This is a genomic window from Calditrichia bacterium (assembly GCA_020634975.1).
Taxonomy (GTDB): Bacteria; Calditrichota; Calditrichia; order RBG-13-44-9; family J075; genus JACKAQ01.
In genome coordinates, this window is the sequence record JACKAQ010000009.1 from 1 (window position 1) to 41878 (window position 41878).

The 41878-nt window shown below is 49.9% G+C and carries 24 protein-coding genes; 12 read left to right on the top strand and 12 right to left on the bottom strand.

Annotated elements, in window-relative coordinates; genetic code table 11:
• The 3 genes from H6629_23710 to H6629_23720 all read right to left on the bottom strand — a co-directional run.
• Window positions 1-371: hypothetical protein (locus H6629_23710; GenBank protein MCB9070793.1), on the bottom strand; the 371-nt coding region annotated here is incomplete at its 3' end.
• Between the two features lies 1 nt (window position 372).
• Complete coding sequence (locus H6629_23715; protein ID MCB9070794.1) at window positions 373-1419, bottom strand: hypothetical protein; 1047 nt, start codon at window positions 1417-1419, stop codon at window positions 373-375.
• Between the two features lie 36 nt (window positions 1420-1455).
• Window positions 1456-2187, bottom strand: coding sequence for a hypothetical protein (locus tag H6629_23720; GenBank protein ID MCB9070795.1), 732 nt, complete (start codon window positions 2185-2187; stop codon window positions 1456-1458).
• 713 nt (window positions 2188-2900) lie between these two features.
• On the opposite strand from H6629_23720, the gene H6629_23725 reads away from it, so the two are divergent.
• Window positions 2901-3251 (top strand): hypothetical protein, encoded by a 351-nt coding sequence (locus H6629_23725; GenBank protein MCB9070796.1) that lies wholly within the window; start codon window positions 2901-2903, stop codon window positions 3249-3251.
• Between the two features lie 51 nt (window positions 3252-3302).
• On the opposite strand, the gene H6629_23730 is transcribed toward H6629_23725, so the two are convergent.
• A complete protein-coding gene (locus H6629_23730; GenBank protein ID MCB9070797.1) occupies window positions 3303-3956 on the bottom strand; it encodes an HAD-IA family hydrolase in 654 nt (217 codons plus the stop codon).
• 299 nt (window positions 3957-4255) lie between these two features.
• Between H6629_23730 and H6629_23735 the strand changes: the two genes are divergently transcribed.
• Window positions 4256-5572, top strand: coding sequence for an NAD-dependent malic enzyme (locus H6629_23735; protein MCB9070798.1), 1317 nt, complete (start codon window positions 4256-4258; stop codon window positions 5570-5572).
• A 5-nt stretch (window positions 5573-5577) separates the two neighbouring features.
• Here H6629_23735 and H6629_23740 read toward each other — a convergent pair whose 3' ends face one another.
• Both H6629_23740 and H6629_23745 read right to left on the bottom strand, forming a co-directional pair.
• Window positions 5578-6261 carry an SOS response-associated peptidase gene (locus H6629_23740; protein ID MCB9070799.1) on the bottom strand — a complete coding sequence of 228 codons (684 nt, stop codon included), beginning with the start codon at window positions 6259-6261 and terminating at the stop codon, window positions 5578-5580.
• A 13-nt stretch (window positions 6262-6274) separates the two neighbouring features.
• Complete coding sequence (locus tag H6629_23745) at window positions 6275-7159, bottom strand: dihydrodipicolinate synthase family protein (GenBank protein ID MCB9070800.1); 885 nt, start codon at window positions 7157-7159, stop codon at window positions 6275-6277.
• Between the two features lie 111 nt (window positions 7160-7270).
• On the opposite strand from H6629_23745, the gene H6629_23750 reads away from it, so the two are divergent.
• Window positions 7271-8131: a phosphodiester glycosidase family protein gene (locus H6629_23750; protein ID MCB9070801.1), complete on the top strand. Its 861-nt coding sequence runs from the start codon at window positions 7271-7273 to the stop codon at window positions 8129-8131.
• Here the strand turns inward: H6629_23750 and queG are convergent, their stop codons facing one another.
• The 6 genes from queG to H6629_23780 form a co-directional block, all read right to left on the bottom strand.
• Complete coding sequence (gene queG, locus H6629_23755) at window positions 8132-9088, bottom strand: tRNA epoxyqueuosine(34) reductase QueG (GenBank protein ID MCB9070802.1); 957 nt, start codon at window positions 9086-9088, stop codon at window positions 8132-8134. It lies immediately after the preceding gene.
• A 68-nt stretch (window positions 9089-9156) separates the two neighbouring features.
• Window positions 9157-9930: an MBL fold metallo-hydrolase gene (locus H6629_23760; GenBank protein ID MCB9070803.1), complete on the bottom strand. Its 774-nt coding sequence runs from the start codon at window positions 9928-9930 to the stop codon at window positions 9157-9159.
• Between the two features lie 565 nt (window positions 9931-10495).
• A complete protein-coding gene (locus H6629_23765) occupies window positions 10496-15406 on the bottom strand; it encodes a choice-of-anchor D domain-containing protein (GenBank protein MCB9070804.1) in 4911 nt (1636 codons plus the stop codon).
• On the bottom strand, window positions 15318-17825 hold the full coding sequence (locus H6629_23770) for a hypothetical protein (GenBank protein MCB9070805.1): 2508 nt from the start codon (window positions 17823-17825) through the stop codon (window positions 15318-15320). Before H6629_23770 ends, H6629_23765 begins: the two co-directional genes overlap by 89 nt.
• A gap of 196 nt (window positions 17826-18021) precedes the next feature.
• Window positions 18022-21147, bottom strand: a complete 3126-nt coding sequence (locus H6629_23775; protein MCB9070806.1) for a S8 family serine peptidase — start codon at window positions 21145-21147, stop codon at window positions 18022-18024.
• Between the two features lie 95 nt (window positions 21148-21242).
• Window positions 21243-24095, bottom strand: a complete 2853-nt coding sequence (locus tag H6629_23780) for a S8 family serine peptidase (protein ID MCB9070807.1) — start codon at window positions 24093-24095, stop codon at window positions 21243-21245.
• Window positions 24096-24663: 568 nt separating this feature from the next.
• On the opposite strand from H6629_23780, the gene H6629_23785 reads away from it, so the two are divergent.
• The 9 genes from H6629_23785 to H6629_23825 form a co-directional block, all read left to right on the top strand.
• A complete protein-coding gene (locus H6629_23785) occupies window positions 24664-26031 on the top strand; it encodes a phosphomannomutase/phosphoglucomutase (protein MCB9070808.1) in 1368 nt (455 codons plus the stop codon).
• A 255-nt stretch (window positions 26032-26286) separates the two neighbouring features.
• On the top strand, window positions 26287-27096 hold the full coding sequence (locus H6629_23790) for an inositol monophosphatase (GenBank protein ID MCB9070809.1): 810 nt from the start codon (window positions 26287-26289) through the stop codon (window positions 27094-27096).
• A complete protein-coding gene (locus H6629_23795; GenBank protein ID MCB9070810.1) occupies window positions 27093-28139 on the top strand; it encodes a ribose-phosphate pyrophosphokinase in 1047 nt (348 codons plus the stop codon). Before H6629_23790 ends, H6629_23795 begins: the two co-directional genes overlap by 4 nt.
• A 592-nt stretch (window positions 28140-28731) precedes the next feature.
• Entirely contained in the window at window positions 28732-33318 is a 4587-nt protein-coding gene (locus tag H6629_23800; GenBank protein ID MCB9070811.1) for a T9SS type A sorting domain-containing protein, read from the top strand.
• Window positions 33319-33458: 140 nt separating this feature from the next.
• A complete protein-coding gene (locus H6629_23805) occupies window positions 33459-35270 on the top strand; it encodes a cadherin-like domain-containing protein (GenBank protein ID MCB9070812.1) in 1812 nt (603 codons plus the stop codon).
• 250 nt (window positions 35271-35520) lie between these two features.
• The gene (locus H6629_23810; protein ID MCB9070813.1) at window positions 35521-38160 is read left to right on the top strand and encodes a protein kinase; all 2640 of its coding nucleotides are present in this window, start codon (window positions 35521-35523) and stop codon (window positions 38158-38160) included.
• Window positions 38161-39246: 1086 nt separating this feature from the next.
• Window positions 39247-40338 (top strand): sugar transferase, encoded by a 1092-nt coding sequence (locus tag H6629_23815; protein MCB9070814.1) that lies wholly within the window; start codon window positions 39247-39249, stop codon window positions 40336-40338.
• Between the two features lie 13 nt (window positions 40339-40351).
• A complete protein-coding gene (locus tag H6629_23820; GenBank protein MCB9070815.1) occupies window positions 40352-41377 on the top strand; it encodes a Gfo/Idh/MocA family oxidoreductase in 1026 nt (341 codons plus the stop codon).
• Window positions 41378-41434: 57 nt separating this feature from the next.
• The coding region (locus H6629_23825; protein MCB9070816.1) for an N-acetyltransferase at window positions 41435-41878 on the top strand (444 nt) is incomplete at its 3' end.

The window sequence follows — 41878 nt, forward strand, 5'->3', positions numbered from 1 at the left end:
AACCCATCTCCTTCGAGGGTATAAAAATACTCACCACTCGGCAATTCTTTCCCATTCATATCCTTTGCATTAAACTGGATATAATAAACACCAGATTTTGTAAAATCATTGTCGAAAAGTGTTACAACTTCCTGCCAGTCATCGGAATACACCCGCATGACCAGGCGGATGGGTTGCGCTATCCAGATGCCTATACTGGTCGTCCCGTTAAACGGATTCGGATAGTTCTGGTCCATGCTAAATGACGATAGAATATCTTCCTCTACCTCCTGCCCTTTTTGAATGGCAGCCATAATTTTAACATCGTCGGAACACGATGACACAGAAAAGGCGAAAAGCAAAACGATTATGCGTATCAGATGAATGTTCATATTACATCTCCACAGATAGTGTTGCATCGAAATGCCAGGTGGATAATAACGAGCGATTGTATCGCGCAATATTAAACGTGAAATATTTACAACGGAATCCCCCGCCATAGGTGTAGTAGGAAGTTTTCGGCGCGGATGTATCGCCAAAATACCCCAAACGAATAGCCCAGAAGCGCAGCAGGCGGATTTCAGCGCCGAGATGGGCGTATTCGAGAAAAGCGGCATCATATAGTTGGTTAACCAGATCGGCCGCCAGCAATACTTCCAGATCATCCATCACCAATGGCAAATAAGATATGCCGAGTGCAAGGGTGGTTGGCAGTGGATCTTTTCGTTCAGCATCGAGTACGGTTACTTTGGGTCCGGCGTTCATCAACGCCAGCCCAAGGGATACACCGCGGCTATCGCGATCAATCGCGATCCTGTCGAAGAATGAATGTCGATCCTGTTCCACCACATGGTAATACGTCGCCTTTGAGAACAACCCTTTGCCAAACAAGCCAACCCCCGCGCTTAGCGAGACAGGCTTTCCTTTTCCTTCTTCAATGCTTACTTGCAGATTCATATAATTTTGTTTTAACAAACCCAGATTAACACCAGCCGAAAACAATCTGTTTAATTGAATCGCATACGTAAGTTGCACAACCCAATGCGTCGGGGTGAAAAACCCGGGTTTTTCGGCGTCCAGCGTGCCAATTGAGCTGCTAAACTGCGGTTCTCGCCAAATGCGATTGTATGCGATCCCGACAGTCCCGTAATCCTGCACCGGGAATGTTAAAGCGGCATAGGAATGATGGGTATTATCAAAAAACGGGAATGGTTTAACATAAGATACCACCACATTTTTCCCCGGTAAAAACGCAATATTGGCAGGGTTATAGTATGTTGCGGTAGCATCGTCACTCAAAGCCGTTCCGACACCACCCATCGCATACGACCGTGCAGATGGCTGCCACAGTAAACAGCGGGCGGTTGAGCTTTGTGAAAACGCACAGGTGACGAACACCAGTTTGATTAGCAAAACAGTCCTGAAAAGCTTGAGATTCATGACATATTTCCTGTACCATTAAACAGCGGGTTCGGGTTATTTTTTTTCATCCAGCGTCGTAACAATTTTGGCTCCGATCGCTGTACCTATATCTTTTACATCATCAGTTTTCTCGGGGAATGAATGTTGCGACCGGGTAAACCCCTGCTGAAACCAAATTTTCCGTTTTACATCATATATGATTTGCGGAATGATAACATTTATCGCCGGTAAGTCGAAGCTAATGAATTCTATTTGGCCATTTACAGGCTTTGCTACGTTAGCTGTTTTATGTTCAATACTTGTTGATTCTATTTTGATATCGCCAAAAAATATCGCGTAATCAAAATCGTTATATTCCTCAAAAAATGCATTTAAATCGCGGGGTTCACGTGTTATCAGGCGGGATAGCTGGCTATCAATAAAATGGTTTTCTTCGATGACCCGGTATTCTCTCGGGAAATCTCCTGTTGGCAATACGTCTATTTTATGCACGGAAACGGTCCAGGGCAGCGAGGTATATTTCTCTTTCAATCCTTCGCAGAAGTCGTTGTTAAACAGGTATTTAATGCTATCTTCATCCGTGGTTTTGTAACATTTGTTAAAGCTTTCCAACACCGCTTCATTAATTTCGACATAACCGGTAACCCCGTAAATAACCTTAATGAATTGTGTTTTTCTTTTCACATTTTCCGGGTAATCAGCATTTCTGTTCAGGGAGTTTTTGTGAGCGATTGGCGTGCAAGCAAGCAATAAAACCGGTAGAAATACCAGGAGGCATTTTTTCATTGTCATTTACCTTATATTAACATGATACCAATTGGACCTATTAACTGGCTGAGTAATTGTCTTTTATGAATGGAATGGTGATCAGGAGATTCCTGCTTTCGCGCCGAAGGCGCTCCTTCATTGCGCAGGGCAATGACAAAGACCCAATTTTTTGCTGTCATCCCTGCGAAGGCAGGGGGTCTCCAGAAGTCTATTTCTCTAAATACTGGCCTTCAACCCCTCATTCTGCAATACACAAAAGTAATGAGGTCTGTAAAAGACAGATAGCGGAAATAATCAATGACCCGCCAGAAATCAAACAACATTATCCAATAGCACCGGACACAGCAGTTATCCTGTTAAAATTCTTTTTATACTCGTTTTGGGGGCTAAAACAACAACGACTATGTGAAAGAATATTACAAAAAATTGTTTTGACAATAATCAAAAAAAATCATTGTGCAATTAGTGAAAAAGTAAAAATAGCTTGGAGTTAGCGTGGTCATTCCCGCAATTTTTAATGCGGGAATCCATTTATTTACATTACCCGTTTGATGCCCGGATTATCCCGATAAAATCGACGGGCATGACAACAGTATTCTACATTTCCAGAATTAATTTTGTTAACAAATTAATTTTCGAGTGTTACTAATAGCACTTCAATTACCGGTAATATTTCGCTATCAGAAATTATTATTGGCAAATTGGATGCGCATTATGACTTTCTTATTGAATTGCCCACCAACCAAAGCATCAAAAAAGAGCTTGCGCCGGCGCTGGGTAAACTCGATTCCCAACAAATTGCGGTCCTTTCCGAAGAGTTTACCACAAAAATATCCGAGATTTTTGCACAGCACAATAAACAATTTGACGGTAAATGGGATGAAATTTACAATGATCTGCATTTGGTAAAAAATACCGGTGTGAAATTAAAGCTCAGCGTGCCATTTATCAACATGCTGGGGATCGATTTGGGTATCGATTTCGATGTCAAAAATTGGGTAAAGCAAATGCTTGATAAATATGAAGATCAACGAATTGTCAAAATTTTTAAGCTGGCTCGCGGCAGGGATATCAGCAAATAACCTGGATGCCCGATGATCCCGATAAAATCGGGACGGGCATGACCCAATGAATTATTCGACGATCGCCAACAGTTCATCAAACCGGTCAATCACAACATCCGGGTCAAACTTGCGGAGTTGCTCAGCCTGCCGGAAGCCGAATGTGACCGCAACCGTTGCCGTTCCGGCGGATTTTCCCGCCAGAATATCGGTTGCGCTATCCCCTACCATCACCGTGCGATGCGGCGGCACACCCAGTTTTTGGCACAAATAAACAATCCCATCCGGTGCAGGTTTCAGCGGAATTTCCATCCCGCCGCCGATCACAGCATCAAAATATTGCCCGATACCTAACTGTTCCAGCAAGGGAAAAGCGTATTTTACAGGTTTATTGGTGAAAATCGCCTGTTTTTTGCCGGTGAGTTTGGGCAGCGTTTCCGCCACCGTTTCATACATTTGCGAATGGACGCAAACATTTGCCAGATAATGTTCGCCGAACATCACCAGCCCTTTTTCCACGATTTCCGGATCGTTCGTTTCCAGCGACCGTTCGAGCAATTTGCGGGCGCCATCGCCAACCAGTTCCCGAACGGTTGCGATGCTGAGCAACGGACGTTGATGACTCGCCAGCACGTGATTGACCGACGCCGTTAAATCGCCGAGCGTATCCACCAGCGTGCCGTCCAGATCGTAAATAATCAAATCATATTGGGGATGCTTTGCCACTGCTGTCCTCTTTTTTTGGGTCAATTTAACCGGAAATTCGCTAAAATGCGACTGTTTGCTGTAATTGGCGGGGTGTATGCGTTTCGACGCCGCTCACGTGTGGGAAATTGATGATTCCTGTGCAGCGTGCACGTTTCGGCTTCGCTCAACGTGCGGTATGATCCCTGAGCAGAGCCGAAGGGATCATATTGCATGTGAAAAATGGTATTTCTTTATTAAACCCATATTTTGTGTTAATATTTGAAGTTTGTTTCAGGAGGCGCGACACTTCCCATTGTTCAATACCAGAAAGGAAAGTAATGAACAGTTTACGACCACGATTTCCGGATAATGACATCAAGTTACGCATCAAAAGCCCCCACCGTCCGGGAAAATTAGGGCTACTGCTGACCGTTTTGGGAGAAGAAGGCGCGCTGGTTGGCGATATTGAAACGTTGTTCATCGGTAAAGATCACTCATTCCGCAACATTACCATTTCTATTTTTGATGAAGTGCATCTCGATGCGATCAAAACCGCCATCAAAAACCGGACTGAAGTTGAAATTCTCGAAATCGAAGATATTGTTTTTAAACGGCACGAAGGCGGGAAAATCCACAGCAAGCGCAAACAGGAACTGCGCCGGCTGGAAGATTTGCGCTATATTTATACGCCCGGCGTTGCCCGGGTTTGCCGCAGAATTATGAATCATCCGGAAAGTTACCGCAAATACACCAACATCGGCAACAGCGTGGGCATTTTTACCAACGGCACGCGGGTGTTGGGATTGGGCGAAATCGGCGTGCTGCCGTCCATGCCGGTAATGGAAGGCAAAGCGGTGATTTACGACCAGTTTGTGGGCATCAGCGCCACGCCCATTTTGGTGGACACCAAAGATCCGGACGAATTTATCGAAACGGTCGAGCGCATTGCGCCCACTTTTGGCGGGATTCATCTCGAAGATATCCGCATTCCCGATTGTTTTTACATCGAAACCGAGTTGATCAAACGGCTCAACAAACCGGTGATGCACGACGATCAGCACGGCACAGCAACGGTGCTGCTGGCGGCGGTGCTCAGCGCGTTGCGCCAGATCGGCAGAACGGATGACGACTCGCTGGTTTTTGCCCAATTGGGTTTGGGCGCGGCAGGATTTGGCATTGCCAAACTGATGATCGATTACGGGTTCAACGTGATCGGGGTTGATCCGATGCCGGAATCGCAAAAACGGTTGACCAATTACGGCGGGAAAATCGCATCGCTGGAAGAAGCAATGGACGTGGCGGATATCGTCATCGCCACCACCGGTGTCGTCGGGTTGATCGGTCCGGACATCGTTCGCAAAGGGCAGGTGATTTTGTCGCTGTCAAATCCGCAGCCGGAAATATTCCCGGAAGAAGCGTTGGCTGCCGGTGCCAGCTTTGCATCTGACGGAAAAAGCGTTAACAATGCGCTGGCATATCCGGGATTGTTCAAAGCTGCGCTGGAAGTGAATGCAACCGAGATCAACGCCAAAATGAAAATTGCCGCGGCAAAAGCCATCTCCGAAATGGCGGAAACAGGCGAACTGGTGCCGAGTATTTTTCATGAAAAGGTGCATCAACATGTGGTAAAAGCGGTGGTTGCGGCGTGTAAATAACCGTATCAGTTGATCGGATCGATCATTTCCGGGCTGTCATTTTTGATGTTGTTGACCGATTGGGAAACCGCCGCCGCAGTCATTCGGTCGCCCGGAAATGTGCGGATCGCGGCACGCAATTCCGCCGCGTCTGTCCGGTTGATGTCCAGCCAGCTTCGCACATCCTGCTCCGGCAAAATCAGCGGCATTCTGCCGTGCACCTCCCCCACCACCGGATTGGCGTCCACCGTAATCATCGATGCGCTGAAAATATCCCGCTGCTGTTCATCCCGCCAGATCGAAAATATGCCGCCGATGTTCAGCAATTTCCCGTCGCTTCGTTCAAATTTATAGGGCATTTTTTGCCCGCCAACCTTTGCCCATTCAAAAAAATTGTTCGCCGGAAAAATGCAGCGGGAATGCTGCAGCAATTTGCGCCAAAACGGTTTTTGGTCAAACGAATCGTCGCGGGTGTTAAACATGGCGTATTTCGATTTGAATTCCTTCGCAAATGAGGGCACCAGTTGCCAGTGCGCCAGCCGCATGTATGGTTGATTCTGGCGATCGCTGAGGATGATCGGCACATCGCGATAGGGTCCGATGTTATAAGTCGGCGGAAAATCGACCACCGCAGTCATCGGGAAACCGTAAATTTCCTCGAAATCTTCCGGCGTGGTTTTATAACTGTAAAGTGAATATCGTCCGCACATGCTGACACCTTTTTTATGAAATTAATCCGGCGGTTTGGAGAATTTGGCGCAATTGGGCTTTTTCCGTTTCGCCGATGGGCGACAGCGGCAGCCGGGGAACGCCGCCGTATAATCCAATCAATTCCTGAGCAACCTTTAATCCTGCGATGCCATAAGTTGCTGTTAACGCTTTATTTACCGGAATCAATTGCAGTTGCAAATCGCGGGCTTTTGCCCAATTGCCTTCGGCAACCCATTGCTGAAGCTGAACACATTGGGCGCCGGCAACATTCGCGATGGCCAGCACGCCGCCAATCGCACCGAGCGTCAGCGCCGGAAACAGCACCGAACCCGTGCCGATCAGCACGCTGAAATCCGCCGGCACGACCCGCAATATTTCGCCCAAATGCCCGATGTTTTCCGAACTGCTTTTGATGCCAATAATATTCGGGTGTTCCGCCAGCGCCGCCACGGTTTCCGCGGAAATGTTGTATCCGGTGTATTTGGGCACATTGTATAAAACGATGGGAATCCGGCTGTTATCCGCCAGTTTCCGGAAATATTGCACCAGCGATTGGTGGGTCATTTTATCGCGATAAAACACAGGATTGAACACCAACGCCGCATTTGCGCCACATTCGAATGCGCCGTTGGTCAGCTCGATGGTTTCCGGCAGGGAATCGCCGCCGGTTCCGGCCAGCAATGGTGCGTCGTCCGGCATGGCGTTGCGGGCGTGCTCCAACACTGCCAGTTTTTCCATTTTGGTCAGCGAAACGCTTTCGCCGTTGGAGCCGAGCGCCACAATGCCCCGGATGCCGGTTTTCATCAACTGGCGAACGTTTTCCGCCAGATGACTGGTGGCGACACGATCCATCACAAATGGTGTGGCAATCGGCGGGAAGATTCCGGACAGGTTCATCGACACTTTCTCCGTTTTGAAATTTGCTGATATTCAGAACTTTTGATCTTGCGAAGCGGCATACATACCATTATTTTGTGCCTTCGCATTACGGATATTAAACAATTAGCAATGAAAAATCAATCGAGGTTTCTGCTGTTGGGGCGACTCTTTTTAGGATTGTTTGGGTTAGTTTGGATGTTGGCCGGCGCTGCAAACACGACGATGTTTGCCCAAAACAGCCAATGGCGGGAACTGGCCGATGGGCTGCATCTCGCCGAATTCCAGTCGCCGGAACCCTCAGAAGTTGGCGACTCACGGATAACCGTTCTCAAAATTGATCCCCAATTTTTCGAATTCAAATTATTGAACGCTACCCAACACAACCGGCGGCTGCGCACGCTCGGCAACTGGGCAAAGGAATTCGGGTTGATTGCGACGATCAACGCCGGGATGTATCAAAAAGATTTGCTGACCAGCGTGGGCTACATGAAAAATTTTGATCACGTGAACAACGGGCATGTGAATCCCAATAACACCATTTTTGCATTCGCGCCAAACGATTCCACATTGCCGGACGCGCTAATTATCGATCGCACCTGCGAAAATTTCGATTCGTTGCGCAATTCCTATCAATGTATGCTGCAAAGTATCCGCATGATCAGCTGCACCCGCGAAAATGTCTGGTCGCGGCAGCCGAATCGCTGGAGCATTTCTGTGCTGGGAATGGATACGGCCGGGAATATTCTGTTTATTTTCAGCCAATCGCCGTTTACCGTGCACGATTTTAACAATCACCTGCTCAAATTGCCGATCGATATTTCGAAAGCGATGTATCTGGAAGGTGGTTCAAAAGCGGGATTTTATCTCTCGTTTAACGGCGTAACGATTGAAAAATACGGGATTTACGAAAACGTATTGCTCGGCGGCGACAACATGAACGCCACCTGGCCGATTCCCAACGCTTTGGGCATTGTGCCCAAAAATCGCTGATTATTGTTTTGACGATTTATTCTGACTGGCGATGTGCACGTTTCGCATAAAATTGGCGTAACCCGTTCGGCGAACCGGCGTTCCGGCAAACAATTCCTCAAATTTCGACTCACCCAATTGCTGCAAATTTTCCAGCGAAAACCATTCATCGGGCAGGCGATTGGCAAAATCGGGTTCACCCGTTTCCGTACTGAATCGGTTCCACGGGCAAACCGCCTGGCAAATGTCGCAGCCGAACACCCAGTTTTCCATTCCGGTTTGCAGATCACCCTCAATTTCGCCGTCATGTTCAATCGTCAGGTAGGAAATGCAGCGGCGGGCGTCCAGCACAAACGGTGTTTCCAGCGCGTCGGTCGGACAGGCGATTTGGCAACGGTTGCAGGTGCCGCAATGCTCCTCGATAAACGGCGGATCAGCCGGCAGTTTTTCGGAGAGCAAAATTTCCCCGAGAAAAAACCATGAGCCTTTTTGTTTGATGATCAAATTGGTGTGTTTACCAATCCACCCAACACCGGATTTTGCAGCCAATGCTTTTTCCATTATCGGGAAAGAATCCACACAAATGCGACCGTGGGCATCCGGCAGTAATTGCTGAATGTGGGTAAGAAATGATTTGAGTTTTTTGCGCAACACCTTATGATAATCGCGACCGCGAGCGTAAATGGAGATGGCTGCTTCCTGGCTATCGCGCAACGCCGTTTCATTTTCGCGATAATAATTCAACGCAACCACGATGATCGATTGCGCCTCCGGGAAATAGCTGCGGGGATTTGCCCGTTCGTGGCGGGTGCGAGCCATCCATTCCATTGTGCCGTGGAAACGATTTGCCAGCCATTTTTCCAGCAATTCGCCGGCACCTGTTAACGGCTCGGCATCGCAGATCGCTACTGCAGAAAAACCTTGCTGCAAACCTTCCTGTTTGATGCGATTCGCTATTTCCTGCCGGTCGGTTTTCATAAACCATCGTTTATTTATTTTAGAAAAGAGGCATAATCAACTTCAGCAGCTTGTTTTTGGAAAAAGGACTAATCCGTCAGGTTGATAATCATGCCGTCGCGGGCCATTTCCATTTCGCCTTCGTAATATTTTTTGGCGATGATTGTCGGATTTTCAACAAGCGCATCGGGATAAAAATGGGTGAGCATCAACCGCTTGGCTCTGGCTTTTTGGGCAATTTGGGCGGATAAACTGGGCGAAAGATGCCCTTTTACCGCGTGATCATCCGCATGTGAGCATTCCAGAACCGCCAGATCAACATCGGTGCATAGCTTAACCAGATCCTGACAGTAGCCACTGTCACCGGAAAACGCGATGGAGTAACCGTTGAAATCGAACCGGTAGCCAACGCTTTCCTGATTGTGCACCACTTTTCGCCAGGCGATACGAAAACCCGGGAATTCGAGGAAAGGTCGTTTCAATTCGTAAAAGCGGACTTCATCTGCGGCGTTTTGCATCCAACGACCATAGCTGCGCTGCATGCCCTGCACATATCGATAAATTCCCGACGGTCCCCAAACACGCAGCATTTTGCCGTCAATCGCCATTTCACGGGTGTTCCGCATCGAGAAAATAAACGGCACCAAATCGCCAATATGGTCAGGGTGAAAGTGTGTTAGGAAAATATAGTCGATTTCGTGAAGATTGACACCATCCACCGCCAGCCGGCGCAGCGATCCCGCGCCGATATCCACCAGAATTTTTAGCTGGGATGTTTCGATGAGCACGCAACTACAAGATCGATTAGGGTCCGGGGCAATCGTTCCGGTACCGATGAAGTGCAGCTTTAAATGATCACTCATGTAAGCTCCTTATCCTGTTTTCCGATTCTAATGCTGCAATTAGATAAACGTGTCCATCCCTCGATCCTAATTCAACGAAGCAGCATCTCAATTATAGCTAACAGCCGACCTTGTGCATCAAGTTTCAGAAGCGTAGGAATTACTTCATACCGATGTCGTTTGGGTCTTGAACCATCATTTCTTATTTCGTTGCCAATCACCCGTGCCCAATGGAATCCGATGAAGTTATATACCGGAAGATTAAGCCAGCAATTTAAGCAAAAGGAGTAAAGAATCAAAGTGATGTACTCATTTTAATTCGATTTTTTTTTATTTTACCGAAGAATTCCCATCGTCTTGTTGTTGCAATCGCCCCGTGCCGGATGAACGGATAAACAACCGTATTCTACCGGCTGAATCGAAAGTCGTATTTGTGACGGAGTGTTATTCTCAACTGGAATTGCAAAGGGGCAGAAATAAAATCCAACACTATTATTTGTGAACCTGTTACAAAATGATACTGAAAAAAAAGCGGCGGAGCAATTAAGCCCCGCCGCTTTGATGTGAAGTTTTTCAGCTCAGGAAATTATTTGAGCAGAATCATCTTCTGGATGCTGTTGAAATCACCAGCTTCGAAACGGTAGATGTAAATACCGCTTGCAACTGATGCACCCTTGTCATTCAATCCGTCCCAGTTGGCTTTGTATTTTCCGGGTTGCATGCGCTCGTTAACCAGCGTGCGCACTTGCTGACCCAATACGTTGTAAATAACCAACTTCACGTTGCTGACTTGCGGCAACTGGAAGTCGATACTGGTAGTCGGGTTGAAGGGGTTCGGGTAGTTACGGCTGACGGCAAATGTGGTCGGAATGGTTTCCAATTCTTCCACGCCAACACCACCGACAACTAATGTAACCGGAACGACAACCGCTGAGTTCAACGGATCGTTTGTGGTGATTTCCAGCGCTGCGGTATACATGGTATCCACATCTTCGCTGTAAAGACGAACAGTGAATCCACCCACATCACCCGGATTGATCACACCGGAGGTGAAATCCGTGATGCGCATAAACGAAGAACCGGAAGCGGCATCGCCGAGTTCGTAACCGAACAGCCCGTCCGGAACGCTTTGGCTTACGCCACCGATGGTTACTTTGCCCGGTACGATATCCGTCGAGATGAACAATCCACCTGCGAGCAGAATATCAACACCGTTACCCAGATCCGGTACTACGTCATATTCAACACCAGTTGCCACGCCGGAAGGCAGAGCAATTTGTTTGATCAAATTTGGCGTTTGCACCGGCGGTGTTGTAGAGGTTCCATTTTGATCAAAAATCCACAGATACGGTCCGCCATCACTGGTGTTATCGTATGCAGAACCATACAATCCGGTTCCGGTGTGCGAAGCGGCTGGCAATGTATTCAGAACAGCACCGGAGCGATCGACCAATACGATATCGGTTGACCAGTTTCCGACGTAGAATGCATCCAGATCGGAGTCATATGCAATGTGGCGAACCGGTTGGGGTGATGCAATCGTTCCAACCAGCGTTTTGCTGTCGAAATCCATTTGGAAAATGGTTCCGGCTGCAGCGCCACCATAGAAATACTGACCGTCATACGCCAAGTCACGAAGACCGGTTACACCGGTAATGGAGAATTCTTCAACCAATACCAGATTTCCGCCACCGTCCACTTCATATTTGTGGATAAGGTTGGTAGCCCAACGGGTGGTATAGTAATACTGACCGTCGAATTCGACTCCGGCATTTCCCGGTCCACCTGAAACGGCTTCGATGTCGTGAGAGAATTGCAGATCCCAAACATCGTCCATTACGCGTTGCGGCGTGTTCAGTTCAGCCAGACCGGGTGTTTGGCTGCTTGCAGCATCCACTTCGCCTGCGTTGGAGGCATTGCCACGCATTTCGGGGAATACTGTTTTGCTCTTGCCTAAAATAACCGATACAGCCCAGCTTAACGGCGAACCGCCAGTGTTTTCAATCAACATCGGTGCGTCGGTTGAATCACTGAAACCAAGATTGGCGCCGAGTGAATCCGGATCGATGCTGAACGAAGGCGCAATTACTGCGGTAGCGGATACGGCAACAGCCAGGGTCGGGTTTGCCGGATCGTTACTGGAGATGGTGAGCGTTCCGGTTGCGCCGCCTTCGGCAGTCGGCATGAAGTAAACCGTAACTTCTGCGCTATCGAAAGCTGCAACATCGAAAGCCGTTTGGGATACGCTGAATACGGCGTTATCCGATGCAACATCGGTAACATTCAGCACACCGTTGCCTTCGTTGCGGACAACCATTGTTGTTGAATCCATTCCACCGACAAATACCGGGTTTGCGAAAACAACCGGATCAGCGGAAACCAAAGCCTGGCCAACCACGAACATGTGTGCATAGGCACGCAATTCCGGATTTGCCGGGTCGTTGGATGTTACAACAACGTCTGCTTCGTAATCGCCACCAACCAATCCAGCCGGATCGAAGGTGAGCAATACTTCAACGCTGCTGTTTGCAGGCACTGTGCCGTCAGTGATGCTCGGGGTTAACCAAGAGCCACTGCCGGTAACCAGTGTTTGGTAATAAGCAACTGCGGCGCCAAATGCAGTGGCAGCAATCGGGTGTTCCGTTGCCGGCGGATCTGCATAGGTCGGCACTGATCCGGTAGACCAGCCTGCTGCTGCTGTCAGCTCACCAAAAGAAGCCTGGATCGGGTATGGAGCAATATTTTGTTCGTTATAATAGTTGGCGTTGCCTTCCCACTGTGCAAAAATCAGATAGAATTTGCCAGCTTGCAACGGAACGTTCACGGTGCCGGAGCTGTACCAGCCTTCGCCGGGACCAGCACTGGTCAGTTCTGCAACGCTGATGGTTGTGTAGGTGCCAACTTGTGCATCGCTTTCGGCTACCACAAAATGCATTTTGGTTGCAGCCGTCGGATTCAGATAGAGGCGATGCTCAGAAAGTGTGGTGCTGGAAGTTACGGTAAACAGGTTACCGCGACCACGCAGTCCAGACGGGCCGAATGAGCTCGCATTGCTACCAAACACTTCTTCGCCAGCGATAGACGGAGCCGGATCGTTTTCATTGCCAGCGCCTGCTGCAAAGGACGGCGCTTCAAAATCCGGTTCGCCGCTTGCGTTCATCGCTACGGCAAATTGGGTTTGGTTCAACGCAACCAACGGAAGCGGTTTACCAGAGGCAATGACCATTTGGTTGTCGTTTTTGGGTTGACCCAAAACTTCAACCTTCATATTTGCCGCTGATGCAAATTCCACGCTCACATTAAACTCAAGCGGTGTGGAACCATCGTTCGAAATTACCAATGTATCGGTAGCTGTGCTACCAATTGCCAGAGTAACATCGAATGAATCGGGAGAAATACTGGCGATTGGCGCATCAATTGCGGATCCACTTAATACGACAGTATCAACTGGCGTAGATGGATCGTCGCTAGTTAGTTCCAAATATCCGTCAAAGCTGCCCGCTGCTGTCGGCGCAAATACCACGTCAACCATTTCAGCAGAAAATGGTGCAATCACCAAACTTGTCGGTGTCGGTGAAAATGCAGCATTTGTGCTGGCAATGTTGCTAACCGTTAACGGTCCATTACCAATGTTGGCAACTTCAACTTGCAGTGTTTCGGTTTCACCTGCGAGCAACTCGCTGAATTGTAACGAATCAGGAGAGGTCGAGATAACGGCCAAGCCGTTAACCGTTAAGGTCACAGGCATTTTTACAGCCGGGCTAACCGGATCGTTACTGTTGATCTGGATGCTACCTTCATAAACACCACCCAACAGATTTTCGGAATTAACACGAACCATAGCCGAACTGCTATCACCAGATACAACTGTGCCTGCATCCGGAGCAACCGATAAAAATCCGGCGCCGGTGTTAATCGTACAATAGTAAGCAGAGAAACCACTCCAGGTGCTATTAATCGTTCCTGGATTCGGCGGGAAGCCAGCAGTTGTACCGGCAACGCCAGATTCCAATGTTCCGAAAGAAGCCGGAATGGGTCCGGCGGGACCACCACGGAAATAGCTTACCGAAGATGCACCCCAGGATGCACCGATGTAGTAGAATTTACCAGCCTGCAACAATACGTTGGTAGGACCGGAAGTATAAAATCCTTCACCGGTTCCAGAACTTGGGAAATATACCTGATTGATTAAGCTGAAATCGCCAGTTGCTGCGGCGCCTTCATAAACAAAGAAGTAGATTTCAGTATCTGTAGGTATATTCAAGTATTGTTTGTATTCCAACAATGTTGTGGTTGTTGTAATGCCAAAAACATTACCACGGTCACGGTTTGTGCCGCTGAAAGAACTCGAAGCATCACCAAATACTTCTTCACCACTGATAACTGCAGGAGGTACGCCAATACCGGAACTGGCATTTCGGCGAGACTCTTCTGTTGCATTCGCCACTCCGCGATTAGCAGTACGGCGTTTGATATCTGCACGCATTTCTTCTTTAACCATGCCATTCGGTAGTTTGGCATGTGCTGGTTTAAGAGAAGAACCACCAATTACCGCTTCCAAAGTATATTCCAGCGGACCGGCACCAGTGTTAAATATCCACATTTCAGCAGAATCTTGCACTGATGGATCCAGCGTGAAGGACATTGAATCCGGCGAGAAGCTTACAATAGGTGCATCGTTGACGACCAATGTAACTGTTACATCAACTTGTGGTGTAACCGGGTCGTCACTTGTTACTTCCAATACAGCGGTATAAGAACCGGTTGGGAGTCCTGCTGCATCAAGATCTACCACAATGGTTTCACTTTGATTTGCACCTAATACACCGCTGGTCGGAGAGAATGTAATCCATCCTGCGAATGTACCGAGGGTAATATTGTAAGTCAACGGACCGGCAAGCGATCCACCATCGTTGGCAACATCGAAACTCAACGAGTTTGTTCCGTTAACCAGAAGTGTGTCGGTTAATGATGTCGGTGATACGGCAATAACGGGCGGGCCGGCGGATGCGCGGAACATTCCCAGATAAGCAGCCATCAAGTCCGTTTTATTATTTGCCAGAATTTCGACACCACCATCGCCAAGCTTAAATGTTTCATTTTGGTTAGCGTTGACGTTTTTCTGCGCAGGATAATACTTCTTCACAAAATTTTCGTTGCGACGGCGTTCTACTTGTGGCTTAGAACCGCTTTCGCGAACAATCATATTTGCGCGTTTTTCTTCGAGCTTACGGAGAAGTTCCGCAGGGCTGAGGGAAGAATTATCCATTCCGCCAAATTCTGCAACTGCACCGATAGCACGTCCCAATCCATAGCTGGTATTAAACACACCATGGGTTGAGTCTGTTGCATCATTTTTCCAGATTGCATTAGAGTTGATTGGCTGAAGCTGATCCATAAAATTGTTTTCACCACTGTGCGGGAAAACAAATCCATTGAGATCGCCGGCACCGATCAATCCGGAGACATCTGAACCTCCATCCGTCTGCACCATCATTGAGATCGAACCATGGACGAATATTGAAACCACCTTGTTCAGGGTCGTAGTTAAAACAGTCGCCACCTTCGAGATATAAATAACCACCATTTTGCAGATAGTTTTCCAGTGCCGGGCCTTCCGGGGCTGTAGCATCTATAACGTGGTTATTGCTAAAAATACCAAGAACAACGAAAACACCTTCATAAACATCAAGGTTGCTTCCGAATTCGAACAAATCGTTTGTAAGAAATACACTTTCGCCATTTGCGGCAAGTGCAGCGGCAATGCTGTCACCGCTTGCGGCTGCTGATGAGCCTGCATCCGGACCAACCCAAACAAGGAAATCGGGAGTAGAGCCAACATAAATTTCCACAGCATTGCTGGCTGCGCTCTCGTTTGCAGGGGTTTCGTTATCCAATGCTTTTACGGTATATGTGTATGTAAATCCGGGCGGCGGTGTGTCTGTGTAAGTGCCTACACCGGGATCTACATTGGCGATCCATGTACCGTTACGATATACCCGGATCGAATCGAGATCGTCGAGCGGGGTGCCGTCGCTTTGGGTGGTGGGGTCATCCCAGGTCAGGTCAGCATCTGCCGTATCGGCGGTAACTGCCAGATTTTGCGGTGCTGAAGGCATGGGTGAACCACCAGCATACCAGGAAAGATTTACCGGTAAGCTAAGGCTATCGTTTAAAGTAAGTTTGGTAATCAATTCGTATTCATATAATTGACCATCGGTAAGTCCGTTATCTGTATAGGCTTCGGTGCCGCCGGCTACAGATGTCAACGGTGTGCCGTCTCGGGAGATTTCGATGGTGAAATCGCCACTGGAAATCGGGGTGCCGTCAACCAAAGTTGTCGGGTCTGTCCAGGTCAATTCAATGTTATTCGGAGTTGTGAAATCACTATATGCTGCACCGGCGGATACGCCGTTCGGATCTGTCGGATCAGCCAAAACATAAGCTGAAACGTATGCACGTGCAATACCATCACGGTTGTCTGTCCATACCGGGTAAACTTTGGCAGCATGAGCAGAAATGCCCAGATAGTCGCCAAAGTAACCGCCGGCCAAACCGGGAATCGGTGCGGGCGTAAAGCTCACATCGCTGATTTTGAAATCTTCCCAGGTTGCGCCGCCGTCCAATGAGTTGGCTGCGAACACTTCAACATCAGTTGCAGCAACGTTGCGGTCATCATAAAACACCATACTCAGGTTACCCGTTACCGGGTCGCAGGTGATCCAGGGCAGGAAATGTTTTTTGCCCTGTCCGCTGGCATCCTGGTTAACGCGAACCGGGGTGTTCCAGGTTGCGCCGCCATCGCTGGAGCTAATGACGTAAACATCCATATCCGTACCGGTATTTACGCCCGGAACGCCGATGTTCGGCCATGCAACATACAGGTTACCGTTGCGTGCGCCACCGGAGATATCCACCGCTGCGGAGGGGAATGCAGCAGAGCGGATGCCGCTTTTATCGACGCCGGTAGCACGAACACCGCGGATGTTGTCGATAATGAGAACGCCGCTGGTCCAGGTTACGCCGCCGTCTGTTGAAACAGACATACCGATTGCCGGTTCGTCCGTTACACCACCGGAAGTGTAAACAGTGTAAAATGCATAAACGGTACCATCGGGGCCCGTTTTGATATTCACGCCTTGTTTGAATCCGGGCAAAGCGGAGGTTACGCCAACAGGTGCACTCCAGGTACGGCCGCCGTCGGTTGAGGTAACCACTTCAACTTGCTCGTTATTCGCGCTGCCAGATTCAAAGCGGGTCCATGCGGCATACAGATTGCCTTCATGCGGGCTCGTTGGGCTGTTGTCAATCCACAGATGGTTTTTGTCCAACAGATCAAAAAAACCTGCGGGAGCAGCGCCGCACTGAACGTGTGTCCAGGTTGCGCCTTCATCTGTTGAGTAGGCAACACCTTGTCCACCATCAGCGGCAATGTAACCCACATAATATTCGCCGTTCAAACCGATGACGGCTGCAGGGTCACCACTGTTACCGCCGCCGGTTCCCTGAATAGAGCCATTCCATGTCAGACCGTTATCATCGGACATAAAACCGCTGGAACCGAACACACCACTCACCGGCCAATCCGTTGAGTTGTTCGAGTTTAACACTTTTGAGGGGTCATTCGGGTTAGCGAAAATCGAGTTTTCGCTTTGGGTTGTGTTCCCGCCAATAACCAAAACGTCCGGCGAGTCATCCACGAGGGATGATAATGCCTTAATTTGGCTACCCGTAAACTGACCGGGCTTGACAGTAACCTGCGGGTTCACCGGAACCAGGCCTTTTTCTGCCATTTTCTGCCAATAGACTTTGCTCCAGGCACGGGGGTTCACTTGTGATTTTTCCTGTCCGAAAACAGAAACACCACAGATGATAAGTGCCAGAAGTGTCAGCCTCCATACATTAGCTGATTTCATACGTGTTCCTTTTGTTTAATGAAACGAATTATCGTTTGGTTGAAACCTGAACATACATAATGATTGTCACTGATTTTTCCAGAAATACACTCCGAATTTTAGTGGTGGGGCATGGGGCAAATTATATACTTCGCGAAACTTAACCATAAATCCATCTCCTTGATAATTTTAGGTTTAGGGGTTTTTATTAATCAAACTATTTCATTAACATCATTTTTTGAACCCGGGAAAATGGGGTTGCAGAGGCGCTGCTCCGGGCTGTCAACCGGTAAAAATAAATGCCGCTGGAAACCGGCAATCCGTCGGCATCCAACCCGTCCCAAACGCTGCTGTGGCGTCCGACAGGCTGAGATTGTTGCACCAGCACACGCACTTGCTGACCGAGCATATTGTAAATAGTCAGGGTAATTTCGCTGGCTTGGGGCAAATCGTATTGAATCGTTGTGCTCGGATTGAACGGATTGGGATAATTGGGCAGCAACGCATATTCGGCCGGCAGAACAGCTTGCTCATCCGATATACTGTTGATCAGGTTTGCGCCAATCGCAACATCGTCGATAAACCAGTCATCGTTCGGGAACGGTCCGGCGCCACCGGTTGAGCGGAAGCGCAGCTGGAACTGGCTGTGATAAAACGTCCCGGCGCCTGCATCAACACTATCCAGATTCACCCATTCTTCCTGAAACGGCTGAACGCCGCTGCCGGGATATGCGCGAACCAAAATCCACTCACCTAGATTGTTTTTGAAATATACCTGCAGACTATCGCCCGTTTCGGGTGCATTGCCGGAGCCTTGCGGCTGGTAACTGTAGCTGACCACAAAAGCACTCGACGGATTGAAAACGGATAAATCGACCGGTTTCAGATCGAGAATATCTTCACCGTTTGGCGTGCCGTTCAGGTTAAGTGCCAAATTGCCGGATGGCGGGTCGATCGCCCGGCTGTTCACCTCGGCAAAACTGTTCAGCCACACACCCGGATTCGGATTTCCGGCAGTAAAAAATTCATCAAAAATTGGTGCGCTCAGCGGTGTGCCGATTGCGTTGGTCAGCTCGCTTTCATTTTGCGATAATTCATTATCGATCACGCTGATCTGCCAATCGTAAAATCCCGACGATGCGGGGTTGAACACCAACGTATCCGCTTTGGCGGTATCAGCGGATGTCCGCAGAAAGTCGCCAACCGTTTCGCCATTCTGATACAAACGGACACCGGCAAAATCGTCCATCGGTGTGCCATCCACATTCCGGGACGGGCTGCGCCAGGTGACGGTTACTTCGCCCGCGGTTCCGGCTACGGTAAAATGGGTTGCGGGTTGCGGCAGCGGCGAGCCACCGGCAATCCATTCGGCTTCCGAATAATTGCTGATGCTGCCGGTATCGTGGGTTTTGGCAAAAATCTGGTAAAAATATGGTTGTCCGTCGCTCAAATCACTGTCCGTAAACGTGCTATTTTCGCCGGAAATGGAGTCAACCATTTCGCCGTCGCGCAGAATTAATATCGAAAATTGATCGCCCGTTAACGTGTCGCCGTTCAACAAATGAGTGGGATTAACCCATGACAAATACATTTCATCCGGTGTTTGGTAATCGCTGTACGCCACCAACCCGGTGATATCAGAAGGTGCACCGCGTTCGGATTTAGCCTGCAAAAACGCCGCGTAAGCGTCCACCCGACCGGCGCCGTAACGCGGGTCTTTCCCCGGTGCGCCTTTTTCAATGGCGGTGGTTTGCAAAATCCGACTGACATCTTCCGGCGTTAAATCCGGATTGGCAGAAAGCACCAGCGCCACCAATCCAGCGACGTGCGGCGTGGCTGCAGAGGTGCCGCCAAATGTGGCATAACCGCCCGTCCGGGTGGTCGAAACTGTGCTGGCACCCGGCGAAGATACATCGGGTTTCAACAATCCGATCGAATCCGCTTCGACGGGACCTTGTAAATTATAGGGATAATCCTGATAACTCAGCGGATTGCTGTTCGGGAAGGTCGGGCAGCGGCTCTGGATGTTTTCCCATGCAGCGGGACCAAAACCGGAGCTGCTTTCGATCACATCCGAAAACGCGCTCACGTTTCCGCAACCGATCACCGAACTGACGCCGCCAACCAGCGTTTGCTGATCGGGATGAATCCACGGCGACGGCGAGTTGCCCGGAGCGGATATATTATAAGGTATCGGATAGCTATTGTTGCAACCGGGTGTGCTCTGTGCACCCTGATTTCCGGTTGAATTGGTGTGCACAACGCCGGCAGCCAATTCCATATCGTTCATTGCCCGGTACGATGCGTAATCCGGTTGCGAAGCCCATTTTTGGCTGAACGAACTGGTGGTAACGCCCGCGCCCATTTCAAATGCGTATTGATAAGCCGCCCACCATGCAGAAGCCGGTGCGCCGTCGATGCGTAAAATGATCACTTTGGCGCGCGGTGCAACACCGGTTTCGGTGCCGTTGGTGCCATCGCCGACAATCAGACCGCAAGCCTGGGTGCCGTGACCGTCCGTATCATCGGGATCGTTATCGTTTCCGCCAAAATCCCAGCCGATAAAATCATCCGTGCGACCGTTGCCGTCATCATCGATGCCGTTGATATCACCCGGATCGAACACCCAGGATGAACCGTTAAACTCCAGCGTGTGACCGTCACCGTCGGCATCTTCGCCCAAATTATTCCAGATATTATTGATCAAATCGGGATGTCGCCAATACGTTCCGCTATCCACATTTCCGACGATCACACCTTGCCCACTGTCACCTTCCGCCCAAACCAGCGGCGCGTTGATGAGCGTTAAACCGGGTTGCGGCGAATTCATCGGAGCAAGGTTGGCACCGGTTTCCCGGTTGAAATTAGCGATGCCGCCGTCATCTTTCGCTTCGTCGATATCGATCACCGGATCGTACCAAATTTCCCCGATTTCCGGAAATTGCTGCGCCAGCGAATACACCACCGCCGGCTTTGCTTTCATTGCGATCACGTTGATCGCCCAAATATTTTCGATATGGGAAATTTCGTCGCGGGAACGGGCATCTGCCAAAAACGCCATCACATTGGACTGTGTGGCAGCGGCATGCGATTTCAGGCGTGTCACAACCAGATTGCGTCGGTCGTTTCGGGATAAACCTGCTGTTTCGCGCTGCAATTCCTGCAGCGTAATCCGATCAGCTAATTTTATGTAAATATTAACTTTATCATCTTTCGCCCGTGTATCCAGCTCCGCCTGCAAACGCGGATGAATTTTTGCCAACGGGTTAGCAAACAACACAGTGCCAAAAAGGACGGAAAACAATAGCAAAAAGGCAACAAATCGAGGGTAGCGCATCTCCATACATATCCCGGTATTGATGAATGTTTGCCTGAAATTACAGACCGATTTTTTCGATAAATTAACTCCGTTTAAAATACAGCAATGCGCGAACGCACTTATTTCAATAAAATCATTTTGTGGGTTGACCGAAAACCCGATTCACTGCCGTTTACCGGATTTGCCGTAAACAGATAAAAATAAATACCGCTGGCAACCGGTTTTCCGGAATTATCGCGTCCGTCCCAAAGCGTGGTGTAGCGTCCGGCTTCGCGGGTATCTGCTGCCAGATTGCGAATTTCCTGACCGATCGCATTGTAGATTACCAGCGAAATCTGGCTGCGCTGCGGCAACTGATAAGCGATGGTTGTGGACGGATTAAACGGATTCGGGTAGTTAGATTCAATCGCATAGGTTGTTGGAAATATTGGGTTTTCATCATTAATTGCTAAAATTATCGGAACACCTAAATATACATCGTCAATAAACCAGTCATCATTAGGAAAAGGTCCAGCGCCGCCGATACTGCGGAAACGCGCCTGAAACTGGCTGTGGAAAAACACGCCGCTGCCGGATGGTTCATCGGCAATCCGGATTTCTTCAGAGGCAAACGGTTGCATCGCAGAACCGGGATAGGAGCGCACCAACACCCACTCATTCAGGTTATTTTTGAAATAGACAAAAAGGCTATCGCCCTCCTCCGGCGCATTGCCGGAGCCTTGCGGTTGATACTGGTAACTGAACAGCGTGTTGGGGTCCGCATTGGATAAATCAACCGGGTTGAGTTCCAGAATATCTTCGCCATTTGGCGTGCCGTTGAGGTTCAGCGCCAAAGCGCCGCTCGGCGGGTTGACGGCGCGATTGTTCACTTCCGCAAAAGAATTCAGCCACATTCCCGGTGCAGGCGCACCCGCAACCGCAAAATCATCGTTGAGCGGCAAATTCAGCGGCGTGCCAACAGCGTTGGTTGGTGTGCTTTCGTTGGGAACCGACTCGTTATCGATTGCAGTTACAAACCATTGGTAAATGCCTGCTGGATCGGGCGAATAGCTTACCGTATCCGTTTGTCCGGTATCGGCAGTGGCACGGGCGAACGTTTCCACCAAAATGCTGTCGCGATACAGGTTGATGCCTGCAAAATCGTCCATCGGCGTGCCGTCGATATTTTGCAACGGATTCAGCCAGCTGAGCTGGGCCAGCGTATCGCTGCCGCCAACTGAAAATTCGGTGGGAACCTGCGGCATCGGCGAACCGCCGGCAATCCATGCGGAAAATACTTCGCTGCTGGCGATATCGATGGTATCGAGCTTGGCAAAAGTGGTGTAAGTGTAGCTTTGGCCATCGGTTAAGCCGGTGTCCCAATACTCCTGAACATCGCCGGCAACCGAATCAATCAACTCGCCATCGCGATAAATATGGATAAAAAAGTCATCCGCCATCAGCGTATCGCCATTGGTGAAAACGGTCGGATTTTCCCAGGTCAGATGCATCGCATCCGGTGTCTGATAATCGCTGTATGCCCGGAAATTCGCAGGTGTTTCCGGTGCGCCGAGGCTCATAAACGCCGCGTAAACATCAATTACGCCCATGCCGTAAAGGTTATCCTCACCCGGTGTTACGTCCGCCGCTGATTCTTTTGCGGTCAGGTACAACGCCATTTTTAATTCGTAACCGGTTTTGTTCGGGAAAGCTTGTTTCAACAGGGCAATTGCACCGACCACGTGCGGACAGGCCATCGAAGTGCCGCTTTTGGTGCCGTATTGCCCGCTGAGCACTGCGGAACGAACGCTCACGCCCGGCGCGGATGCTTCCGGTTTGATTTCCAGCGAACCGGTGCCGCCGCATTGACTGGGTCCACGGCTGCTGAAAGAGGCGATCGGCATACTTGCAGAGTTGCCATCCACTGCGCCGGTGGCAAAGGTATTCACCAATCCGGTGTTGATATTTTTGGGTGTGGTGATGCTTTGGGCACCGGGACCACTGTTTCCGGCAGAAAACACGACCGCAATTCCTGCGGCTTCAACCGCGTCAAATGTGCTGGCGTAAACCGGGCTGCAAACGCTCACCGCCGGATCATACCAGGAATTGCCGATAGCATCGGGCATATCGGAAATTGTCGTTGAATCACCGTCCGGGTCCATCGCCCATTGCAAAGCGGAAATGGAACGGGAGGTGTGGTTTCCGGAACAAATTGATTTCGCGGCGATCCACTCCGCGCCGGGCGCAACACCGATGGTATCGCTGGTTACCGGATCAATGCCGCACATGATGCCAACTGTATGCGAGCCGTGGCTGTCGCAATCATTCGGAAAAGATGAGCCACTTTCCGTATCGAACCACGCCTGACTGGCCGGAACCGAATTTCCGCGCCATTTGTGATTCAGTGCCGGATGATTGCCGTCCACGCCGGTGTCGATTCCCATAACCAATCGGCCGGCGCCGGTGTATCCCATCGCCCACATTTTGCCGGCGTTTATCGCTTTTAATCCGGGTTCAGCATTATTTGGGGTGCTCGGTGCGGCGGGACTGCTTTCGACCGGACGATCCAGTTCTAGTTTGGCATCGATGTCCATATATGCAACATCTGTCCGGCTCGCCAATTGCCAAATAACGCTGGCACGCGCTTCAACCATCATCGAATTATTAATCCAATAAGATTCAACCGTACGCACATCAGCAGATGACATCGCAGCCAAAAAAGCGGTTATCGCAGGCTGGCTTTCCGCCGCTTTTTGTTTGAGTGTGTGAATCACCCGGCGGGCGCGTTCGGCTGGCAATGCACGTTCTGCATACAGCCGGGCATCCAATCCCTGAATATCAACCTGGTCGCTTAACAACACCAATGTGCGGATAAATTCATTTTCCTGACGGGGATTATTTAGTGCGGATTCGAGTCTTGGGGATAATTGAGATTGAGCGATAGCGGAGATAGAAAACAGACAACAAAATGTGAAGAGTAGCCATCGTTGCATGGGCATTTTTCCTTAACAGTTTACGATAAAATTCAGTTTATCTCTTAGTCAGGCTGCACTTCACAGGAAAGCGGCAAAGCAAACAAAGCTTTACAAAATTTTCAAACCCTCTAAAGCTCCCCTAAAATCTGCTGTACTTTTGCAGAAAACATATATCTGAAAAGTAACAAAATCGCCTAAAATAAGGATGTTTAAATCGATTGAAAACAGCTACATAGCAAAGTTAATTTAAAACTGGCTTTTTAGAAAAAATAGTCGCAATTCAAAAACACAGGTGAGCAAACCGTTTGATGAAATCTGCTTCAAATTCCCTTTTGTGCATACGTTCATTCCTTAAACCTTTATTTTCTCAAAAAAATATTGAAATATAAGATCTAAAAAATTTGTCGAATTGTTATTTAAACAGGCACTATTATAAGATAAATAATATAAATTTCCAAGAATATTTCTCATGAAATTTTAAAACAGACAAACTGTTTGGAACCGGACAAACGCGTTTTTAAATTCCAACTTAATATAAAAAAATTAACTGACGTTAAACGATAGCATAGACAAAGGAGATGGAAAAATGGGCAAACTCAACCCCTTTATTTTTCGCGAATACGACATCCGGGGCGTGGTAGATCAGGATTTGACAGAATACACGGTTGAACTACTCGGCAAGGGTCTGGGAACTTATTTTTTGCGCAACAACGCGCAAACCATCAGCGTTGGCGGCGATGTGCGATTGCATACCGAAAGACTGCGCGGATATTTGCTGAAGGGGTTGCTCTCCACCGGCATCAATGTGACGGATTTGGGACCGGTTCCCACCGGGCTGCAATATTTTTCATTGTATAAATTGGGCGTAGATGGCGGTGTGCAAATTACCGGCAGCCACAATCCCCCGGAATTCAACGGGTTCAAATTAACGCTGGGAACGCTGCCGGTTTACGGCGAGCAGATTCAGGAAATCTATCAACTGATGCTCAAAGAAGATTTTGAAAAAGGCAGCGGAACGGTTTCAAAATATGATATTTACGAAGATTATTATAAAGATACCGTCGAACGCCTGAACATTAAACGTCCGGTGAAAGTTGTGGTCGATTGCGGTAACGGTGCCGGATCGCTGGTGGCCTGCGAGCTGTTCAAACGATTGGGCGTAGATGCCGAAATGCTCTATTGCGAGCCGGACGGCAACTTCCCGAACCACCACCCGGATCCCACCGAATTACACAACATTCAGGATTTGATCAAAAAAGTAAAAGAAACCGGCGCCGAGTTAGGTATCGGATACGATGGCGATGCGGATCGCATTGGCGTGGTCGATGAAAACGGCGATGTGATCTTCGGCGACCGCCTGCTGCTCATTTTCGCCAAACAGATTCTGAAAGATCATCCCGGCGGTCAGGTGGTGTTCGATGTAAAATGCTCGCAGGCGCTGCCCGAAGCGATCGAAAAGATGGGTGGCAAACCGGTCATGTGGAAAACCGGTCACTCGTTGCTGAAAAAGAAGATGAAAGAAACCGGCGCACCGCTCGGCGGCGAAATGAGCGGACACACGTTCATCAAAGATCGGTTTTACGGTTACGATGATGCGGTTTATGTTTCCGCACGGTTGATTGAAATCGTATCGCAAAGCAACCAGAAAGTCAGCGAATTTTTGAATGACGTGCCGGATTATTTTTCGACGCCGGAAATCCGGGTGGAATGCAATTCCGACGAAGAAAAATTTGAAATCGTCAAAAAAGCGATCGCCTATTTTAAGGAAAATCATAATGTTATCGATGTGGACGGCGTGCGTATCCTCTTTGGCGATGGCTGGGGACTGGTTCGCGCATCCAACACACAACCGGTAATTGTGGTGCGTTTCGAAGCACGCTCGAAAGAACGGGTGAAAGAAATTGAGGATCTGGTGATGGGCAAACTGAAATCGTTCGGCGAAATCAAATATTAATTGATGGTTCCATATTTGCCACAGAGCCACAGAGCGCACTAAATGTTAATTTCAGCTCCTCGGTGTTCTCTGTAACTCTGTGGCAATTTTATTAAATATGAGCATCAAATTTTAGCCCGGTTCAGCCATTTTTCTAAAAAGGAATTTTTTGTTGGTCGTTTAAAAGTTTTTCTTTAAACTTTGGCGCAGTAGAGGTCAAAACGCCGGTGCCGGTTTCGCTGTGCACCGGTAACATTTTTAGAATTGAAAGCGAGTATGTCCTTAGATTCGCAACAATTGCTACACACCGCCATCGATGCAGCGCGCATCGCCGGCGCGTATCTGTTGGAACAGGCAGGGAAGCTCGATCGCTCCAAAATTGTTGAAAAAAAAGCCAATGATTTTGTAACGGAAGTGGATCGCGGCGCTGAGCGTCTTGTTATCGACCGCATTCGCCGGGAGCATCCCGAACACCAGTTTTTAGCAGAAGAAAGCGGTCGCTCAACAGCTACCGGCGATATCGTCTGGATTATCGATCCGTTGGACGGCACCACCAATTACATCCAGAAAATCCCATTTTACGCGGTATCCATTGCCGCATACAACGGCACGGAACTATTGGCCGGCGTTGTGTTTAACCCCAAACTTTCTGAATTTTTCTCCGCCGCAAAAGGTCTTGGCGCATTTTTGAATGACGCCCCGATCCGGGTCAGCACCGAGCCGGATTTCTCCCGTGCTTTTTTGGCAACGGGATTTCCCCACCAACGCAAACGCAATCTTCCCCCATTTCTCACAGCCACCAACGAGATATTTTTTGGTTCCGCCGGTATCCGCCGACTGGGTTCCGCCGCGCTCGATTTGTGTTATACCGCCTGCGGCCGGTTCGATGGCTATTGGGAATTGGGATTAAATCCGTGGGATTGTGCCGCCGGCTGCCTGCTGGTCAGCGAAGCGGGCGGAACGGTCAGCGATTTTTGGGGAGATTCGGCATATCTGGAAAATGGCCACGTCATTGCCGCCAATCCGGCAGTTCACAAACAACTCCAATTTCATTTAAGTAACCATTTTACCGAGAGGTTAACATGAGCGAGGTTCGCACCATTCACTCCAACCGGGGTGCGCTTTCTATTATGGCATGCGATTCCGGTCGCCCTTTTGCCAAAAGAATTATCAAAGAGTTGAACAAGGTTGCCCGTGAAAATTATGAATCATCCAACCACCGGCTCAAATATACCAACGAGATTAATTTCCCGAACGGGGAAGTTAAAATGGTGATCGATGAAAATGTTCGCGGCGATGATTTATACATCGTTCAGGCGATTGATGATCCGTGTTCACCACAGTCCGTTAACGACAATTTAATGTCGGTGATGACGGCTGTACATGCCGCGTTTCAGTCCGACGCGGACCACATATCCGTGGTGCTGCCGCAGTTCCCGTATTCCCGGCAGGAGCGGCGAAAAACGCGCGAAGCGATAACCGCCAAACTGGTTGCCAACATGCTGGAAATGGCCGGCGCTCAGCGCGTAATAACCCTGGATATCCACTCCGAAGCGATCCAGGGTTTTTTTACGAATGCCCGGTTGGAAGATTTACACGCATCGCGGGTGTTTCTGGATTATCTGCAGGAAATTTTGCGCATCGATCCCACCCGGTTGGTTTGCACATCGCCGGATGTGGGCAGCGTGCAGCGTGCCCGCCACTACGCCAAAAAATTGGGCTCAGATCTGGCGATTGTCGATAAATCGCGCGATTACACCAAAGTGAGCACCATTGCCAGCATGCGACTGGTGGGCAATGTGAAGGGAAAAGAAGTGCTGCTGGTTGATGATATTATTGCAACCGGCGGAACGCTGGTTAACGCCATGCGATTGCTGAAAGACAGCGGCGCGGAAAAAATTACCGTGCTGGCCAGCCTGCCATTTTTCAGCGGCAATTGCCGGGAAAAACTGGACAAAGCCTATGAAGAAGGGTTGTTGGATACAATCATCGGTACCGACGCCGTGTATCACGGAAAGGAATTTGTGGAGAGCACGCCGTGGTATCACGAAGTGAGCGTTGCCCCGCTGTTCGCCCGCGTGATTTACAATATTAACATGAAGCAATCCGTCAGCGAATTGCTCAAATAGACTGCTATCCCTAACCTTGCAGATTCCCAAAATCTGCAAGGTTTTCGCAACCAACTCCCCTACCTGTTATCCAAAAAAAACGCATAAAATCGCAATTTTCCGCATTTTTGTGTGACCGTGCGCAAGAATTGCTGCATTTTCCGGCAATCCCGATTTTTTTTGAGAAATCTCGGAAATGACCTACTCTTAACTATCAAATGCGAAAAAACGGAGTTTCTGATATGTGGAATTGCAAAAAAGTCCCATAAAAAACGCTGCCCCGGGCGAGTTGCAGCTCGCAACGGGGCGACGAGTGTGAAAGGCATGGATACCTTTTTGGATAAGTCAATATACACACCCCTGTATATATAATCAAGCACAAATCCTGTCTTTTGCACTCCTCCCGGCGCTGTCTGCGCCCTTCCAAATCATTCAGCAGTCTGTGCGGCAAAATTGCCAAACGGCTGCGCAATGTTTCATCTCAACAAAAGGAGGAGCAACATGGTTGCAGCATTCATCCCCGCATTTTCACCGTGATTGGCTAAAGCTGGTTCGCTTCACCCAATCCAACAGTTGATTGATTCAAAAATCAATAATAAACGAGGTAAATACCATGAAACGACAGGTTTTTTATTTGATCATGACCATCCTGATGGTTGGTCACACCCTCCGGGCGCAGGAAAGTGCATCCGGTAAAACCGGCGAAACCGGTTCCGCAAACGGACTGAATCGCCAGACAAACACTGAAAGCCGGGCGGATATTTCCCCGGATCACCCGCTGTATCAACAATGGCAGGCAGCGCAAAACCGCGCCAACGCCGTTGGCAGCGCAATCAATGAAGATCAAACCGAATTGAAACAGCACAACGCACCGGTAGCACAATGGCGTTATTTATCGAATTTGAGTGCGGATGAAAAAGCCAATGCCGTGCTGAATTTCGAATTGCCGCAATCGGACGGCGCGTTTTCCGCACAGGCACGCGACATCGAATCGCTGTGGAACAGCGGCTCGCACGATGCTGCAATTGCCCAATTGCGCGAATTGCAAAACCGTGCAGACGCACCGGATTTCGGCATCGCCATCAGTTGGCGTTCGCCGAAAAACGTTGATTTATCAGCACTTAGCGCAGGACCGGATGTGCAAATCAGCAGCGTCACGCCCGTGCAAAATCACGTGCTGGATTTCCACGATGCCACCGGAAACCTGTTTTCGGTTGTGTTATATAATGATATTTCACTCGGCAAAAAACGCTACACCGTCAATATTTCCACCGATGGCGGGGCAAGCTGGGCAGAAACATTCACGTACACACCGGATGGCGCGGAATTGAACGACATCGGCGCTGCGGTTGTGGATGATTATTTGTATGTCGCATACGTTGGCGATGCCAATCAGCTGGAAGCCCGCTCCCGGCGATTTTTCGCCGGCACCGGCACGGTGGATAATGTCTATTTCTTCAAAGTGATCCACAATTCCAACGTGGTTGTGGACGATGTGGTCATGTCTGCCAATCAGGATTTTTTCAACAATCGCATCTATTTTACCGCGATTTTGAACAACGGCACGCTGCTGTTTTATTGGGCAACCGGCAGCGGCGGCGATCCCTGGAATGCGCTCGCTACCGGCATTACCAACGCTTCGCACGGGTTGGATGCCTGCACCAATCAAAATTATACCGACAGATTTTTTCTCGCATCGTATGTCGCAACGGATGGTCAGTTACACGTAATCATGCGCGGAACCGGCACCGCCTGGACAGACATGAGCATCGATCCCGCAACGGCTAACACCGGCGACAGAACATCGATTGCGGCGTATGCAAACACGTTTTTGGTCGTTTGGGAAAACGCCGACAACGACATTCGCTATCGCGTATCGTACGACGAAGGCGCGAGCTGGCTGTGGGGTTACGTGGCGACGGGTACCGAACTGTATTCCGCACCGCACGCAACCGGCAGGTTAAATGGCGGATTTCAGGTCAGTTATGCGGAAGAAGTGGGCGAACCGGACGATGTCTACACCACTCGTCGCGAATACGCCAGCCCGCCGTTCGAAGCTGCCACAAAAATCAACGAAGTGGATATCGTTACCGGAACACCGACCCAGGTTGAAATTTTACCCGACGGCGGATACGGTATCGCGTGGATCGGCGGCGCATCGGAAGCCTGGTTCGATCGCATCGGCGGCGGCCCCACCGAACCGGATATCGACGTCAATCCGACCGCGATGACGGTCAACGAAAACAGCCCGTCCGCACAACAATCGCCGCAGAACATCACGTTCAACACGGCACAGGCAATCAATCTGTTCGAACCCGCGCAACTCACCGATGCACCGGTGGAACCGCGCGAACAAACCATGCTCGCCGCATTTATGGACGAGCCGACAACCGCAAACATAAGTTATGTAAAAATAACCGCTTCGCCGGAAGAAACGGACGCGATATTTCTCGATCTGGGCAGCGTTACCGCCCATGCCCAGCGCACCCAACTGGCGCGTCGCGGCTACCGCGATTACACCTGGTTTGGCGCAGTGAATGACGGACAAAACGGTTCCGTGACTTTCGTCGTGACCGGCGAAGACATCACCGGAACGATTCGCGCCCACGGTCGATTGTTCGCAGTGCGTCCGATCGGCGGCGGTTATCACGCGCTGATCGAACAGGATTTCGGCACGATGCCGGAACATCCCGCCGAATGGCAGCAAATTGAAAATCGCGAAATCAGCCGCGAACATTTGCGCGATGCCGGCACATACGATCCGTTCGCCGATGACGGTTCGGTGATCGATATTCTGGTGGCATACACGCCTGCCGCGGCCGCTGCTGCCGGGAATATCAATTCGCTCATCCAGCTTTCCGTGGATGAAACCAACCAGGCTTACGCCAACAGCAGCATTTTCCCGACGATTAATCTGGTGCACAGCTACCAGACCGCATACGTTGAAAGCGGCAATTTCGTGACGGATGTCGACCGTTTCCGCATTCCCGGCGACGGATTTATGGACGAAGTTCACGGATTGCGCAACACCCACAAAGCCGATTTGTGTGTGCTTATCTTAAACAATCCCAGTTTTTGCGGACTCGCATCGACCATTTTAGCCGATGAAACCGAAGCGTTTTGCGGCGTTCACTGGTCCTGCTCCACCGGCAATTTCTCGTTCGGTCACGAACTGGGACATTTGCAGGGCTGCCGCCACAATCCCGAAGCGGACCCGACAACCACACCGTTCGCGTATGGTCACGGATTGCTCGATATCACCAACGATTTCCGCACGGTGATGAGCTACAACGACGGCACCTGCCCCGGCGGTTCCTGTCTGCGGGTGCAGCATTTCTCCAATCCGGATGTGAATTATTTTGGCAACACCACCGGCTCGAACGCCACCCACGACAACGCCCGCGTGATCGACGAAACCGCGTTCACGATGGCCAATTTCCGCACCGGCGGCTCCAGCTCCCCGGATGTGTTCACCATCAGCAATCTCGGAACGGCAACATTGAACATCACCGGCATCAGCACGAATCAGCCGTGGTTGTCCACCGCCGATCATCCCGCGCCGACCTTCGGCATCAATCCGGGCAGCGGACAATCCGTTCGCGTGGTCATCGACTGGACGATGCTGGCCGCACCGGCAACCGGTGATGTGATCATCGCATCCAACGATCCCGACGAACCGAGCATTCGCGTGGTCATCACCGCCATTCCGGATATCCCGACACTATCAGACGCGGATATCTCCGCAACGCCGAACAGCCAGACCATCGGCAGCAGCGCCGGCGAACAGTTTTCGCTCGCCATCCGCCTCGGCGATTCGCTGGCGATCACCGCGCCGGACGATTTTCTCGGCGTATCTTTCAATCTCGAATGGGACAAACCCGCGCTGGTCGATTACGTGTCGCACACTCCGGGCGCAATGCTCGGCGCCAGCCCGATTGTTTTGGTGACGTCGTTTAACGATCACATCGAAGCCGGGCTCACCCGCACCGATGGCGTCGGGCAAACCGGTTCCGGCACCGTGCTGAACCTGACCTTTGAACTGGCACAATCGCTGGCCGCCGATGACACGATTCGCTTCCGTTTCGCCAGCGTTGCCGCTACCCAGAGCAACGGCGATCCGCTACTGCTCGAACCGCGCGACCCGATTTATGTGTATGTGACCGCCTGCGGCGCATTTGTGTGGCCCGGCGACTGCAATAACGATGGCATCACCAACGCCACGGACGTGCTGTTTATCGGATTGCGATACAACCAGAGCGGACCCGCCCGCGCCTCGCAAGGCTGCGCATGGGAAGCCAAATGCGCCACCGCCTGGGCAACCCCGAATGCGGTTTACGCAGATGCCAACGGCAACGGCACCGTGAACGCCGCCGACGTGCTCTGCATCGGGTTAAATTACAACAAAACCCACACCGCCGCGGCCAGCAAACCGGCACGCAGCAACGAAACTGCCATTCGCAATGCGGATGCGCCCGTGCTCAATTATCAACTGTTTGATTTGCGCAACCGTCCGGTGGACGTTGCCAATCTGCAAACCGGCGAAGAATTTTATGTAGCCATCAACAGCAGCAAAAACAGTGACTTGCACGGCATCTCTGCATCGTTGGATTTCAGCGGATCGACTGCGGAAATCGCGGTGGTCGATGAATTCGCACAGAACGGCGTGCAACCCTCCGGCGAATTTGGCGATGACGCGCTGGCGCTGGCACATCTCGATGCCGAAGCACGGCAAATTGACGTCGCCGCCAGCCGGGTGGACGGACAATCTGCCGCCATTTCCGGCGAGTTGCTGCGCATCCGCGTTCGCGTGGTTCGCTCCGGCAAACTGGATTTCAGCATCGTTGCTGCGCAGGCTGTCGCCGCCGATGGCGAAGCGATTGCAATTGCAACCGATGCAGACGAATCCGCCGAAGCTGCCCTGAACGCAAACGCACCGATCGAATTCAGCGCAAACGCTTTCCCGAATCCGTTCAACCCATCCACCAAAATTGCTTTTGCGTTGCCGCAGAGCAGCAAAGTGGAACTGACGATTTACAACGCGCTCGGTCAGCAAGTCGCCCGTTTGATTGACGGAAAAGAATTTCAGCCCGGCAATCACAGCATTCAGTGGAACGCGGCATCGCTGCCCAGCGGGATGTATTTCTACGTCATCAAAACGCCGTACTTCCAGCACACCGCCAAAATGATGTTGCTGAAATAACGGCACAACCGCCCGTCCGTCCATTTCCCGGGCGGACGGGAATTTTTAAAACCATGTAGAGGCGTTTCACGAAACGCCTGACAATGAACCACGAAACGCCTGACATTACAAAAAAAGGAAAAAAGAAACGGAGTTAAATCATGAAACATCAACTGTTTAAATGGCTAACATTTTTGACATTTTTTGTCGGTGCAACTTCGGTTGCACTGGCGCAGGGTTCAATACGGATGAACGATTTATCCGGCGGCACGGTCAACGGCGCAGCCGGGACACAGTTTACCATCGAAGTCGAATTGGGAAATCCCACCGCGGTGAGCGATCTCGTCGGCGTATCCTTCAATCTGGATTGGGATAATGCGGCATTTATCAGCGCAGCCAACGCCGCCGTTGGCGATTTTTTCGCGCCGAGCCCGCTGTTTGTGGCGCAGCCGTTTGCAGATCACTACGAAGTTGGCGTGACCAGCACCTCCGGCGGAAAAAGCGGCAGCGGTTTGGCAGCCACATTTACGCTGGAAATTGCGCAGGACATCACCAGCGCAACCACGCTCAACCTGACCATCAGCAATCTTTCCGGGCTGGACGGCATCGGCAATCCGGTAACGCTGACCATCGAAAACAACCCGGTTTCCATCGATCTGCAACCGGTGGTGACGACCGTTCCGTCGATCCGGCTGAGCGGGCCGGCGGAAGTTGCGGGCAGCGCCGGCACATCATTTAATGTGGATGTCAGCGTTGGCGACCCGAACGCCGTGAGCGATTTGATTGGCGTATCCTACTTTATTATGTGGGAAAGCGATTCGCTGATCAGCAACGACGCCAACAGCGCCGGCACCTTTTTCAACCCTTCCCCGCTGTTTGTCGCCCAAAGTTTTGCGGATCATGTGGAAGTTGGCGTGACCAGCACTTCCGGCGGAAAAAGCGGAACGGGCGGCACGTCGAGCAGCACGTTTTCCGTGGCGTCTACCGTTGCGGTGGACGATACGGTCACGCTGTATCTCAGCCAGATTTCCGCGCTGGACACCAGCGGCGCCAACGTTTCGCTGGAACTGGTGGACACGCTGTCCGTTATTTTAAAAGCCCCGGTCAACCAGCCGCCGGTTGCCCAGAACGACATCGTTAGCGTGCCGGAAGACAGCTCGATGGTCATCGATGCGCTGCAAAACGACAACGAGCCGGAAAATGAGCCAATGACCATCACCGCGCTACTGCGCAATCCTGCCAACGGTGTCGCCGCGATTTTATCCGGTGATTCCAGCATCAGTTATCAGCCGAACGCCAATTATTTTGGCGACGATACGCTGGCCTATATCGTATCCGATGGCGCCGGAAATACGGACAGCGCAACGGTATTTATCACCGTTACGCCGGTGAACGACGCGCCAACGCTGGACGCCATCGCCGATACCAGCATGCTGGAACACCAGACCCTTTCGCTGACGCTCAACGCCGCAGACATCGACGGCGACGCGCTGGCTTTCGCCTTCACCGGATTGCCCGCTTTCGCGGACACAGCCAGCATCGCCAACGGTCAGTTATCACTGACATTTATGCCCGACAGCAGCGATGCCGGCAGCTATTTTATCGAAGTATCCGCCTCGGATGGCAGCGCCGCCGCAACCGGATCATTTACCCTGCTGGTCGGTGACAGCACGCTGGTCGGCATCACCGGAACAGCAGGCAACCTGCCCGCAAATTTTGAATTGATGCAAAATTATCCTAACCCGTTCAACCCGTCAACCAGCATTCGTTACGCGTTGCCGCAAAACGCGGATGTCAAATTGACCATTTATAATATCGCCGGTCAGCAGGTTGCGGAGCTGGTCAACGAGCATCAGCAAGCCGGATTTCATACCCTCGTGTTCGATGCCAAGCAATTAGCCAGCGGTGTATATTTCTATCACATCAGCGCCGGCAGCTTTTCATCCGTAAAAAAATTGATGCTGCTGAAATAACCCAATAGCATTATTTAAATCCTACGCTCCCGCTCCCCACGCAGCGTTGCCATCTGGTGACGCTGCTTTTTTTTGCAACAATCACGCGAATCGCATTTCAAAAAACACAAATTTTGAAGCCGTGATGTATTGCACACCACCGTACCGTTTTTTACAGCACTTTTCAGTTCATGATTGAGGCGGTCCAGCGAAGAATATGATATAAAAAGACTGCTCTGAGGGGAGCGAAACGGCGAGGTAACAGACAGCGATGATTGGCAGAACCCTTTTGTTCTACAAATTGATTGAAAAATTGGGCAGCGGTGAAAAAAGCGATATGTTCCGGGCCATCGATTTAAAACATGACCGGGACACCATGTTTGTCGGACTAAAAGTATTTCACCATCCCACCATCAGCAAAAATGCAAAACATGCCTTCCAAAAGATTCTGGAAACGATTAAAAACCATCGTCCGTCAGGCATTTTGCCCTATTTCACAATGGACGTCACCGAAGAAGGCACGCACTTTTTAGCCATGCCGTTTACCGAAGCGGTTTCGCTGAACCACCACGTTTCCAACGGCAAAATGACCGTGAAAGCGGCGATCGCCATTGCCATTCGCGCCGCGCAGGGACTTGCCAACCTGCACCATCTGGGTATTTTTCACCACAATTTGAAACCGTCCAACGTGCTCATCACCCACAAAGGCGAAATTTTACTCACCGATGCCGGAATGAATTTGCTCTACGGCATGCCGTCGCCGCAAGCCAACGGCAATGCCAGCACCACCGGTATTTATCTCTCGCCGGAGCAGCTCAGCGGGAAACCGGCCGATCATCGCAGCGATTTCTGGTCGCTCGGTGCGATTATATATCAGGCAATTACAGGACATGCGCCGTTCAGCCACAGCGCCGGCAACGATACTTTTCAATCCGTACTGACCCAAAATCCGCAGCCGCTGAGCAACCTGCGCAGCAATCCGGAAGTGCTGCAGCGCTTTTTTCAACGAACCCTGGCCAAAAAGCCGGTGGATCGCTATCCGTCCATCCAACTGCTGTTTGAAGATCTGGTTACATTGACCGCCATCGATGAAGCCAACGAGCAATTGATTGACACACTGAACATCGAAACTGTTGATTTGCCTGCGGCAGAATGGCGCCGGGAAAGCGTGGCGAGCGCGCCGGTGGAAACCATCCGCGATTACACCCCGCCCAAACCGCCGGAAAACCGGCTCTCGATCGTGGCGCTGCCCTTTGAAGACGAACATCCCGCACCCGAACACCAGCATTTCCGCAACGGTTTTTTGATCGATCTCTTTGGCGAACTCACCCGGCGCAGAGCCGTTTGGGTGATGCCCATGGCCGCCGTTTTACCGTTTCAGAACAACACACTAACGGCTCGCGAGATCGGCGCAACATTGGGTGTGAACATGGTTTTGCACGGCAAGTTATCACGGTTAGATGACCATTGTAATATTTACGCTTGTGCGATTGCCGCTGAAAGCGGAACACCGGTATGGGAAAAATATTATCAGGTGCTTTCGGATGAATTGCTGATCGTTCAGGAAACCCTTGCGGCAACCATCGTCAACGATTTGTTGGAAGAAACCGGCATCAGCGCAGCGGCGAAACACAATCCATCCGCAGAAAAAAAACCGGTTGCCAAACCATCGGAATCCCAACCGGCTGCACCGGCAGCCAAAAACGGTCATGCCAACGGCGTTGCCCATACGACCGAATCGCAGCCCGAAAAAACGGTTCAGCCAAAACCGGCGATTGCAAAACCGGCTGCGGCAAAAGCCCAACCTCGCCAAACATCGCCGCAACCGGCGCATGCTGCGGCAACACATCATCCGGCAGAAAAGACGCCGCGACATTCTGCAACGCAACCATCGCCGGCAGCGCAAACAGCCGCAACCGAAGATAGCACCGCGATGGTTCAGCACTATTATCAGCAGGCTGTTTCCCATCTGGAAAATTGCACCATAGACGATTTGCGAATCAGCAAAAGCGCTTTCAAGAAAGTGCTGGATTTGGCGCCGGAATTTGCGCCGGCTATCGCAGGCATATCCAAAATTTACAATATTTTAGGCTTATACGGCGCATATGCCCCAAACACGGTAATGCCCCGTGCGCTGCAGTTTGCCTATCGCGCGTTGGAAAAGCAGCCAACCCTTTCCGAAGGACTGATTTGTCTCGGTAATGTGCTGGCCGTTTATGAATGGGACTGGAAAAATGCCCGGCTCTGTTTTGAGCAGGGACTCCGTCAACATCCCGACGACGCCAACGCCTGGCACTGGTATGCGCTCAACCTGCTTTCCCCGATGGGTGAAAATGAAGCAGCGCTGCAGGCATTGCATCGCGCAGCACAGCTGCAGCCGGATGCGGCGCTCATCAAAACCGCAATTGCCCGGCAGTATTTGCTCAATCGCCAGCCGGAAAAAGCGATTGCCCGGGCGAATGCACTGTTAGCCGAACACCCGGACAACCGTTGGATCAACTTTGTTTTGGGACAGGCACACGCCATGCTCGGTGAATGGAGCGCAGCGATGCCCCATTTTCAGGCGGGACTGAAACACCACAATCAGAACAGCACAGCGCTGGCTATTTTCGCCAATGCAGCTGCTCAGGTCGGGCGGCGCGATTTAGCCATGAAAGTGCTCCGGCAACTGCGCAACAGCGTCAGCCGCCAATATGTGTCGTCATACGATATCGCGGTAATTTGCGTGGGATTGGATGATCACAAACTCGCGCTAAAATGGCTGGACAACGCCGTAAAAGAACGCGCCTGCTCACTGATTCATCTCGCGGCAGATCCGCTGATGGAACCGTTGCGCGCGGACGCTGCATTTTCAGCATTGCTGCAACAAATGAACCTGTCCATCCATTCAGCAGAAACCGTAAATCAATGAAAACGAACGTATTCAATCATCAAATACCTAACCGTTCAATCAGGTGTAAACACGCCCAGTTTGTAGTATCAAGCCCTGTTACGCGATTGAAGATAGTGATTCACAATAACCCGAACCGGACAATGGTATCTGCGAATTGGGAAGTAAACGTTATGATGCGTTAAGTAAAGTGTTTATTAATTAAAAAAGAGCTTTCGATTTTATGTGACTTATGCAATATTGGGCAGTCTGAAAAGCCATATATTTTGTTCGAGTTTTAGAGCGCAAGCTCATTGACATAAAGCGGAATGTGTAAATTATGCTATTCCGCAACAGAGACAAGTTGCTAACTGATTAGCACTTTCTCCTACCAAAAGAAAATCATTACATAAATGATCCGTGTTTTCCCCGTAGAGGAGCAAAACGGATTGACCAAAAAATTGCAACACAATTGTTGCAATGAGCCATTTTTGGCAGATCGTCAAAGATTAGCGCCAACAAATGGTATTTATCCCGGATGAAAACGGATGAGATGCCTTTTTTGTTTTCCGGGCAACCGTGAGCCATATTTTTTCGGTGATTATTCAGCCGGGCAACACGGAATTCCTTTTTTACAATTTTTTAAGAGCTGTATAATCAGGAATGAAGAGAGTGAAGGTTTATTTAGACACACAAGATACGATAACCTGAAAATATTCGGCAGGACCGGAACGCTGGTGCACCTCCACAGCGCAGACGCAACGCCATATCATAGCCGGACAGCTAAATGCTGATCGGTAAAAGATTTACCATATCTGGCATTCTTACTTAAAAGAAGCGCCCCGCTTGCATGCTCAAAAAAAGAGCCATGTAACTGACGGGGCGGAGCTATGCCCGGACGGATCAAACCCACTTTTCAGGATGAAATTTTTAAAAAACACCAGATGGTTTGCCAAACCCACACTTGATACGCTTTTTTCGGAACTTCAGGGTTGGTACACATACGAAGAGTTCGGCGAAACGCTCAAGAAAGAGCAAAACCGCAGCGACCGCACCGGTTTGCCCTTTGCTTATGTGCAGATCGATCTGGCCAGAAACGGTCAAACGCCTGAATTGGAAAATGCCGACATGCTCGGATTTATTCGGCACCTGACCGATATTGTCGAAGAAAATACCCGCAACTACGATATTAAATTTATCACTCGCGGCGGTGTCATTGGCATTTTACTGATCGACACCTCTATGGATGGTGCCAAATTTTTCATCGAGAAAATTACCCATACATTATATAACTACTTTCAGGATGTGGGGAAAGCAGAGTTTATCCACAATTTGCAGGATATCACCATTTCATCATATCCGGTTAACCGGATAAAGGATGAAGTTACAGAAAATCGACAGGATCCGCCGCCGTTGGTGCTTCGCAAGTTGAGATTTACCAATGGCACTGTTAACTCGTCGAACAATACGCTTTTCCGGGAAAACGGCATGTTGAAATTTGATTGGCAACCACTCAACATTACCGAAGGCGCTGCAACTGTAGATGCCTCCTATTTATGGCGAAATATTTGCGAGGAACGTGCTGCCTTTTCCTACCGTTTCTGGAAAAGAGTGGTAGATATTTTCGGTGCTCTGATCGGGTTACTATTGTTTTCGCCACTGATCATTTTATTTGCACTGCTAATAAAAACAACTTCTCGCGGACCCTTGATTTATTCACAACAGCGCATCGGTCAATTAATGCAGCCATTTACCTTCTACAAATTTCGCACGATGCGACCGAACAATGATAATAGCATCCATAAGCAATACGTCCAGAAATTGATTGAGGGAAACGGGGAAAACCAGGGTTCCGGTGATGAACCGGTATATAAACTCAAAGATCCCCGGGTAACGCCTATCGGCCAGATTCTCAGAAAAACCAGTATGGACGAAATCCCCCAATTATTTAATGTGCTTAAAGGTGAAATGAGTCTGGTCGGGCCACGTCCGCCGATCGATTATGAAGTTGAAAAATACCAGAGCTGGCATTTACGCCGCATTTTTGAGGCAAAACCGGGTGTTACCGGGCTCTGGCAAGTTTACGGACGCAGTAAAACCACATTTGATGAAATGGTCCGGCTGGATCTCCAATATGTCGAAAATCGTTCGATTTTGCTGGATCTTAAAATAATATTGCTGACCTTTTCAGCAATATTCAAAACCAACCAGGCGCGTTAACAGGATTAATCAAATGGCAGAACAAACAGACAGAGTAAAACTTGCTGTAATCGGTTGCGGTTATTGGGGACCAAACCTGATCCGGAACTTTATCAACATTCCCGAATGTGAGATGAGCATTTGCTGCGATCTTGATGAGAACAAACTAAACCGGATGAAAGGATTATATCCGGGCATCAAAACCACCCAAAAACTAGATGATCTGCTCAAATCTGATATCCAGGCTGTGGGTATCGCTACACCCGTAAACACCCATTATCCGCTGGCAAAAGCCTGTCTCGAAGCCGGCAAGCATGTATTGGTGGAGAAACCATTGACCGCGTCGTCAAAGGAAGCGGAGGATTTGATCCGCATAGCCAAAGCCAACAACGTGCAAATCATGGTTGGGCACACCTTTGAATACACTGCATCCGTAAACAAAATCAAAGAAATTGTCGAAAGCGGCGATCTGGGCGAAATACTGTATGTCAACAGCGTCCGGGTCAATCTTGGATTACTTCAGCCGGATATCAATGTAATATGGGATCTGGCGCCGCATGATTTATCCATCATATTATATGTATTGGGTAAAACGCCCAACAGCGTTAACGCCCAGGGGCTGGCACATTTTCGCAAACACATAGAAGATGTCGCCATGATGACCATCAACTTTGGCGACTGTATGGCATTCGTGCACAACAGTTGGCTGGATCCCAACAAAATTCGCAAAATGGTTTTTGTCGGCAGCAAAAAAATGCTGGTTTATGATGATATCAGTCAAAATGAAAAAATCAAGATTTACGATAAAGGAATTGAATCCCCGACCTACTACGACACATACGCGGAATTCCATTTTGCCTATCGCTACGGTGATATTTATATCCCGAAGGTAGAAGAATATGAGCCATTGCGTCGTGAGTGTACCCATTTTATCGAATGCGTCCGTGACAACACAACACCCAAAAGCGATGGTTTTTCAGGATTACGTGTCATCAAAATCCTCGAAGCCGCCAACGTATCCATCAACCATCACGGCGCCAACGTACCCATCAATTTATAGCACCCTTTTAACTTTAGCCTTTTAACTTTTTACTTTAATTTTCCTTTATCCTTAAATATGGACTACACCAGAATCTCCCCCGACGTTAAGCTCGGAAAAAACGTCAAAATATTCGCCTTTGTGAATCTCTACGGTTGCGAAATCGGTGATAACAGCAAAATCGGTACGTTCGTGGAAATCCAGAAAGGCGCAACAATCGGCGCCAACTGCAAAATTTCCAGCCACACCTTTATTTGCGATGGTGTTACCATCGAGGATGATGTGTTTGTCGGGCATAACGTCACCTTTATCAACGATGTCTATCCCCGGGCAACCGCCGGTGAAGGTAAACTGCAAACCGAGGATGACTGGGTTTGCGTGCCCACGCTAATTAAAAAAGGCGCATCTATCGGTTCCAGCGCCACCATTCTCTGTGGCATCACCGTTGGGGAAAAAGCAATCATCGGTGCCGGATCGGTGGTCACCAAAGACGTACCGCCGAATACGATTGTCGCCGGCAAC

Excerpts from the sequence above, each read along its gene's own strand:
- H6629_23715 (MCB9070794.1), bottom strand. The coding sequence starts at position 1,419 with ATGAATCTCAAGCTTTTCAGGACTGTTTTGCTAATCAAACTGGTGTTC.
- H6629_23720 (MCB9070795.1), bottom strand. The coding sequence starts at position 2,187 with ATGAAAAAATGCCTCCTGGTATTTCTACCGGTTTTATTGCTTGCTTGC.
- H6629_23735 (MCB9070798.1), top strand. The coding sequence starts at position 4,256 with ATGAACAGTTTACGACCACGATTTCCGGATAATGACATCAAGTTACGC.
- H6629_23740 (MCB9070799.1), bottom strand. The coding sequence starts at position 6,261 with ATGTGCGGACGATATTCACTTTACAGTTATAAAACCACGCCGGAAGAT.
- H6629_23745 (MCB9070800.1), bottom strand. The coding sequence starts at position 7,159 with ATGAACCTGTCCGGAATCTTCCCGCCGATTGCCACACCATTTGTGATG.
- H6629_23750 (MCB9070801.1), top strand. The coding sequence starts at position 7,271 with ATGAAAAATCAATCGAGGTTTCTGCTGTTGGGGCGACTCTTTTTAGGA.
- queG (MCB9070802.1), bottom strand. The coding sequence starts at position 9,088 with ATGAAAACCGACCGGCAGGAAATAGCGAATCGCATCAAACAGGAAGGT.
- H6629_23760 (MCB9070803.1), bottom strand. The coding sequence starts at position 9,930 with ATGAGTGATCATTTAAAGCTGCACTTCATCGGTACCGGAACGATTGCC.
- H6629_23765 (MCB9070804.1), bottom strand. The coding sequence starts at position 15,406 with ATGATGGTGCAGACGGATGGAGGTTCAGATGTCTCCGGATTGATCGGT.
- H6629_23770 (MCB9070805.1), bottom strand. The coding sequence starts at position 17,825 with ATGAAATCAGCTAATGTATGGAGGCTGACACTTCTGGCACTTATCATC.
- H6629_23775 (MCB9070806.1), bottom strand. The coding sequence starts at position 21,147 with ATGGAGATGCGCTACCCTCGATTTGTTGCCTTTTTGCTATTGTTTTCC.
- H6629_23780 (MCB9070807.1), bottom strand. The coding sequence starts at position 24,095 with ATGCAACGATGGCTACTCTTCACATTTTGTTGTCTGTTTTCTATCTCC.
- H6629_23785 (MCB9070808.1), top strand. The coding sequence starts at position 24,664 with ATGGGCAAACTCAACCCCTTTATTTTTCGCGAATACGACATCCGGGGC.
- H6629_23790 (MCB9070809.1), top strand. The coding sequence starts at position 26,287 with ATGTCCTTAGATTCGCAACAATTGCTACACACCGCCATCGATGCAGCG.
- H6629_23795 (MCB9070810.1), top strand. The coding sequence starts at position 27,093 with ATGAGCGAGGTTCGCACCATTCACTCCAACCGGGGTGCGCTTTCTATT.
- H6629_23800 (MCB9070811.1), top strand. The coding sequence starts at position 28,732 with ATGAAACGACAGGTTTTTTATTTGATCATGACCATCCTGATGGTTGGT.
- H6629_23805 (MCB9070812.1), top strand. The coding sequence starts at position 33,459 with ATGAAACATCAACTGTTTAAATGGCTAACATTTTTGACATTTTTTGTC.
- H6629_23810 (MCB9070813.1), top strand. The coding sequence starts at position 35,521 with ATGATTGGCAGAACCCTTTTGTTCTACAAATTGATTGAAAAATTGGGC.
- H6629_23815 (MCB9070814.1), top strand. The coding sequence starts at position 39,247 with ATGCTCGGATTTATTCGGCACCTGACCGATATTGTCGAAGAAAATACC.
- H6629_23820 (MCB9070815.1), top strand. The coding sequence starts at position 40,352 with ATGGCAGAACAAACAGACAGAGTAAAACTTGCTGTAATCGGTTGCGGT.